The following is a 57,671-nucleotide window of genomic DNA, read 5'->3' on the forward strand; positions in this document are numbered from 1 at the left end:
GGCGTAGTCACGTTCAGCGTCTTCGGCAACACCCCGTGCCGCATCGCCTGAACCATCTTGATAATGCCGCCCACACCCGCCGCAGCCTGAGCATGCCCGATATTGGACTTCAACGACCCCAACCACAACGGACGATCGGCGCTTCGTTCCCGTCCATAAGTCGCAAGCAAGGCCTGCGCCTCGATCGGATCACCCAACGTCGTCCCGGTCCCGTGCCCCTCCACGGCGTCGATTTCGCCGGACGAGAGCCGCGCGTTGGCCAGCGCCTGCCGGATCACTCGCTGCTGTGCAGGACCATTGGGCGCGCTGAGGCCACTGCTGGCGCCGTCTTGATTGACGGCCGAACCCCGCACCACGGCGACAATCGGATGGCCGAGCCGCCGCGCATCCGACAATCGCTCCACCAACAGCAATCCGGCGCCCTCCGACCACGTCGTGCCATCCGCGTCATCGGAAAACGACTTGCACCGACCATCCGCCGCCAACCCACGCTGCCGCGAAAAATCGACGAACGTATCCGGGGTACTCATCACCGTCACCCCGCCGGCCAACGCCAAATCGCATTCGCCGTCACGCAGCGATTGCGCGGCCAAATGCAACGCCACCAACGAGGACGAACACGCCGTATCCACCGTGACGGCAGGCCCTGCCAAACCGAACGTATATGCCAACCGGCCGGAAATCACACTGCCCGAATTGCCGACGCCCAGATAACCTTCGACGTCTTCGGGAACCGCGGTCAACCGCGAAGCATAGTCGTGGTACATCACCCCGGCGAAGACACCGGTTCGACTGCCCCGCAACGACTCCGGAGCAATCCCCGCCCGCTCGAACACCTCCCACGATGTCTCCAGCAAGAGCCGCTGCTGCGGATCCATCGCCAACGCCTCCCGCGGCGAAACCCGGAAGAACTCCGCATCGAAACCGGCCGCCTCATGCAGGAATCCGCCACGTCGCGTGTAACTGTGCCCCGGCTTTCCCGGCACCGGGTCGTATATCGACTCGACGTCCCAGCCACGATCAACCGGAAAATCCGAAATACCTTCCCGACCTTCGACCACCAACTCCCACAAACCCTCCGGCGACGACACCTCACCCGGAAAACGACAACCCATACCCACAATCGCAATAGGCTCGCCCGCGCGCTCCTCCATTTCGCGCAGCCGACGCCGGGTTTCCCGCAAATCCGCGGTCGCCCGCTTGAGGTAATCGAGCGTCTTCGCCTCGTCCGCCACTGAAAGTCACTCTCCTCGCCCGATGAAAATATGGGTCATGCCGTGCCGAGCTCGTCGTCCAGCAGGGCGAACAATTCGTCCGCGCTGGCGTCGGCCAAGTCGTCCGGTCGGGCGGCGGGCTCCTGCTCACCCGCGGCCGTCCAGGTCGCGAGCAGGGCGCGCAGCCGTCCGGTCACGCTTTCCCGGTCACCGGGATCCGGTTCCGCGGTGCGCAGCAGGGATTCCAACCGGTCCAGTTCCGCGTGCACCGAGCCGGCATCGGCCACCCCGTCCCGCGGCAGCTCGGCGCCGATGAATTCGGCCAGCGCGGCCGTATTCGGGTAGTCGAATACCACCGTCGAGGACAATCGCAATCCGCTGCGGCGGCCGAGCCGGTTGCGCAGTTCCACCGCGGTCAGCGAGTCCAGCCCGAGTTCGAGGAAGCCGCGGTCGGCGACGATCGACTCCGCCGACGGGTAGCCGAGCACGACGGCCACCTGCTCCCGCACGAAGTTCAGCAGCGCCTTGTCGCGTTCGGTTCCGTCCAGCCCGGCCAGCAGGGCGGGCAGCATGGTGCCGTCATCCGCCGTCGACCGACCCACCGCGACGGGTACGAGGTCGCGCAGCATGGCGGGCAGTTCCGCAGAACCTATGGCGCGCAACGCCGTTCGGTCGAGGCGCAGCGGCGCGAGCAGCGGCCGACCGGTGCCGAGCGCGGCATCGAACAGGGCCATACCCTCCGGTGCGGACAGCCCGGTACCGAGCCGGCCCCGGTCGCGTCCGCCGAGTTCGCCCGCCATACCGGCGCCGGACCACATGCCCCAGGCCAGCGCGGTCGTCGGCAGGCCGAGCGCCGTGCGATATTCGGCCAGCGCGTCCAGGTAGGCGTTGGCCGCCGCGTAGTTGGCCTGCCCGGGCGTGCCGAAAAGCGCTGCCGCCGAAGAGAACAGCACGAGGCGACACATCGGAAGACGCTCGGTGAGCCGGTGCAGATTGGCCGCGGCATCCACCTTCGGTCGCAGCACCGCGTCCAGCCGGTCCGGCGTGAGAGATTCCAGCACGCCGTCGTCCAGGACGCCCGCGGCGTGTATCACGGTGGTGAGCGGCTCCGGAATGCCGGACAGCAGTTCGGCCAGCGCCACTGGATCGGCGGCATCGCAGGCCGCAACGGTGACGGCCGCGCCCAACTCGGTGAGCTCCGCGGCCAGGTCGTCCGCCCCCGGTGCGTCGGGACCGCGGCGGCTGGTGAGCACCAGGTGGCGCACGCCGTGTTCGGTGACCAGGTGCCGGGCCAGGTGTGCGCCCAGCGCCCCGGTGCCGCCGGTGATGAGCGCGGCGCCGGACGGGTCGAATTCGACCGGTTGCTCGGCGGCCGGTGCGGCGACGAGCCGTGGCACGAACGAATTCCCCTGTCGCAGCGCAACTTCCGGTTCGGTGGTGGCCAGCGCGGCCGGGAGCGGCGACTCGGTGTCGAGATCCACCAGCCGGAACCGGCCCGGATGTTCCGCCTGCGCGGAGCGCACCATGCCGCGCAGCGCGGCCTGGCCGAGATCGGTGAGTTCGGCGGCGTCCCGGACGGCGACCGCCGAGCGGGTCAGCACAACCAATTCGGTTTCGGCGAGCCGGGATTCGGCGAGCCAGTCCTGTAGCAACCCGAGCAGCCGGTGCGCCGCCGCGTGTACATCCGCCGGATCCGCGCCGGTCGCGGGCGCGGGCGCGAGCACCACCTCCGGTGCGGGCGCGCCACCGTCCAGCGCGGCCCGCAGTTGCGCGAGATCGGCGTACCGATCGCAGTCGACAGCGAGATCCGCGGCGCCGAGCACGGCCGACCGACGCGACGCGGCCGCGCCGACGGGAATTTCCCGCCACTCCACTTGGAACAGCGAATTCGCGGTGACCGCACCGAAGTGATCGGCCCGCACCTGCTTGAACTGGATACCGTCCACTTCGGCCACCGGAACGCCCTGCCGGTCGGTGAGCGAGAGCCGGATGGTGTCCTCGCCCGCCGCCGAAATCCACACCCGCAGCGCGGTCGCGCCGGTCGCGAACAGCGAGACGCCCCGCCAGCTGAACGGCAGCCTGGTCACCTCGTCGGTCTCGTCGAGCAGGGACGCCGCGTGCAACGCGGCATCCAGCAGCGCCGGGTGCAAGCCGAAAGACCTTCGCTCGTCGGTGTTTTCGGCCAGCTCGACCTCGGCCAGCACGTCCGGACCGGACCGCCATGCGGCCACCAATCCCGTGAACAGCGGACCGTAGTCGAAGCCGAGATCGTGCAGCCGATCGTAGAATCCGTTGAGCGACAAGGGTTCCGCGGCGGCGGGCAGCCATCCTTCCGCCGGTCGCGCTGCTTCGGCGGGTAACGCGGTGAGCAGGCCGGTGGCGTGCCGTCGCCACGACTGGCCGTCGTCCCCGGTTCCGGTGTGGACGGTGCAGGGGCACTGTCCCGACTCGTCCGGCGCACCGACCGTGACCAGCATCGTGACCGGGGATTCGGAAATCACCAGCGGCGCTTCGATAGTCAGCTCCGCCACCGCGGGGCAGCCGACCCGGGCTCCCGCGTACAGGACGGCGTCGACGAATGCGGTGCCCGGCAGCAGCACCGTGCCGTGCACGGCGTGCTGCGCCAGCCACGGGTGGCTGGTCAGCGAGATCCGCCCGGTGAACACCGTCTCGCCGGATGCGGGCGAGCGCAACGCGGTGCGCAGCAGCGGATGGTCCACCGGCTCCTGTCCGGGCCCCGCGCCATCCGAGGCCGACACACCGGCCAACCAGTACCGCCGGTGTTGGAAGGGATAGGTCGGCAGCGGCAATTCCGGCGCGGAAGGCAGGATCCGCGTCCAATCAATCGGTCCCCCAAAGGAATACAGCCGCGCGGCGGCGGCGAGTGCCGTACGGGATTCACCATGACCGGCGCGCAAGGCGCAGACGACGGTTGTCGTATCCGCCCGCTCCGCGAGGGTGCCCGCCATCGCGCCGACAAGTGCGCCATCACCCGAGAGCTCCAGGAAGCGGGTGACACCCGACTCGGCCGCGGCCGCCACCGCATCGGCGAACCGCACCGGCTCGCGCACCTGGTTCACCCAGTAGTCGGGCGTCGCCCAATCCGCCGCGGTGGCGCCGGCCACGGTGGGCAGCACCGGTATCTCGGGCGTGGCGTAGGTCAATCCCGCGATGGCCGAAGCGAATTCGGTCGCGACCGGATCCATTCTCGGAGAGTGGAAGGCGTGGCTGACCTGGAGCAGCCGGGTTCGCCGACCGCGCTCGGCGAGTTCGGCGGCCACCCGCAGCACCGCATCGACCGAACCGGAAACCACCAGCTGGTCGGGCGCGTTCACCACCGAGACGACCACCGGATCGTCGCCGTCCGTCGCGAGCAGCGCGACCACCTCGTCCTCGGTGGCCTGTAGCGCCGCCATCGCCCCGCCCTCGGGCAGTCGCTGCATCAACCGCGCCCGCGCGGTCACCAGCACCGCGGCGTCGGACAGCGACAGCACCCCCGCCACGTGGGCCGCGGCGATCTCCCCCACCGAATGCCCGATCATGACATCGGGCACCACGCCCCAGGACTCCCACAACCGGAACAGGGCCACCTCCACCGCGAACAACGCGGGCTGGGCAAAACCGGTGCGGTTCAACAGTTCCGCGTCCTCGCCCCACATCACCTCGACCACCGGCCGCTCGGTCCACCGGTCCAGTTCGGCACATACCTCGTCGAAGGCGCGGGCGAAAACCGGGAAGGCTCCGTACATTTCGCGGCCCATGCCGAGACGCTGGCCGCCCTGGCCGCCGAACACCACGGCGGTACCGCCCTGTCGCGCGGTACCGCGGACCAGATCGTCGGAGGCGCCGTTGCCCGCCAACGTGCGGAGTCCGGCGAGCAATTCGTCTCGGGTGTCACCGAATACGACGGCGCGCTGCGGCAGCGACGCGCGACCGGACACCAGGGACCGGGCCACCTGCCACGGGTCCGCGTCGTCGTCGGTCACCTGCTTCGCCAGCCGCCCGGCCGACTCGGCCAGTGCGGCGGAATTGTGCGCGGACAGCACCCAGACCGGCGAGCGATCGATGGGAATGGTCGGCAAGTCTCGCGGTTCCGGATCGGGCGCCTGCTCCAAGATCACATGCGCATTCGTGCCGCTGATCCCGAATGCCGAAACCCCGGCCCGGCGCGGACGATCCAGCGCGGGCCACGACATTCGCTCGGTCAGCAGGCGGACCTGCCCGGCCGACCAATCCACTTGCGAGGTAGGGCGATCCAGATGCAGGGTCTGCGGGAGCTCCGCGTGCCGCAGCGCCAGCACCATCTTGATCACCCCGGCGATACCCGCCGCGGACTGCGTGTGCCCGATATTCGACTTGATCGCGCCGAGCCACAGCGGGCGATCCGCGGGCCGGTCCCGACCGTATGTCGCGAGCAAGGCCTGTGCCTCGATCGGATCGCCGAGCACGGTGCCGGTGCCGTGTGCCTCGACGGCATCCACCTCGGCCGGGCCGAGTCCGGCATTGGCCAGCGCGGCCCGGATGACCCGCTGCTGCGAGGGTCCGTTCGGCGCGGTCAACCCGTTGGAGGCGCCATCCTGGTTGATCGCCGAACCACGCAGCACCGCAAGGATTTCGTGACCGTTGCGGCGCGCGTCCGAGAGCCGCTCGACCAGCACAAGGCCGACGCCTTCGCCCCAGCCGGTGCCGTCGGCCGCGTCGGCGAACGGCTTGCACCGCCCGTCCGCGGCCAGCCCGCGCTGGCGGCTGAACTCCAGGAAGGTTTCCGGTGTGGCGAGCACCGCGACGCCGCCGGCCACGGCGAGATCGCATTCGCCGCCGCGGAGCGTCTGCGCGGCCTGATGCAGCGCCACCAGCGCGGACGAGCACGCAGTGTCCACGGTTATCGCGGGCCCTTCCAGACCGAAGGTGTAGGAGATGCGCCCGGAGATCACCGCGGTGGCGTTGCCGGTGAGGAAGTAGCCCTCCGCGCCCTCGGGGGCCTGCTGCGGATCGCCGCCGTAGTTCTGCGCCGACGCACCGATGAAAACGCCGGTTCTGCTGCCCCGCAACGATTCCGGATTGATCCCGGCGCGCTCGAACAGCTCCCACGCGACCTCGAGCAGCTGCCGCTGCTGCGGGTCCATGGCCAGTGCCTCCCGGGGTGAGATACCGAAGAGTTCGGCGTCGAACTCCGCCGCGCCGCGCAGGAAGCCGCCGGCGCGGGTGTACGTCTTGCCCGGCTTGCCCGGCCGCGGGTCGTACAACGACTCGACGTCCCAGCCACGGTCGTCGGGAAATTCGCCGATCGCGTCGGTCCCGGACGCGATGAGATCCCACAACTGTTCCGGCCCGCCGACCCCGCCCGGGAAGCGGCAGCTCATCGCGACGATCGCGATCGGTTCGTCGGCGCCGACCGCCACCTCGACCGGCGTCTGCCGCCCGTCCGGCTCGATGAGCCGCGTCTCGGCCAGCAGATGGTCGGCCAGCGCCTGCGGGGTCGGGTAGTCGAAGACGACGGTGGCGGGCAGCGCGAGCCCGGTCTCGGCGCCGAGCCGGTTGCGCATATCCACCGCCATCAGCGAATCGAAGCCGACATCCCGGAACGCACGGTCCGGCGCGATCGTCGCCGCGCCCTCGTGGCCGAGTACCGCGGCCGTATGCCTGCGGATCAGCTCGAGTACCACGCGACGACGGCCCGATACCGCCGTCCGCTCGAGCAGCGCGCGCAACGCGGATCCGTCGGCATCACGACTTCCCGCCTCGTTCAACGCTTCTCGCACACCCGGCAGCCTGTCGAGCAGCGGACGACGGCGGCCGGCGTTGAACCCGGCGGCGAAGCGCGGCCAGTCGACATCGGCCACGACGAGCGCGGTTTCGTCCAAACGCACCGCGCGGGCCAGTGCGCCCGCGGCCAGTTGCGCATCCATAGGGCGCAGGCCGATCCGGCGGAGTTCGTCGATGCCGTCCGCCGCCGCGAGGCCGCTGTCGCTCGCCCAGAGACCCCACGCGATCGAGGTGGCCCGCAACCCGCGCGCCCGCCTGCGTTCGGCCAACGCGTCCAGGTGCGCGTTCGCCGCGGCATAGGCGCCCTGCCGCACACCACCCCATACGCCGGCGCCGGAAGAGAAGAGCACGAAGGCGTCCAGGTCGGTCTCGGCCAATAGCGCGTCGAGATTGTCCGCGCCGCGGACTTTGGCCGAGAACACCTCGGATAGTTCGGCCACACCCAATGTCGCCAATTCGCCCGGGGTTCCGATACCGGCGGTGTGCAGCACGGCGCTGAGCGGGCGGTCCGCGGGCACCGCGGCGAGGACGCGGGCCACCGCGTCCCGGTCGGCCACATCGCATGCGGCGAACGTGACGTCCGTACCCGATTCGGCCAGCTCGGCGGCCAGTTCTCGGGCGCCCGGCGCATCGGCGCCGCGTCGGCTGGTCAACAGCAGGTGCTCGGCGCCGGCCGCGGCCAGCCACCGTGCGATATGCCCGGCGACCGCACCGGTGCCGCCGGTGATCAGGACGGTGCCCCGCGGCCGCCACGGCTCGGCACTCGCAGGTTCCGGAGCAGGCACCAGGCGGCGTCGATAGCCGCCGCTCGAGCGGATCGCCAGCTGATCCTCCGCGTCGATTCCGGCCAGCGCCGCGGCCAGCCATCCCGCGGACCGCTCGTTCAGCCGCTCCGGCAGATCGACCAGTCCGCCCCAGCGCTGCGGATGCTCCAGACCGACCACCCGGCCGAGACCCCAGAGTTGAGCCTGCCGCGGGTCCGGTGCGGCATCCGATCGGCCGATCGTCACCGCGTTCCGAGTCGCGATCCACAGCGGACACTGCTGCCCGTGCGCACCGAGCGCACGCACCAGATCCACCGTGCCGACGATTCCGGCGCCGACCGCACCGTGCTCCGGATGCGACCGCTCGTCCATGGCGAGCAGGGAAAGCACACCGGTGAATCGGGTGCTCGCGACCGTGGCCAGCCGCTCGGTGAGATCATCTGCGAGCGCGTCGATTTCGATCAGCACCACGCCGGCGCCGTGCGCGGCGATGGCGTCCACCACGTCGAGCGCACACCCGGCGGGATGGACCACCAGCCAGATACCCGTCAGCTCACCGTCCGGGAGCTGCACCGGTTGCCAGTCGACGCGGTGCCGCCAGGCGTCCAGCGTGGATCGCTCCCTACGCTCCCGACGCCATCGGGCGAGGGAGGGCAGCACGGCGTGCCAGGAATCGCGCTGCTCGTCGGCGGCGGGAACGGTGGCCGACAGTGCATTCCAGTCCGCATGCTCGACGGCGGTCCAGAATTCGGTTTCCTGTTGATCGGATGTACCGGACGACGCGACCGGTGCCGCGTCGACCCAGTAGCGGCGGCGGTCGAAGGCGTAGGTCGGCAGGGTTTTCGGACTTACCGGTTCTGCTTGGGGGACAAGGGTATTCCAGTGCACGGGGAAGCCGTGGGTCCAGGCCTGCGCTGCCGCTCGGAGAAAACCCTTGGCGCTGTGCTGATCTCGACGGAGGGTTTCGATTGCCACACCGGCGATTTGCTCGGCCTCGAAGGTGTCGATGATCGCGGTGGTGAGCACCGGGTGCGGGGTGATCTCCATGAAACGGGTGAAACCCTCGCTCACCAGCGAGTGGACAGCGTCGTGGAATCGGACTGTGGATCGGAGGTTGTCCACCCAGTAGGCGGCATCGAGGTCCTGGCCGGTTACCCAATCACCAGTGACCGTTGACAGCATGGGGATTCGACCCGCATCACCGGTTGTTCCGGCGAGATCGGTGAGTAGCCGGTCCCGGATCGTACCCACCTGCGGAGAATGCGAGGCATAATCCACCGGGAGCCAGCGAGTCCGCAGACCATCAGCCTCAGCCGCAATCACCAACTCGGCCAAGGCATCTCGATCTCCCGAGACCACCGTCGCACCGGGGCCGTTGACCACTGCCACCGCCACCCGATCCGACCACGCTGTCATGAGTTCCTGCACACGCTGTGCCCCGGCCGCGATCGACACCATGCCGCCACGGTTCGACAACTCCTCGGCGATCACCCGGCTCCGCGCTACGACCAACCAGAACGCATCCCGCAGCGTGAGTATCCCTGCCACATGTGCTGCGGCGATCTCGCCCTGCGAATGCCCCACCACTGCATCAGGATTCACACCTATGGCTTGCCAGGTTCGCGCCAAACCGACCATCACCGCGAACAGCACCGGCTGCACCACGTCGACCCGACCCAGCATCGCCTCGTCAGCCAAAGCCTCCGAGACGGTTACGCCGCGCCACTCCCGCAGCAACTCATCGCACTCGGCGATCGTGTCGGCGAATACCGGACAGGTCTCGAGCAGCTCACGACCCATCCCGGTCCACTGGCTACCCTGACCCGCGAACACCCACACCACACGACCCGACACCACCGAACCCGACACCGGCTCGGCCAACACCGAATCCACCTCATCGGCAACCGAATCACCATCGACGGGAACCAAAGCCACCGCACGCGAATCCAACTCGGCACGACGCAACAGAGCCCGCGCCACCGCGGCCGTATCCAATCCGTCTTGTTCGGCACTCCATCCAGACAGCACCGCCAACTGACCCCGCAACGCCGCCGCACCACGAGCCGACACCGGCCACGGCACCACCGACACCTGCACGACCGGCTCGACCGCATCCGACGATTCCGTCTCCGGTTCGGGAGCCTCTTCCACGATCACGTGCGCATTCGTGCCGCTGACCCCGAACGACGAAATACCCGCCCGCCGTGGATGATCCGCCTCCGGCCACGGCCGCGCCTCGGTCAGCAGTGACACCGCACCGGCCGACCAATCCACATGCGAGGACGGCGTAGTCACGTTCAGCGTCTTCGGCAGCACCCCGTGCCGCATCGCCTCGACCATTTTGATAATGCCGCCCACACCGGCCGCCGCCTGAGCATGCCCGATATTGGACTTCAACGACCCCAACCACAACGGCCGATCCGCATCCCGACCCTGCCCATACGTCGCCAACAGCGCCTGAGCCTCGATCGGATCACCCAAAGACGTTCCGGTGCCGTGCCCTTCGACCGCATCCACATCGGACGGACCAAGACCAGCCGACGCCAACGCCGCCCGGATCACCCGCTGCTGCGACGGACCATTCGGCGCGGTCAAACCGCTGCTCGCACCGTCCTGATTCACCGCCGACCCGCGCACCACCGCGACGACCGGGTGGCCGTGCTCGCGCGCATCCGACAACCGCTCCACCAACAGCAACCCGACACCCTCGGCCCACGCGGTACCGTCGGCATCGTCGGAATAGGACTTGCACCGGCCATCGGGCGACAACCCGCGCTGCCGGGAGAATTCGACGAACGTATCGGGAGTGGACATCACGGTGGCCCCACCGGCCAAAGCCAGATCGCACTCACCATTGCGCAACGCCTGCACGGCCAAATGCAACGCCACCAGCGATGACGAACACGCCGTATCGACCGTGACCGCCGGACCCTCCAAACCGAACACATAGGAAATCCGGCCCGAAGCCACACTCCCCGCACTGCCGCTGCCCAGATAACCCTCGAATTCACGCAGCGAATCGGCGCGCGAGTCGAGCCGGGAACCGTAATCGTTGTACATCAGCCCCGCGAATACGCCGGTCCGGCTGCCCCGCAGCGAGGTCGGATCCAATCCGGCCCGCTCGAATACCTCCCACGCCGTCTCCAGCAGCAGTCGCTGCTGCGGATCGACGGTCAGCGCCTCCTTCGGCGCGATACCGAACAGATCGGCGTCGAACTCCGCCGCGTCGTGTAGGAAGCCGCCCTCGCGCACATACGACGTGCCGTACCGCTCCGGATCCGGATCGTACAGTCCGTCGATATCCCAGCCCCGGTCGCCGGGGAATCCGGAGATGGCGTCGCGCCCCTCGGAAACCAACCGCCACAGATCTTCCGGAGAGGCCACCCCACCCGGATACCGGCAGCCCATCGCAACGATGGCGATCGGTTCGGTGCTCCTGGCCTCTATATCGCGGAGGCGCTGCCTGGTCTTGTGCAGGTCGGCCGATACACGCTTGAGGTAGTCACGGAGCTTGTCCTCGGTCTGCATGAAGGCAACCTCTTCGAAATTCGGGCTACGACGGAATATTTCGCTATCTGTTGAACCGGCCGCCTGATATGCCGATGATTGATCGACGCATGAGCCGGCTCACCTGGATCGACGTTATTTGCGTCGTATGTATCGGAACAACCCCTAGCCGCCCCTAAGCTCGACCTGCGATACTCGGCGGCTATATTCGGCCGAATTACGCGATCGGCCGGCGCCTATTATCGAAATTGATCGATCACAGGCACCGGCCGACTGATCTTCCGGAATTATTTGACGATAATCCGGATGCGATATTCGAGACCGATTCGGACCGGGCTCATGAAACGCCGAGCTCATTATCGATGAAATCGAACATTTCATTGTCGCTCGCGGATTGCAGTCGCTCCGCGACGTCCGCGGATTCGGCGTCGCCGTCCACCGCCGTCAATATCTCGCGCAATTTCGCCGCGAGCCGGGCCCGCTGCGCCTGATCCGAATCGGTGGCCACCAGCAGCGCGGCCAGCCGGTCGAGTTCCGCCTCGGCCGATGTGGCCGACGCTGCGCCGCCGCCTAGTCGCTCGTCGAGGTACGCGACCAGGGTCGCCGCGTCCGGGTAGTCGAACATCAGGGTGGCGGGCAGCCGCAAACCCAGCGCCCGGCTCAACCGATTGCGCAGGTCGACCGCGGTGAGGGAGTCGAAACCGAGTTCCAGGAATCCGCGATCCGGAGATATCGAATCCGGCCGGTCGTGTCCGAGCACCGTGGCCACCTGTCGGCGGACGAACTGCTCCAGCGCCTGCGTCCGATCGGGCCCGGTGAGCCCGGCCAGCCTGCTCCGCATATCGGTGGTCTTCGACTCGGTCCCGGAACGTGCGCCGACCCGGATGATCCCTCGGTAGAGCGGCGAGATCTCCGCCGCGTCCTGCGCCCGCAGTCCCGCCAGATCGAACCGGGCGGCGACGACGGTCGCCAGCCCGGCCTCGACCGCGGCGTCGAAAAGGGCCAGACCCTCCTCCGCCGACAGCGGCTCGACCCCCGACCTGCGCAACCGGCGAACGTCCCGATCGTCCAGGTGACCGGTCATGCCGCCACGGTCGCGCCAGAAACCCCACGCGATCGAGATCACGGGCCTGCCCGCCGACCGGCACTGCTGCGCGTATCCGTCGAGGAATCCGTTCGCCGCCGCGTAATTCGCCTGGCCTGGCGCACCGAAAACCGCTGCGAGCGAGGAGAATACGATCATCGGCACGGTGACGGGCAGCGCGGCGTGCAGGTTGGCCATGCCGTCGGCCTTCGGCCGGAAGGCGACCGCGAGCCGTTGCGGGTTCAGCTCGGTGACCAGTCCGTCGGCCAGCGCACCCGCGGCATGGACGACTCCGCTGAACCGGTACCGCCCGGCCAACTCGTCGACCGCCGCCGGGTCGCCGATATCGCAGGCCACCACGTCCACCTCGGCACCCGATGCGGTCAGTTCGGCCGCGAGTTCCGCGGCGCCGCCGGTGGCCGGACCCGATCGGCCGGTCAGCACCAGCCGACGGACGCCGTGCCGCACCACGAGATGCCGGGCGAGCACCGAGCCGATGGCGCCGAGCCCGCCGGTAATCAGCACCCAACCGGTGTCGTCGGCGGGGAACGGCAGCGGCGTCGCGGCCGCCCTCGGCACCCTGGCCAGTCGCCGCACCCACGATTTCCCGTCGCGCAGCAGCACTTCGGCCTCGGCGACGGCGAGCGTCCGCGGCAGCGGCGCGGTATCGGCCTGCCCGAGCACCACCAGCCCGAACCGGTCCGGGTGCTCCGCCTGCGCGGCACGGACCAGGCCGCGCACCGCACTCGCCGTCGCGCCGTCCTCGTCGACAAGGAAGACGAGCCGGGAGTCCTGCCGTGCGCGTTCGCCGAGCCACCACTGCACCGTCCGCAGCACCGAACCGACGGCTTCCGTATCGGTGGGCGCTCGCAGGACCACGTGCTCGAATGCTTCGGTCGCCACATCGAATGCGGCCCGATCCGGATACGGTGTCGCACCGGGCAAGATGTGCGGGTCGCCGATCACGGCCATCGCGCCGGGAGCGGCCGCCGGGAGATCCACCGGCTGCCACTCGACGCGGAACAGGGATTCGTAGTTGCCGTGCGCACCGATCTCATCCGGGCGCACCGCCCGCAGCGTCACCGAATCCACGGTGAACACCGGGTGGTTGTATTCGTCTGTCGCGGTGATGGATACCGCGTCGGTGCCCGCCCGGCTGATCCGGCAACGCAGGTTGGTTGCCCGAGTCGCGTTCAGCCGCACACCATTCCAGGCGAACGGTAGGTACGCCCGGGCCGGGTCGGCGGTGAAATCACCGAAGGCTATGCCGTGCAATACCGCATCCAGCAGAGCTGGATGAGCGACGAACCCAGTCACCTCGACGCCCTCGGGTAGTCCGACCTCGACCCAGACCTGGTCGTCGTGCCGCCAGGCGGCTCGCACGCCCTGGAAGACCGGACCGTATTCCAGACCCGCAACGGCCAAACCGTCATACAAGCCAACGGCATCCACCGCCTCGGCTTCCGACGGCAGCCACTGCTCCCAGGTGGTGTCGACACCATCGGTGATGCCGGTCGCGGTCGCAGTGGTCAAGATGCCGGTGGCGTGGGTGGTCCAATCACTGTCATCACCGGCAGCACGAGTGTGTATCGCCACCACAGCGGAGCCGGCTTCGATCAATTCGGCCTCGGCCGTGGTGGATTCGGCTGGGTCCTGGCCGATGACGACCCGGACGTCCAACGGCGCGTCGGCGGGAACGATCACGGGGAGCTGTAACGTCAACTCCGACAACACATTCCAACCCAGCTGCCCGGCCGCGGTCATTACCCATTCGAGCAAACCGGTACCGGGGACCACCACCGACCCGGCCACCGCATGATCCGACCACCACGACTGCCTGGCCAGGTGCAACTGCCCGGTCAACACCGTAACCGCCATCGCACCAGGCACTTCCACTACCGCACCCAATACCGGATGGGTCAACATCTGCTGTCCGACCTGACGAACATCGCCGCCGATACTCCCCCGCTGCACCCAGTAACGGCGGCGGTCGAAAGCGTACGTCGGCAGGGTTTCCGGACTTGCCGGTTCTGCTTCGGGACAAGGGCTTCCCAGCGCACCGGTAGACCGTGTGTCCATGCTTGCGCCGCCGATCGCACGAAGCTCACGGAGCTGTCCTGGTCACGGCGCAGGGTCTCCAATGCCACCCCTTGAAGTTGTCCATTCTCGAGGGTCTCGATGATCGCGGTGGTGAGCACCGGGTGCGGCGTGATCTCCATGAAACGGGTGAAGCCCTGCTGCGCCAACGTCTCAACGGCTTCCTGGAACCGGACCGTGGATCGGAGGTTGTCCACCCAGTAAGCGGCATCCAGCTTCGCACCGGTCACCCAATCACCGGTGACCGTCGACCACATCGGGATTCGACCCGCATCACCGGTTGTTCCGGCGAGATCCGTGAGTAGCCGGTCCCGGACCGTATCCACCTGCGGAGAATGCGAGGCATAATCGACCGGGAGCCAGCGAGCCCGCAGACCTTCGGCCTCAGCAGCAATCACCAACTCCGCCAAGGCATCCCGATCTCCCGAGACCACCGTGGCACCGGGGCCGTTGACCACCGCCACCGCCACACAATTCGACCACCGTGCTGTCAGATCCTGCACACGCTGCGCCCCCGCCGCGATCGATACCATGCCACCACGGTTCGACAACTCCTCCGCGATTACCCGGCTCCGCGCAACCACCAACCAGAACGCATCCCGCAAACTCAACATCCCCGCGACGTGCGCCGCGGCGATCTCACCCTGCGAATGCCCCACCACCACATCCGGATTCACACCGATGGCCTGCCACGTTCGTGCCAAACCGACCATCACCGCGAAGAGCACCGGCTGTACTACATCGACCCGACCCAGCAACGCGTCGTCGGTCAGCGCCTCCGAGACGGTCACGCCCCGCCACTCCCGCAGCAACTCATCGCACTCGGCGATCGTGTCGGCGAACACGGAGCATGTCTCGAGCAGCTCACGACCCATCCCGGTCCACTGACTCCCCTGACCCGCGAACACCCACACCACACGACCCGACACCACCGAACCCGACACCGGCTCAGCAAAGGCCGACCGGTCCATCTCGCTGGAAGCCAAAACCACCGCGCGCGAATCCAACTCGGCACGACGCAGCAACGCCCGCGCCACCGCGGCTGCATCCAATCCGTCATGTTCAGCACTCCACTGCGACAACGCAGCCAACTGACCCCGCAATGCCGCCTCGCCACGAGCCGACAGCGGCCACGGCACCACTGACGACCGCACCGACACGCCGGGCTCCCGCACCGGCACCGGCTCCACTTCGGGGGCCTGTTCCACGATCACGTGCGCATTCGTGCCACTCATCCCGAACGACGAAATGCCCGCTCGCCGTGGTTGATCCGTCTCCGGCCACGGCCGTGCCTCGGTCAACAACGACACCGCACCGGCCGACCAATCCACATGCGAGGACGGCGAATCCACATGCAACGTCTTCGGCAACACCCCAAACCGCATCGCCTGCACCATCTTGATAATGCCGCCCACACCCGCCGCCGCCTGAGCATGCCCGATATTCGACTTCAACGACCCCAACCACAACGGCCGATCCGCATCCCGACCTTGCCCATACGTCGCCAGCAACGCTTGCGCCTCGATCGGATCACCCAAAGACGTTCCGGTGCCATGCCCTTCGACCGCATCCACCTCCGACGCCGCCAAACCGGCCGACGCCAACGCCGCCCGGATCACCCGCTGCTGCGACGGACCATTCGGCGCGGTCAAACCATTCGACGCACCATCCTGATTCACCGCCGAACCACGCACCACCGCGACAACCGGGTGACCCTGCTCGCGCGCATCGGACAACCGCTCCACCAACAGCAACCCGACACCCTCGGCCCACGCGGTACCATCCGCCGCCTCCGCGAACGCTTTGCATCGTCCATCGGGCGACAACCCGCGCTGCCGCGAAAAGTCCACGAACGTATCGGGAGTCGCCATCACCGTGGCCCCACCGGCCAAAGCCAGATCGCACTCACCATTGCGCAACGCCTGCACAGCCAAATGCAACGCCACCAGCGACGACGAACACGCCGTATCGACCGTGACCGCCGGACCCTCCAAACCGAACACATAGGAAATCCGGCCCGAAGCCACACTTCCCGACGTCCCGGTACTCGAATAACCGTCCAGGTGCTCCGGCATTTCACCGGAGCCGCTGAGATAGTCGCTGCTCATCACCCCGGCGAAGACGCCGGTTCGACTGCCCCGCAACGAAGTCGGATCCAACCCGGCCCGCTCGAACACCTCCCACGCCGTCTCCAGCAGCAACCGCTGCTGCGGATCCATCGCCAGCGCCTCACGCGGTGAAATGCCGAACAGTTCCGGATCGAACGACGCGGCATCGTGCAGGAAGCCGCCCTGCCGCACATAGCTGGTGCCCGCGTGTTCCGGATCGGGATCGTACAGCGCCGCCACATCCCAACCACGATCGGCCGGGAAGGCGGATATACCGTCGCGGCCCTCGAATACCAACTGCCACAAGTCTTCTGGCGAGTCGACCCCGCCAGGATAGCGGCAGCTCATCGCCACGATGGCGATCGGCTCACCCGCGTCGACCGCCACCGAGCGGCCGTTCGGCGTGGTGGGCTCGGCCGCGCCGAACAGTTCCGCCGCCAAGTATTCGGCCAGCGCGGCGATCGTCGGATAGTCGAAGGTCATCGTCGGCGACAGCCGCATGCCGGTGGCGGCCTGCAGCCGGTTTCGCAGTTCCACCGCCGTCAACGAGTCGAAACCCACCTCGCTGAACGGGCGGTGCGGCTCCAGCGCGGCGGTATCGACATGTCCGAGCACGGCCGCGGCCTGCGCGCACACCAGCTCCACCAGCCTGGACCGGCGCTCGTCGACCGACAGCACGGCCAACTGGTCACGCAGCGAACCACCGGCCGGGACGGCCGAGGCAATGCGCCGCGCCGGGCGGTTCAGCAGGCCGCGCAGCACCGGCGGCATGCCGGCGACACCACTGTGCGCCTGCCAGGCCGCCAGATCCAATCGCATTGGCGCCAGCGATGATTCGGCCAGTCCGGCCGCGGCGTCGAACAGCGCCAGACCCTCGGCGATGGACAGCGCCGGGGTGCCGGAGCTCGCCATCCGGGCACGGGTCGCCTCGTCCAGGCGCGCGGCCATGCCGCCGCCGTCCCACGGGCCCCAGGCCAGCGACCGCGCGGGCAGACCGGCGTGCCCGCGCTGGATCGCGAGCGCGTCCAGCACGCTGTTGGCCGCGGCATAGTTGGCCTGGCCCGGATTGCCGAGCACGCCCGCGGCCGAGGAGAACAGGACGAATTCGGCGAGGTCCGCGCCCGCGGTCAACTCGTGCAGATGCAGTGCGCCAAGCACTTTCGGCCGCAGCACCACCGCCAACCGCTCCGGCGTCAACGCCTCGACCACACCGTCGTCCAGCACGCCCGCCGCGTGCACCACCGCGGTCAACGGGTGCGCCGCCGGGATATCGGCCAGCACCTCGGCCAATGCCGCCCGGTCCGCCACATCACACGCCACGATCGATACCTCGGCGCCGGAATCGGCCAGGCGCGTCCGCAATTCCGCCGCCCCGTCGGCCGCCGGACCGCGGGCACCGATCAGCAGTAGATGACGCATACCGCGCTCGGTCACCAGATGCTCGGCCAGTTCCCGGCCCAGCCCGCCGGTGCCGCCGGTGATCAACACCGTGCCGTCCGGATTCGGCTCGGTCGGCACGGTCAGCACATTCTTGCCGATATGCCTTGCCTGACTTACGAATCGGAAGGCATCCTTCGCCTTACGCACATCCCAGCCGGTCACCGGCAAGGGGGTGAGCACGCCGCGCCGGAACAGCTCGACCAGTTCGGTCAGCATCGCGCCGATGCGGTCGGATCCGGCCTCGTTCAAGTCGAATGGCAGGTATTCCGCGGCGATTTCGTCCGGATCGCGCAGATCGGTCTTGCCCATCTCGGCGAAGCGCGCTCCGGGAGCGAGCAGCCGCAGCGAGGCGTCGATGAATTCGTCGGCCAGGGAATTGAGCACCACGTCGAATCCGGCGCCGCCGGTCGCCGCGCGGAAGGCGTCCGCGAAGTCCAGGGTGCGGGATGAGGCCAAATGTGTTTCGTCGTAGCCGAATTCGCGCAATGCCTGCCACTTCGCCGGGCTGGCGGTGCCGAACACCTCGGCCCCCAGATGCGCGGCGATCTGCCCGGCCGCCATACCGACACCACCGGCGGCCGCATGGATCAGCACCCGCTCGCCGGAGCCGAGCCGGGCAATGTCCACCAATCCGTAGTAGGCGGTGAGGAATACCACGGGCACGGAGGCCGCCGTGGCGAACGACCAGCCCTCGGGCATCCGCGCCACGGTCCGCTGGTCGGCGATCGCAACCGGTCCGAAAGCGCCCGACAGCAGACCGAAAACCCTGTCGCCGGGCCGGAATCCGGTGACGCCCGGACCGACCTCCAGCACGACGCCCGCACCTTCGCCGCCGAGATCGATATCGCCCGGGTACATGCCGAGCGCCATCAGCACATCCCGGAAGTTCAGCCCGGCCGCGCGGACCGCCACCCGGAGCTGTCCCTCCGTCAGCGGTGCCGAAACCTCCGGCGCGGCAACGAGTTCCAGCGAATCAATGGTGCCGGGTGTGCGGACGTCCAGCCGCCACGCTCGCGCACCCGCCGGGACGGTGAGATCGGACCTGTCCGGGGTGGACAGCGCGGGAATCCACGGCCGACCGGCGCGCAGCATCACTTGCGGCTCGCCGGTGCCCGATGCGGCGAGCAGGTCCGCTTCCGTGGTCGCCGCGTCGATATCGGCCAGCACGAACCGGTTCGGATGCTCGGCCTGGGCCACCCGCACCAGGCCCCACACGGCGGCGTGGCCGAGATCGGTCACCGTCTCGCCGGGCTGACCGGCGACGCCGCCCCGGGTGACCACGACGAGTTTCGCGTCCTGGCGGTCGGCTGCCAACCAGGCCTGCACCCGGGCGAGTACCCGTTCGGTGCACTCCTGGACCGTCGCTCCCGTCGGCGCCTCGAAAAGCTCTGGCGCGGACGCGGATTCGGTGGACTTCTGCTGCCGCAGCGGCCGCCATGCGGTCCGGTACAGCCAGTCGGTGCGGGTGTCCAGGGCGCCCGCGGGCAGTTCGCGCACGGTCAGCGACTCCACCGCCGCGACCGGCCGGCCCGCCCGGTCCGTCACCAGCACCGATGTTTCGCGTTCGCCGATCCGGCGCAGCCGCACCCGCAGCGCGGTGGCACCGGTGGCGTAGAGGGTGTAGCCGGACCAGGCGAACGGGACGAGGGTGCCGGTGTCCTGATCATCCGTCGTGGTGAGCGCGTGCAGCGCCGCGTCCAGCAAAGCGGGATGCACGCCGAAACCGTTGGCATCGGCCGTATCCGGGAGCTCGACCTCGGCATAGACGTCCGCACCGGCGCGCCACGCCGCCGTCAGTCCACGAAAACTCGGCCCGTACGCCAAGCCTCGCGCGGCCAGCGCCGGGTACAGATCCGTCACATCGAGTGCCTCCGCACCGCGCGGCGGCCACTCGACCAGGCCCTCCGGCTCGCCGCCGTCCACCGGACCCAGCAGGCCGGTGGCATGACGCACCCACTCCCGATCCCGACCGTCATCGGACCGCGAGTACACACCCAGCGAACGCCGCTGCCCCGCATCGGCCGCACCCACCACCAACTGCACCTGTCGCGCGCCCGTGCCCAACAGCAGCGGCAGCTCCAAGGTCAGTTCCTCGACCCGTCCAGCGCCGACGTGATCCCCCGCATGCTGGGCCAATTCGACAAAGGCGGTCCCCGGCAACAAGACGACACCGCTGACCGCATGATCGGCCAACCAGGCATGCTTACCCACCGACAACCTGCCCGTCAACACCAACCCGTCGGCTTCCGCCAAGGCCACCACCGCACCGAGCAACGGATGCTCGGCACGTCCCAGACCGGCGGCAGTCAGATCGGGCTCACGATGATCGGACCGCATCCAATAGTGCTGATGCTGGAAGGCATACGTCGGCAGATCCACGGTCGGTATCCCGTTGTCCCCGATAACCACTGACATATCGATCTCGACACCATCGGCCCACAACGCCGCGGCCGCCGACACCGCCGACAGGACCTCACCCCGGTCTGCCCGCAGCACCGGCACCAACACCGGCTCCGCATTCGAAACGCTATCCGCGGCAAGCGCACTCAACACCGCATCCGGGCCGAGCTCGACAAACCTTGTGACATCGAGGCTCTCGGCCGCCCGCACCGCATCGGCGAACCGCACCGACTCCCGCACCTGCCCCACCCAATAACCGGGATCGGTCACATCGGCCGACGCATCACCGGTCACGGTGGACACGAACGGAATCCGTGGCTCAGCGAACCTCAACGACTCGGCCGCCTCGGCGAACGACTCCAGCATCGGCTCCATCCGCGCCGAGTGGAACGCATGACTCACCGCAAGAGCCTTGATCCGGCGACCTTGTTCGGCGAACACACCGGCGACCCGATGCACCGGCTCCTCATCGCCGGAAATGACCACCGCCGCAGGCCCATTCACCGCGGCCAGCGACACACCCGCCTCCAACAGCGGCAGCACTTCGGCCTCGGCGGCTTGAATCGCCACCATCGCCCCACCCTCAGGAAGCCGCTGCATCAACCGGCCCCGCGCAGCAACCAAAGTCACCGCATCCGACAACGACAACGCACCCGCCACATGTGCCGCGGCCAGCTCACCGATGGAGTGACCGATCACCACATCCACCGGCACACCCCACGAACGCACCAGCTCGAACAGCGCCACCTCGACCGCGAAGATCGCGCATTGCGCAAACTCCGTACGGCCCAATGCTTCTGGGTCGGAATCGATCACCTCCCGTAAGGGACGGTCCAGATGCTTGTCGAACTCGGCGCACACCTCACCGAATGCCTGGGCGAAAACCGGGAATGCCTCGGCGAGTTCCCGACCCATCCCCACACGCTGACTACCCTGGCCGGTGAATAGGAACGCCAGCTTGCCGTCAGAGCCGATCGGGCGGGCGGTGACCTTACCGTCGGCCAGTGCCGCGACGCCCTCGACCAACTGTGCCGTGTTGCCGACTACCGCTGCGCGCCAGCCGAATGCCGTGCGTGTTGTCGCCAATGACCGCGCCACCCGCGCCGGTGACGCATCGGGATGTGCTGCCAGCCAATCCGACAACCGTTGCGCCTGTGCCGCCACCGCGGTTGTGGAGCGACCCGATAACAACCACGGCAGAACCCGATCGCCATCCGCGACCGGCTCGGCAACCGGCTCCGGGTCGGGCGCCTGCTCCAAGATCACGTGCGCGTTCGTGCCACTGATCCCGAACGACGAAATACCCACTCGCCGTGGACGATCCGTCTCCGGCCACGCCAGCGCCTCGGTCAACAACGACACCGCACCCGACGACCAATCCACATGCGAGGACGGCGAATCCACGTGCAACGTCGGCGGCAACATTCCATGTCGCATCGCCTGAACCATCTTGATCACACCGCCGACACCCGCCGCCGCCTGGGTGTGGCCGATATTGGATTTCAGCGATCCCAGCCACAATGGCCGATCCACATCCCGACCCTGCCCATAAGTCGCCAGCAACGCTTGCGCCTCGATCGGATCACCCAAAGACGTTCCGGTGCCATGCCCTTCGACCGCATCCACCTCCGACGCCGCCAGACCAGCGGCAGCCAACGCCGCCCGAATCACCCGCTGCTGCGACGGACCATTCGGCGCGGTCAAACCATTCGACGCACCATCCTGATTCACCGCCGAACCACGCACCACCGCCAACACCCGATGACCGTTGCGCCGCGCCGCCGACAACCGTTCCACCAGCAGCACACCGGCGCCCTCGGCCCATGCCGTACCGTCGGCGGCCTCCGCGAACGCCTTGCACCGGCCGTCCGCCGCCAACCCGCGCTGTCGCGAAAAGTCCACGAACCCAGACGCATTCGCCAGCACGGTCGCACCGCCGACCAAGGCCAGCTCGCATTCGCCGTTGCGCAGCGACTGCGCCGCCAGATGCAATGCCACCAGCGATGACGAACACGCGGTATCCACCGATACCGCGGGCCCGACCAGGCCGAGGGTGTATGCGATGCGGCCCGATGCGACGCTGGGCACGTTGCCGCTGAACAGATACGGCTCGAGATCGGATGGGACATGCGCTCCCGAGACCGAGTATTCGTTCGGGATGACGCCGACGAATACGCCGGTTGCGCTGCCGCGCAAGGTTTCCGGGTCGATGCCCGCCCGTTCCAGTGCCTCCCACGAGGTCTCCAGCAGCAGCCGCTGCTGCGGATCCATCGCCAAGGCCTCCCGGGGCGAGATGCCGAAGAACTCCGCGTCGAATCCGCCGACCGCGTCGACGAATCCGCCGAATCTGGTGTAGCTCTTACCCGGTTTGCCCGGCTCCGGATCGTACAGCGAGTCGATATCCCAGCCGCGGTCGTCCGGGAACTCGCCGATCGCATCGGTTCCGGATGCGACCAACTGCCACAGATCCTCCGGCGAGCGAACATCGCCGGGGAACCGGCAGCTCATCCCGATGATCGCGATCGGTTCGCCGACGGTCTCGGTCAGCCGACGGTTCTCGATGCGCAGGCGCTCGGTCTCCTTCAGTGAAGCACGCAGCGCGGCAACGATTTTGTCGGTGTTCTCGGTCATCAGGCAACCCTCCACTGTCCTGAGGAGTCGGCATCGTGCAAGGCGCGCGCGATGAGCTCGTCGGTGTCCATCTCGTCGATCGACTGTTCCGCCGCGGTGAACCGCTCGGGCTCGCCGTCGCCCTCGCGCTTGATCAGGTCGAGCAGACCGTCGAGCAGTCCGGCCGCGCGCAGCCGGTCCACCGGGATGGTCGCGAGCGCCCGTCGGAGCGCGGCGTCCTCGACCGGTTCCGGCTCGGCCTCGTCGGGTAGCAGTCGGACCCGCAATTCGGCGGCCAGCTCGGCCGGTGTCGGATAGTCGAAGACCGCGGTGCCCGGCAGCCGGACGCTCGTCGCCGCGGCGATCCGGTTGCGCAGCTCCACCGCGCTCAATGAGTCGAAACCCAAGTCGCGGAATGGTTGTCGGGCATCGATCTGCGTCGACGGATCGTAATCGAGCACGGCGATCACGTGCCTGCGCACTATGTCCAGCAGCATTCGGTCGCGGTCCCGGACCGGCGCTGCCGCCAACCGCTCGGCCAGGCTCGGGCCGCCGGTCACCGCGGCGTCGACGGTGCGCCGCGCGGGCGCCCGGACCAGACCGCGCAGTAGTGCGGCGGTTTCGACGGCCCGCATCCCGCCGATGTTCAGGTGCGCGGCCACCACCATCGGCACCGGCTCGGCCTGCGCCAGATCGAACAGTCCGAGCCCGTCGGCATTACTCAACGGGGCCATTCCGGAGCGTGCCATCCTGGCGATATCGGCTTCGCCGAGGTGACCGGTCATGCCGCTGCGCTGCTCCCAGAAGCCCGAGGCCACCGAGAGTCCGGGCAGTCCGCGGGCCCGCCGGTAGGTCGCCAGCGCGTCCAGGAAGGTGTTCGCCGCGGCGTAGTTGCCCTGTCCGGCCTCACCGAAAACCCCTGCGGCCGAAGAGAACATCACGAACCCGGCCAGGTCGAGGTGTTCGGTGAGCTCGTGCAGGTGCACGGCGGCATCCACCTTCGACCGCATACCGGTATAGAGCCGTTCCGCCGTCATCGACCGCACCAGGCCGTCGTCGAGCTGGCCGGCCGCGTGGACCACCGCGGTCAGCGGGTGACTGTCCGGAATGGATTCGAGCACATCGCGCAGCGCATCCCGATCGGCGGCATCACAGGCCACCACGGTGGCACGGGCCCCGAGTTCGGCGAGCTCGGCCACCAACCGTTCGACGCCCTCCGCCCCCGGCCCACGGCGCGAGGTCAGCACCAGATGCCGAATGCCTTGCGCCGCAACGATATGCCGGGCCACCAGCCCGCCGAGCGCGCCGGTGCCGCCGGTGATCAGCACCGTACCGTCCGGATCCCACCGAGCCGGAATGGTCAGCACCTGCTTGCCGACGTGTTTACCCTGGCTCATCGTGCGGAACAGTTCGGGGGCGTGGCGGACGTCCCACACCGTGGGCGGCTCGGGTTGCAGCCGACCGGAGTCGAAGAGCTCTCGCAGTTCGCGCCACATCTGCCGGATCCGTTCCGGCCCCGCGTCCAACAGCAGATCGAATGCCGCATAGGTGATGCCCGGATACCGCTCGGCGATCTTCGCGGCATCGCGCAGGTCGGTCTTGCCCATTTCGACGAACCGGCCGCCCACGCGAAGCAAACCCAGTGAGGCATCGGTGAATTCGCCGGCGAGTGAGTTCAACACCACGTGCACCCGACCGAACTTGCCCGCGAATTCGAGGTCGCGGGACGACGCGATCTCCTCGTCGCGCAGGCCGAGCCGGTGCAGCACGGACCATTTGCCCGGGCTCGCGGTGGCCAGCACCTGGGCCCCGAGCGCACGGGCGAGCTGCACCGCGGCCATCCCCACGCCGCCGGCCGCGGCGTGCACGAGCACCGTCTCACCCGCCGCCAGCGCGCCGAGGTCGACCAGACCGTAGTAGGCGGTGAGGTAGACCAGCGGGATCGCCGCCGCCCGGTGGAACGACCAGCCGGGCGGTATCGGCGCGACGAGCCGACTGTCGGTGACCGCCACCGGGCCGAAAATACGCGGGTCGAATACGCCCATGACGCGGTCGCCGACGCGCAGATCGGTTACGGCCGAACCGATTTCGGTAACGATTCCGGCACCCTCGTTGCCCATCGTCGTGTCGACGACGTCGCGGCTGAGCCGCATGCCGAGGGCTCGCAGCACATCCTGGAAGTTCAGCCCGCAGGCCCGCACGGCGATCCTGATCTCGTGCGGTTCGAGCGGGCGGAGTTGCTCTGGGGCGGAGACGATCGCCAATTCGTCCAGGCTGCCGTTTTCGCTGGACCGCAGCCGCCACGGCAGCGCGTCGTCCACGAGCGTCAGGCTCCTGGCAGTACCCGCCCTGGCAAGCCGCGGTGCGCGCAACGCTCCGGACCGAATGGCCAATCGGGGTTCACCCGCGGTCGGTGCGGCGGCCAGCGCGTCCGCGTCCGGCCGCTCGTCGACGTCGATCAGCAGCAGCCGCCCCGGCTCCTCCGCCTGCAGGCTGCTCAGCAGGCCCCATGCCGAGGCCGCCGCCAGGTCGGTGAGCTCAGCGGCGGAGTCGACCGCGACCGCACCCGTGCTGACGAATACCGCGACCGTGTCCTCGAAACGTGTGTCGGCCAACAGGTTTTGGGCCGTGTCCAGGCAATCCCGCACCGCGCCATGGACATTGCCCGCCAGTTCGCCGTCCGGCGTGGACGAGATCGGAAGGAAAAGATGTTGCGGCACAGGCATTCCGGCATCGATCGCCGCGCCGAGCTCGGCCAGGTCCGCGAACTCCGGTCCGAAGCCGATCGTGCCCACCCTGGCACACCGATCGGCATGCACGACCGCCTCCGGCAGGTGCACCGGAGCCCAGCGCACATGGAACAGCGAATCGCCCAGCCGCGCCGCGGCGCCGTTCATCGCGGCCGGGTCCGCGGCGCGCAGGGTCAGCCGCTCGATATCGGCGACCGGTGCGCCGGTGTGGTCGGCGATGCGGATGGTCACCCCGTCGCCGGATACCGGCCGTATCCGGACCCGCAATCGGCGCGCCCCAACGGCATACAGCCGCACCCCGCTCCAATTGAACGGCAGCTCAACCTGTTTCGAATCCGCCGAGGCGGCCGATCCGATACCGTGCAGCGCCGCGTCGAGCAATGCGGGATGTAGACCGAAACCCGTGGCATCGGCCGTATCCGGAAGTACCACCTCGGCATAGACGTCGGTACCGGCCCGCCATGCCGCGGCCAGTCCACGGAAAGACGACCCGTAGTGATAACCCTGTGCCGCCAGGTCGTCGTACAACCCGGTGACATCGAGCGCGTCGGCATCGCGCGGCGGCCATTCGAGCAAACCCGCCGGTTCCGCGTCATCGGCCGGAACAAGTGAACCCGTCGCATGGCGCACCCACTCCCGGCCGTCATCGGGCCGGGAATACACCCGCAGCGAACGCCGCTGCCGCTCATCGGCCGCCCCGACCACGAACCGCACCTGGCGCGCACCCGCGTCCAGCAGCAGCGGCAGCTCCAACGTGAGCTCCTCGACCTGTCCGGCGCCGACCTGATCACCGGCATGCCGCGCCAGCTCGACGAATGCGGTACCCGGCACCAACACCGCGCCGTCGACCGCATGATCGGCCAGCCACGGATGCGTGCGCACCGACAACCTGCCGGTCAACACCAGCCCTTCGGCCTCCGGCAAAACGACCGCCGCGCCGAGCAACGGATGATCGGCGGGGTCGAGCCCGAGGGTCGTCGCGGCTCCGGCCTGCGGGCCGGTGTCCTCCAGCCAGTACGTCGTCCGGTCGAAGGCATAGGTAGGCAGCGCGTCGTCGTCGGCGGCGATCCCGGCGAAAACGGTTTCCCAGTCGAACGGCACCCCGCGCACGTGCAGGGTGGCCAGCGCCCGGGCCAGGTTATCCGCATCGCCGCTGCCGGATCGCAGCACGGGCACCGCCACCGCGTCGGCCGCGGCGGAGTCGTCGAGGCAGTCGAGGACCAGCTGGCTGAGCACGGAGTCCGGGCCGAGTTCGACGAAGGTGCCCACGCCCAGTTCCCGCAACGACCGCACGGCGTCCAGGAAGCGGACCGGGTTGCGAATGTGCCGGATCCAATATTCGGGCGTGGCGATTTCCGCGGCGACCAGACCGCCGGTGACCGTGGACACGAACGGAATTCGCGGCGGATGATAGGTCGCCAGCTCGGCGATCTGCTCGTACTCCGCGAGCAGGCCCGCCACCAGCGGCGAGTGCGAGGCGTGGTTGATGGCCAGCCGTTTGGTCCGGCGGCCCCGCGCCCGCAGCCCGTCCACGATGGCCAGCACCTCGTCCTCCGCACCCGAGAGCACGATCGATTCGACGCCGTTCACCGCCGCGACGGACACCTGCTCGGTCAGCAGCGGAACCACCTCCGACTCGGTGGCCTGCACCGCGACCATCACGCCGCCGACCGGAAGCTCGTCGGACAGCCTGACCCGCGCGGCCGCGAGCATCGCCGCATCCTCCAGCGACAGCACGCCCGCCACATGCGCGGCCGCCAGCTCGCCGGACGAATGACCCGCGACATAGTCGGCGCGGAAACCGAGGTGCTCGAGCAACCGGAACAGCGCGACCTGAACGGCGAACAGCGCGCACTGGTGATACGAAAACACCTGCAGCAGTTCGGCTTCGGCCGAGCCCGGCGCGGCGAACAGTACCGTCTCCAGTGGACGGTCGAGCTGCAGGTTCAGGTAGTCGCAGGCCTTGTCGAACGCGGCGGCGAAGACGTCGAAGCGCTGGTAGAGCTCGCGGCCCGCGCCGAGTCGCTGGCTGCCGCCGCCGGTGAACAGCACACCCACCTGGCCGGGGCGCGAGTCGGCCGGGCCGATCACCGCCGCCGATTCCGCTCCGTCGACCAGTCGCGTGAGCGCCGCGCGGAGCTCGTCCCGGTCCGCGGCGAACAGCGCCGCGCGCGCGTCGAGTGCGGTCCGCCGCGTCGCCGCGGCCGCGGCCAGTGCGGGCACGGCCGACTCGGTAACGGAATCCAAGTGTTCGCGCAGCTTGTCGGCCTGCCGCCGCAGTGCGGCGGGATCGGCGCCGGAGAGCAGCACGGGCCAGCCGTGGAAGGGGGCGTCATCGGCCGCCTCGACCGCGTCCTCGACCGCCTCCTCCAGGATGACGTGGGCGTTGGTGCCGCTCATGCCGAACGAGGAGACACCGGCGCGCCGCGGCCGACCCCCCGGCGTGTGCCACGGCCGCGCCTCGGTCAACAGCGCCAGCTTCCCCGCGGACCAATCCACTTGCGTCGACGGCGTTTCGGCGTGCAGTGTGCGGGGCAATACCCCGTGCCGCATCGCCTGCACCGTCTTGATCACACCGGCGAGGCCGGCGGCCGATTGCGTGTGTCCGATATTCGATTTGATCGAGCCGATCCACAGCGGATCGATGCGGCCCTGCCCGTACGCGCCGATCAGCGCGTGCGCCTCGATCGGGTCGCCGAGCGTGGTGCCGGTGCCGTGCGCCTCCACCGCGTCCACCTCCGCGGGCGCCAGACCGGCCACCGCCAGCGCCCGCATGATGACCCGACGCTGGGCCGGGCCGTTCGGCGCGGTCAACCCGTTGGAGGTGCCATCGGAATTGACCGCGCTGCCGCGGATCACCGCGAGCACCCGATGACCGTTGCGCCGGGCGTCGAGCAATCGTTCCACCAGCAGCACGCCGACACCCTCACCCCACGCGGTGCCGTCGGCGGCGTCGGCGAACGGCTTGCAGCGGCCGTCCGGCGCAAGCCCGCGCTGCCGACTGAAGGCGACGAAATCATCCGGCCCGGGCAGCACCGTCGCCCCGCCGACGACGGCGAGGCGGCACTCGCCCAGCCGCAGCGATTGCGCGGCGAGGTGCAGCGCCACCAGCGAGGACGAGCAGGCCGTATCGACCGTCATGGTCGGCCCCTCGAAACCGAAGAAGTAGGCGAGCCGTCCGGAGATGACACTCGACGCGGTGCCGGTCATCCGGTAGGCCGCGAGCTTCTCCTCGGTGTCGCGCGTGCGCGGTCCGTACTCACGGGTCTCCGCGCCGACGAAAACCCCGGTGCCCGAACCGGTTACGGTCTCCGGCTGGATACCGGCCCGCTCGAACAGTTCCCAGGTGCACCGCAGCAGCAACCGCTGCTGCGGGTCCATGGCCAGCGCTTCGCGCGGCGAGACGCCGAAGAAGGACGCGTCGAATTCCGCTGCGTCGTAAAGGAATCCGCCGCGCCGGGTATAGCTGGTCCCGGGCGTGGCCGGGTCCGGATCGTAGAGCGCCGCCAGATCCCAGCCGCGGTCGGTGGGGAATTCGGAGGTGGCGTCGACACCGTCGGCGACCAACTGCCACAGCTGCTCGGGTGAACCGACTCCGCCGGGATAGCGGCAGGCCATGCCGACGATCGCGATCGGCTCATCGATATGCGAGCCGCCGTCGGCGTCCGTCCCCGATTCGGCGCCGGATCCGAACAGCTCACCGCACAGTAGGCGCACCAGCCGCTGTGGCGTCGGATAATCGAAGACCAGCGTCACCGGCAGTTCCAGTCCGGTAGCCGCGACCAGTCGGCGGTGCAGTTCGACCGCGGCGAGCGAGTCGAATCCCAATTCCAGAAATGGGCGGGCCGGCTCGAACCGCTCCGGGACCCGTTCGCCCAGTGCGGCCCGGGTCTGGGCGGTGACCAGTTCGGTCAGCGCCCGGACCCGCTCGGGATCCGGCGCGGTGGCCAATTCGGCGATTACCGCCCGCCAATCATTCGGTTCCCGCTGTTCATTCAATTCTGCTCGCATTTTTCCCCGTTGGACTATTCCCGAATCGAGCTATCTTGCCTGCGCCGCCAGAGCGCGTTTGTCCGGCTTTCCCGCGTCGGTGAGGGGCAATTCGGTACAGAATCGGACAACGGCGGGTACATGCGCGGCGGACAGTTCGGCGGCGATATGTTCCTTCAACCGTTCGGCGAGATTTTCACCGTCTCCGTCGGGCACCACCACGGCATGAATATTTTCGACGTAATCGCTGTCGGCGACACCGAATACGGCGGCCTGTGCGATACCCGGATATGCGAGCAGCGATTTCTCCACCTCGGACGGATAGATCTTCACACCGTTCGTCTTGATCATTTCGGAGAGCCGGTCGACCAGATGCAGGTAGCCGTCGTCGTCGAAATAGCCGATATCGCCGGTGTGCAGCCACCCGTCGATCAAGACCCGCTCCGTCAGCTCTGGTGCGCGCCAGTAGCCCTGCATCATCATCGGCGAGCGCAGGCAGACCTCGCCGGTGGCTCCGGCGGCCAGCACGGTCCGGGTCTCCGGATCGCAGATGCGCAATTCGGCGAAGGGAACCGGCTTGCCGACCGTGTGCAGCAATTCCGGTCGCCGATGTTCCTCGGGCGTCAACCCGGCGATGGCCCAGGACTCCGTCGACCCGTACACCTGGGCCAGCACCTCACCGAACGCCTCGACGGCTTGCCGCAGCCGGGCGGGCGCGGCAACGCAACCGCCGTAATAGATTTCGTGCAGGCTGGACAGATCGGCGCCGCCGCGGTCCGGATGGTCGACGAGCAGGTACAGCTGCGGCGTGGCGAGATACAGCCGGTTGACCCGATAACGCTGAATCGTCGCCAGCACATCGCCGGCCTCGAATCGCTCCCGCAGGATCAGCGTCCCGCCGCCGGCGAGCACACCGTCGGCCATACCCGAAACCGATTGGGTCACCGGCGTTGTCACCATCATGACGAGCCGTCCGCCGCCCTGACGAGCGCCGCCGATCATCATGGCGAGCGCGGCGAAGCTGCGCCCGACCCCCTTCGGCAAACCGGTGGTCCCGCTGGTGTACACCACCGTGGCGATGCCGCCGGTGGTCGCCTCGACCGGCGAATCCGACTCGCCCGCAAGAAGATCCGGGATATCCGCGTCTGCGAAGCCCCAGCCGAGCAACCGGCCCTCGGTACCGGCGACGACCTTGCCCGCGTGCACGCGGCGGTCGGCGTCGGTGACCAGAACGGCGCTGCCCGACCGCTCCCACACCTCGCGCTGGGTTTCGACCGAAACCTCGTCCAGCGGGTTTGCGGCGTTCACCCCGCCGATATGCATGACCGTCGCGCCGAGCAGATTGCCCGCGTAGCGCGCGAGCAGCGTCGCCGGACTGTTGGTCACGGTGAGCAGGGCGACCGTGTGCCCAGCGCCGATCCCGTTGTCCCGCAACGCGCAAGCCGTTCGGTACACCAGCTCACGGCAGCGGGCCGCAGTGAAAACCTCGTCGCGCCAATGCAATACGACCCGATCCGGATCGGCGGCGAAAACGTCGAGCAGCTCGTCTACGTAATGCCCCTCGCTGACCATCATTGCTCCATTCGTGAATTCGCCGTCGTACCAGTCAGTTGCGGGCCGAGGCGACAAGTTCTGCCAGGTGTTCCACCGCCGCGTCGACGGGAGGCAAGGCGAGCATTCGCCGGTGCGCCCGCCGGGATTCGGCGGCGATCCTGCCGTCGGCGAGCACCGCCGTCGTCGTCTTGTGGACGCATTCCGCGGTCAGCTCGGCGAGCCGCTCGCCGAGCCCGAAATGCGCGATCCGATCGGCGTTGTGCGGCTGGTCCCCGAATTGCGGCAGGGTCACCATCGGGGTCGCGGTGCGGATCGCCTCGCGCACGCTGTTGTAGCCCGCGTGCGTGAGGAACAGCTGCGCGCACTGCAGCACGGTCGTTTGCGGAACCCAGTCCAGCAGGTGCACATTCGGCCCGGCCGTGATCCCGTCGACGGTGAATCCGGCGGTCGCGACCACCGCATGGCAGTCGACCTCGGACAGTCCCTCGATCAACGCGCGAATGATGGCCTCCGGCGGCGTGGCCTGTTCGGGCAGGTCCACCCCGTACGACTGGAATGCGCCGAGCATCGGCAGTGCGGTACCCACCGCCGCCAGCACGAGCGGGCGATCCCCGGACAGTCCGGCGAATTCCGGCGGCAGCACGCCACCGCCGCCGACCTGCAACGGCTGCCGGTAGGCGAACGGCTCGGGCATGTCGTACTCGGCGAACGAATACTCGTGCGGCACACTCTCGAACCGGCCGAACCGATGCACCACCGGCCCGTCGACCGGCGGCAATCCGAGCTCGGCCCGCCGCTCGGCCAGCGGTTCGGTGAGCCCGGCCGGATCGATGATGTTTCCGGCCCCGGACGGCGCCGAGATATGCGGAATACCCAGTGTCTCGGCGACCAGCATCCCGGCCAGCTCCGCCCCGTCGCGCACCACGGCGTCGGGCCGGAAGTCCGCGGCGATCGCGAACACCATTCGGTAGATCGCCGTGACGTGCGGGCCCGCCGCGGTCCGCAACAGCTGGTCCCGAATGCTGGGCTCCGGCAACCGGATTCCCTCGGCCTGCTCGGCCTCCTTGCGCGCACGCATCAGAGCGCTGATCGACTCGACGATCCCGGGCAGCTCTGCCCGGACCGGCAACCCGGCCGCCCGGAACGTATCCGCGAGTTCGGGCGCGGTCACCACCAGCACATCGTGTTCTGCCCGCGCGAGCGCGGCGGCCAGCGGCAGCACCTCTCTGGCATGCCCCTGCGAACCGGTTACCGTACACAGCACCCGCACGGTCTCACCTGGCCTTTCTTTATGTCCCTCGATCTCGACGGCTCATGACCCACCCCCAGCCAGAACGGTACGGGTGGGCTGAATGGCGACCAACCCCTAACGCCCCCATTACCTTTCAACCCCGCCACTGGTTGGAGGCCGATATTCAACCCGAATCTCAACCCGCGGGTTGGTGCCTCGGATCCCGCGTCGCCCTTAGCCTCGGCTGGACAGTTACCGCAAGTCTCGAGGGAGGACGGTATGCCGACCAGTACCCTGATCAACGGCGCCGTCGTGGTCGCGGTGATCATTTACATGATCTACCGGAAGTTCACGTGGACCGAAATCATCAGCACCGAGGTCTGGGGCACCCCTGCCACCCTGATCATCATCGGTGTGCTCCAGTTCCGGCACCTGGACAAGGTGTTGAAGCCCGCCGATATCGTCATCATCGTGCTCGGTGTCGCCTTCTCACTGATAGGCGGCGCGGTGATGGGTCTGGCGACCCAATTGCGCAAGGATGGCGACAAGTGGTACCAGAAGGTCGGCAAGGTCGGCCTGGTGGCATGGGTCATCCTCACCCTGTCGCACGTCGCGATCGAAGCGCTCGGTCACGTCGCCGGCGCCGAGGTCGCATCCAGTGGCTCGGTGATGATGCTGACCATGGGCGTCAACACCGCCGCCCTGACCTTCATCCTCAACATGCGCACCGGTGGTGTGAAGCCCCCGGCACGTGGCGGCAGCACCAGTTCTTCGGGCTACCCCCGGTAGTCCGTCTGCACAGCGGTTCCCAGTCCGCTGAACGGTGGCGCGTCCGGCTCTCCTCCCCCTCGCTCGAGCCGGACGCGCCACACCCCTGCTCCCGGTCGTCACCGTGTGACGGCCGGGAATTCGCTTGTCACACCTCGGAATTCAGCGCGGCCCCGTCCGGAATCGCGGCGTGCACCTGCCAGTAGGGCACGCCTTGCTCGTCCCGGATCACATCCGTCCGCAGGTATCCGTCGACCAGCTCGATCCGCTCCCGCATTCCGGTCAGCCCGTAGCCGCGCGACTCCGCTCGCTCTCCGGATTCGGCCTCGTCCAATTGGTTTCGCACGGTGAGCGATACGTCGTCGTCGCCGTAGCGCAGGCATATGCGCACCCGCTGACCGCGTGCGTGCTTCCCGGCGTTCGTCAACGCCTCCCTGGCGATCCGCAACAGCGCGATGCTCTCGGCCGGGGCCAACTCCCGATACGCGCCCTCCTGATGGAATTCGACCGGTGTCCGGTGGTCGCGATCGAACGATTCGGCCAACTGCCGCAACGACTCCGGCAACGATCGCACGGTTTCGCGTAACGCGGCGACCGCCTGCCTGGCATCGGACAAACCCTGTTCGGCCAGTCGCTGCGCATTGCCGAGATACTCTGCGGCCCGGTCGATCTGCCGGTGTTCGGTGAGCAGTGCGTGCGCCACCTCCAGCTGAACCCGCAAGGCGCCCAACGAATGTGCGAGCACGTCGTGCATTTCACGGCCGATTCGCGCGCGCTCCTCGGCCGCGGCGGCGTTCAACTGCTCGCGGTGGGTGAGTTCCACCTGGATGAGCCGGGCGATGTACTGGCGCCGGTTCAACCCGGCCAGCGTCGCGATGACCACCGCGCCGAAGTAACTGACCGAGCTGTGCATCGAATGTTCCCACCACATGCCCGACCCGAAGATCAAACCGCTCACCAGCAAGCTGACCAGCACCAACGCCAGCGCCGATGTCTCGATCAGCGATGCGTAGGTGCCCATGACCACGCACAGCATGATGACGGCCGAGGCATCGCTCGGCACGCCGCTCGCGACGGCCAGCAAGGAGGCGGCGACGATCAGTACCACCCGCATCATCTCGGGTGCGCGCTCGGCGAAGGCCAACCAGCACGCCCAGCAGACCGCCACCACGCCGTAAACGACCCAGAGCCACCAGAATTCGGCCGCGGGACGGGCCGAAACGAGCGTCGCGCCGATGACGGCCGTGCTCAGCCAGGGCACGGCCCTGTCGCCGGTGAACAATTTGTGCGGCGCGAACCGACCTGCCGGGGGCGTGCCGAGCTGGTCCATACGGCCATCGTGCCGTACCGGCGCGGACGGTACCAATCAGTGTGTTCGGGCTCCGGCCAGCGCTTCGAGCCGCGGCACCATATCCGCCACCTCCGGCAAGGCCGACATCGCGCGCCGCACCTGCCGCATGCGGTCGCCGAAGCTCGCGTCGGTGAGGACCTTCCGGCAGGCCTCGGCGATGGCGGACGGCGACCGGTCGTTCACCCGCAGGCCGAGGCCGTAGCGCTCGACGAGGTCGGCATTGGTCAGATTGTCCCCGTACTGCGGGAGCACGACCATCGGGGTGCCGGACGCCATGGCCTCCCGGATGCTGTTGTAGCCGCCGTGCGTGACGAACAGCTGCGCGCACTCGAGCAGCAGCGGCTGCGACATCCATTCGACAACCCGAACGTTATCCGCACCGCCGCCCACCTTGTCGGCGGCGATCCCACCGGTGGACACCACCGCGTGACAGTCGAGCTCCGACAGCGCCCGCGCGACCGCGCCGATCGTCAGGGCCGGATTGCGCAGTTCGTCACCGAGGTCGACCCCGGCCTGTTCCGCCGATTCCATCAGCGGGAATTCGCTGCCGACCGCGGCGACCACGAACGGCCGCTCGGGCGGCAGGTCCGCGATGTCGGGGACCAACACCTGATGTTCGTTCAGCGGTGGCTGCCGGTAGGCGATCGGACTCGGACCCGGAAAGGTCGCGAAGCTGTATTCCGGTGGCACACAGTCGAATCGACCGAACGGGAAGATGGCGAACGGATCGGACCGCGCGGGCAGGCCCAGCTCGGCCCTGCGCTCGTTCAGCGGATCGCGCACCCGCTCCGGCTCCAGAATGTTGCCGTCGCCGGACGGGGCGCTGATATGCGGTATGTCCAACGCCTCCGCGAGCAGACAGCCGGACAGCTCACCTCCGTCCCGGATCAGCAGGTCCGGCCGGAACCGCTCGGCGATCGGCAGCAGCCGCCGGAACGCGTCGACGAGGTGCGGCCCGGTCGCCACCCAGGTGATCTGCCCGGCCGGCGTGCCGAATCCCGCCATCACCTCCGGGTCGAGAGTCATTCGCCCGCAAAGCAATTCGATGAGCGGCGCGAGAACCTGAGCCATTCCCGGCAATACCGGATGCACCACACCCGCCGCACCGTCGAGCCGCGGCGCCAGCTCGGCTGTGCAGGCGAACGCCACCTCGTGTCCCGCCGCCGTCACGGCGCGCGCGAGCGGCAGCACCGAGTTCAAATGGCCGACGGAACCGGTGATCGTGCACAGTACGCGCATAGTAATTCCCTTGTCGCCGTGTCGATTACAGGCTGAAGACGTGGTCGGAGCGGATCGATCCGGTGGTGTCGAACAATCTGCGCGCCCCGGCGATCAGGTCCAGATCGTAGCCGCGATGGCGCTGCAGCAGGATGGTGAGATCGGCCTCCCGCAGCGCCTCGGCCAGATCCGGCACCCGGTTGATTTCCCCGTCCGGCCACCGTAGCTTGTCGACATACGGATCGTGGAACATCACGGTCACACCGCGTTCCCGCAGCGCGCGAACGATCGGCACGGCGGGCGTATTCCTGGTGTCCGCGGTGTCCGGCTTGTAGGTCACCCCCAGGAGCAGCACGGTCGCGGCGTTCGTCGGGATGCCGAGGTCCTCTAGGTGTTTGCCGCCCCGGTCGGCCACCCACAGCGGCGCGGACTTGTTCACCCGGTTGGCGGTTTCGGCCATGTGGAACGGCAGGCCGAGGGAGGCCGCATGGTGCACCAGATACAGCGGGTCGACCGGGATGCAGTGGCCGCCGACTCCCGCGCCGGGCCAAAACGGCATATAGCCATAGGGTTTGGTGGCGGCGCAGGCGATCGTGTCCCAGACGTCGATATCCAGGCTGTGACACAGCTGGGCGAATTCGTTCACCAGCGCGATATTGATCTGGCGGAAGGTATTTTCCAGGATCTTCGCCGCCTCCGCCTCACGCATCCCCTTGGCCGGGTGCACCTCGGTGATCCGGCGGTAGAAGTCGGTCGCGCGCCGCGCACATGTCTCGGTGAGACCGCCGACGACGCGCGGGGTGTTCCTGACATTGAACCGGGTATTGCCGGGATCGATCCGTTCCGGGGAGTATGCCAACGCGAAATCGACGCCGGCGCGCAGACCCGACTCCTCCAGAATCGGCAGCAGCAGGCCATGCGTGGTGCCCGGGTAGGTCGTCGATTCGACGATGATGAGCTGCCCCGGCCGCAACCGGTCCCGCACGGTGGTGATCGCGCTGGTGAGCGGCCCGAGATCGGGCTGGTCGTCCTCGATCGGCGTCGGCACGCACACGACGATCGTTTCGCAGTCGGACAGCACCGCGGGGTCGGTGGTGGCCCGGAATCGGCCCCGCATCGCCGCCACCTCGGCATCGGTCACGGTGTCGATCGGCGACAGACCGGCATTCAACCGGTCCACCCGTCCGCGGTCGATATCGATGCCGATCACGCTGTCGCCTGCGTCGACAAATGCCGCGGCCAGCGGCAATCCGACATATCCGATACCGATGATGCCCAGTCGCTGAGCGAACATAATTACTCCAAAGTTCTTGGCCCGCACGGAAAGGTCGGTTGCCGACGGCAGCTCGACGACGGCGTGTCATCGGTCGCGCGTCAGCAGGCGATCCGATACGGCACGAACGATTCGGCGTACTCCCAGGACAGCGACGAGCCGGCCGCGGCGTCCATCAACTGGATCTGCCGAATCGACCGGGGTCCCGCCGTCCGCATCTGAGTTCCGTACGCACGCAACGCCTCTTCCTTCGCGTGCCAGTAATTCGACGTGTCGACATGCAGCCACCACGGCTCGTTGTGCGAAGACCAGCGTTCCTCCGCACCGCGATAACCGAGCACCAGGTGCGAGGTCGGCTTGAGCCCCGGTGGTTGCGCGCGGGCCGCCGCGAACGCCGCGGCGTGCACCGCCTGATGATCCTGATGAAATCCGCTGGCCGAGGGGATGAACAGCGCCTGCGGCCGCACCGCCGCCAGCGATGCGACCTCATGGCGTTCGATGAGATCGACCAGCGCCCGGCGGCGGTTGCTGATGTCGAGTTCCCCGGTCTCGTCCACCCAGGCAATGGCGGACGAGGTGACACCCAATGCGGCGCAGGCCTTTTCGAATTCCTGAGTGCGGGTCGCCGGATCGCTGCGGCCGCCCCACATCGGTGCGCTGCGCACGGTGACGCACAGCACGTGCACTTCGATCCGATCGGCGGCCAGGCGGGCGATCGTGCCACCCGGTCCGATGGTTTCGTCATCGGGATGGGGCGCGATGACCAGCGCGCGGTCACCGGGCACCAGACCCAAAATCGAATGATTCGACTCCAGCACCGCATGCCCCTTAATAATCCAGGCCGCCGCAATATTATTTGCGCAGTCACACGAGATTCGTTGACATCTCGAAGGATGCTCGTTTCGACCGATCCATACAACCCTTAACCACCCCTACGCCCCGGCACCGCACGCCGATCGTCCCCTAATTCCGCACCAGTGCGACAATTCGGGATTGCGCGGCGACACTTCCGCTGCAACCCTTGACCATAGCGATTCGACTGCCTTAATTCGGTATGCCCGGGTCGTGAAATTGCCCCGCCGAGCCGATGGCCGACGACTCCGATATACGACATCGACCTGCGCAGTAATTGGATCAACTGGAGGATCAGATATGCGGATCGGCCTGGTTTCCGCCGCGAATGCCGGACTGAAGAATACCGGAATGCTTTCGGTCGACCTGGCTTTCTGGGCATTGAGCCGACGCATCGGCACCGATGCCGATATCACGTGGTACACGATTCAACCGCCGGATGTCGAGCCGATCAGGCCGTATGTCCACGGCACCGAGCTGCCGTTCCGGTTCCGGTCGCTGCTCGGCGCCTACGCCGAATTGGCCGACCACGACGCCGTGGTGTTCTGGGGAGATTTCCTGCATGCCCGGCACTACCTGGAGCAGGACGCGGTGTACTGGCTGACCAGACAACAGCTGGTCAACAACCGGGACGAGGCACGCAGCCTGCTCGATCCGGCGCTACTGCTGTCCACCGCCCCGGACGAGGTGATCGCCAAGACCATCGCCTACGGCGGCACCGTGCTGCACAACACCCAGCACGACTATGCGGACGACGATTATCGCAGCGCATTCTTCCGGCTGGTTTCCCGGTGCCGGATGATCTGGATGCGGGACGCGATATCGGCCGCGACCGTGACCCATATCCGACAGGATTACGCAAAAAGCCATTTCGGCACCGATGCCGCGCTGCTGTTGCGCCTCGAAGATCTGGATTTCCTGCCCCGATCGGGCTGGGCCGACGAATCGGATTCCGGCGCCACGATCGGCGTATTCGTCGGCTCCAGGACGGATACCCCGAATTGGCTGCCGGAGCTGTGGCAGGCATTGTCGGATCGGCTCGGCGCGCGCCCGGAATGGTTTCCCTGGTTCGACGCCGATTTGCCGCCCGAGGCCGCCGAGCTGCCCCGGCGATCCGGCGATTACCGCCTCGGCGATCTTTTCACTCGACTCTCCCGCTACCGTTTGGTGATTACCGACACCTACCACCTGTGCATCAACGCATGGCGATCGGGAGTGCCCGCGGTATGTATCGGCGCGCCGGAACCCGGCCCCGCGCCATATGGTTTTCTCTCGGTGAGCAATCTCAAGAAACACGTCTTCTACCTCGCCTACAACGCGACGGATTTCTATCTCTCCACCCTCGACGAGGGCGCGCAGACCCGGCGCGACCGCGTCGAACGGATCGCCACCCTGATCGAGAACGGGGGCGCCGCCGCGATCACGGCACGCATGGCGCAGCACGCCGCCGAGGCGGAGAAACAACTCGTGGACACGTTGCACTCGCTGCGATGAACGTCCCTGGCCGCCGGTTGTCCGACAGCGCGGTCGGCACCGGCGGCCATGCGGCAGCGTGGCCGCAGGGATAGGCCGGGGGCGGTGAATCACCGCCCCCGGCCTACTCTTTCGTGAATTACTCAGGAGGGCGCCTGCGGGAACTCCCCCGCGAGTTCCTCCGGCGCGAACAGCGCGTCGCTCATCCGCACCGGCACGCTCAACACCACGGTCGCGCCACGCTCGCACAGCGCCCAGGCGCGAGAGACGCAGTCGCCCAACGACTTTTTGTCGTCGACGACGATATGCGGCACCCCCGGTATCGGCTCGCCCTCCGGGCGCACCGTATCGGGATCGACGAAGCCGTGCCGGTCCGACACGCCTTCGTGCTTACCCAATTGCGCTTGTAGCCAACCGTATCCGCCGTTGCGCAACACCACGTACAGCACCCCGCCGACCTTCTTGGCCGTCGGCAGGTCGGCGTCGAACATCGCGAAGGCACCGTCGCCGACGAACGCGACGACGGGCCGGTCGGGCGCCGCCCGGCGCACGCCCACCGCCGCCGCGGCGCCGCAGCCGAGGCTCGTCTGTTCGGACGGCACGATCGAACCGCCGTCGCCGACGCACCGCCAGGCCGGGAAAACGTAGGACCACATATCCTGTAATCCGTTTTCCTGCACCAGGATTCGATTTCCGGGCAGGGTCTTGTCCAGCTCGTCCAGCACCTCGGCGATGTACAACTCCGGCTGCGCGCGCAGCTTCTCCAGCACCGCCGCGTGCTCGTCGTGCAACGCGGCATTCAGCCCACGGACCGTGGCCGACCAGCCGGGGACGGCGGGCAACCGCTCCAGCCAGTCGGCGAGCACCGAACAGCCGTCGCCGAGCACCATCGGGCCGGCGAAATCCGTATTGAACTCGCCCGCCTCGACATTGATCTGGACCACCTCGCCCTCGGTCCGCAGGCGGTCCGGCCAGCCGAAGGTCGCCGTCTCCTCGAGCCGACTGCCCACGGCGACAACGCAATCGGTGTCCTGCCACAGCGCGTTCACCGCACCGGGACTGTACAGCCCGGCCAAACCCAGAAAGGACGGCAGGGATTCGTCCACCGCACCGCGGCCGCTGGCCGTGCACACCACCGCCGCCCCGATATGTTCGGCGAACCGGGCGAGCAGCTCGCCCGCACCGCGCGTCCGCATACCGCCGCCGACAAGCAGCACGGGCCGTTTCGCGGCACGAACGGCCGCCAGCGCCGCGCCCTGCTCCCCCATCTCGGTGGCCGTCGGCCGCTGCACCGGATACCACCGGCCGCCGAGCGGAACGTCCTCCTCGCGCAGCTGATCGGGCAGCTCGAGGTACACCGGCCCCGGCGCACCGTGCGTGGCGACCATGATCGCCCGACGCAGCATCGGCCCGACGCGGTCCGGATGATCAACCCGCTCAGTCCATTTCGCCACCGACCTGGCCAGCGGCAGCTGATCGAACTCCTGGAACGCGCCGGAGCCTCGGGCCGCAGGCGCCGTACCCGCGCACAGCACCAGCACCGGCGCGGCCGAATAGCGCGCCTCCAGCATGCCGGTCACCGTATTCGTGACCGCGGGCCCCTTGCCGACCACGACGACCCCAAGCGCACCGGACTGCATGGCGTAGCCGGTGGCCATGAATACGGCATTGCGCTGATCCCGGCACACCGTGAAATCCAGTCCCAGCGCATCGGCCACCACCAGGGCGTTCAGATCGTCACCGGGCAGCCCGAAGACCTCCCGGACTCCGGCCTCGCGCAATCCGGTCAGTGCGGCGAGCCAACAGCCCCGCACCCCATCGGCCGAAATCTCTTCGGCGGTCATGAGGCGAGACCTCCCGCCCGGTCGGCCTCGCCCAGGTATTCCGCGATGATCCTGCTGAGCAGCAGCGGCCGCGCGTGCCGCTTCTTCTTGAATGCCACGTAATTCGCTCTGATGCCGCGCCCACCGAACGGCTCGTTACCGTTTTCGATATCGAGGATCGTCTCGTTGATGCTGACGGCGTGTTTCTGCCCGAGCAATTCCACCGTCTCCGGCATGTTGCCGTATACCGTGGCGGCCATCGCCCGCTCCTCGTAATACGGGTGGCGCAGCATGGTGTGCAGCCAGTCCACCGAGCTGAACGGGACGATATTGAAGATCGGCGCGAACAATTCGGCGGGTTTGATCTGCGTATCCGCCGGGCGGATCAGCACGGTGGGCCGCAAATGCCCCTCGGCCAGTTCCACCGAGCCACCGGCGGCCACGTACTGCCGGTGCTTGCGGAGATATTCCAGGGCGCCGTCGAATGCGTCCATGTAGAACATCGGACCGTAATCGGCCATCGGATCGTCGAAACCGCCGTAGCGGAGCGCGTCGACCCGGCGGCACAGCAGATTGCAGAAGTGCGCGCTGATCGAGGTGTGCACGAAGGCCACGTCCGGACCGAAGCAATCCTGCCCGGAGTTCAGCATCCGCGCCCGCAGCAGGCCGTCCACCGCGTCCGAGACCTGCGCGTCCGCGCCGACCACGAATGGATTCACGCCCTGTCCGAAATAAATGAAGAGCTGATCCGGACGCAGGCTCGACAGAATCTGCTGCGCGTTGTCATACGCCCCGGTGAATACGACGGCGGCCGACTTCGCGCCCTCACCCTCCAGGAACGCGTTCTGCTCGCTCTCGTCCAGCACGATCGGCAGACCGTGCACGCCACCGAGCAGATCGTGCAATTTCCGGGTGACATCCGCGATGCGCCGCGACGGCCGGAAGACCACCCGTCGCGTGTACAGGCTGGGAATCAGCAGGTACAGGACATAACTGTAGAGCGGGATATTCGACGGCATCAGAACCGCCAGCTGATCGATCTCCGGCGGCGCCGACCGCGCGACCTCCGATACCGCGCCGTTGAGCGCATTGATCGAGGTGTCGATTTCGTCCCGCGCGGTCTTGCGATTGCACACCTTGGTGAGCAGCTCCATGACCTCGCCACTGCGTTCGCGCAGTAATTTCACGACATCGGTCAGCGCCGCGGCCCGATCGGTGAACGGAATATTGGCCAGATCCCCCGTCGCGGTCATCAGCGAAAGGGGCGAGAGCGACGATTTCGCGTCGTGCAGTGCGGTGGCCGCGCAGGCCGCCTCGGTCAACGCCTTCCGATCGGTTTTCCCGATATTGTTCAGCGGGAATTCGCGCAGCACGATGACCTTGTTCGGCCGCTCGTGCTCGGCCAGCAGCGGGCGAATGAGCTGGCGCCAGTGGGCGACCGGCCGCTCCTGGGCGTCCTCGACGAAGAAGACCAGTTGGGTGCCGCGCTCCGCACTGTCCACCGGAATCACCCGCACCGGGGCGCCGCACGCACTTGCCTTCTCCGCCAACGCATCCGGATACAGCGTGTGCCCGAATCGGTGTACCGCGTTCTTCCGGCCCAGCACCCGCAGGTTGCCCTGCGCGTCCAGGAAGCCGACATCGTCGGTGTGGAAGCGGTGCCGCTTCACCGGCCGCACCCGGCCGCCCGGCTCCAGCACCCCGACCATGGTGTCCGGGCTGTGCACCACGATCTCGCCGACCACACCGGCCGGCACGGGGGCCCCGACATTCCCGATGACCTCCACGCGCACACCGTCCACCGGCTGGCCGCTGTACACCGGATTGTCCAGGTTGGCGAGCGCGATATTCCCGACCTCGCTGCTGCCGTAACCGTCCAGGAGCGGCTTACCGGTCCGGTCCAGGAAGGTCGTCGCCAGCTCGGTGCTCAGCGGCTCGCCGCCGACACACCACATGCGCACCGAATCCAGCTGCGGCACAAGCTCTTTCCGCTTCTCCATAATGCGCAGCATGGTGAGGTAACTGGCCGGCACCGCATCCACCACCGTCACGCGGCGCTCGATGATGCTGTGCAGTGCGGCGTTGATGCTGCTGCTGTTGTATGCCAGCAGGGTGCTGCCGGAACGCCACCACAGCAGCAGCAGCGAAAACCCGTACTGGTGGGTGAACGGCAGCAGCGGCAACAGCACATCCGATTCCCGGTAGCCCATCCTGGCCAGCGTGCGGTCGACATTGCGCAACACCGAAGCGGCGCTGCGCACAATGCCTTTCGGCCGTCCCGTACTGCCCGACGACCAGATGACGAGCCCGTCGCCGCGGCGCGCCCACTCGACCAGCCCGAGCGGCTCGACCGGGACGTCGTCACAGGACCCACCGGCCCGGGCCTGCGCGACCGCGTCCGCGATGGACAGCCACCGGATCCGCAGCCGATCGTATTCCGCGTCGAGATGGTCGTGATCGGACACGAACCATGTCGCGCCCGAATCGGATAGCAGTTCGACCGAGACATCGGGCAGCAGCCTGCGATCCAGCAGGCACACCGACACGCCGAGTTCCAGCAGTGCGAACAGGGACAATACGAACTCGGCGGAGTTCTCGCCGCTCAGTACCACCCGGTCTTCCGAATGCATACCGTGCTCGCGATACACCGCACCGAGGTCGCGACATAACTTGGTGAATTGACTCGTGGAAAGTTGTTCGCCACGTTCGTTCAGGAGCATACTCGCCTCTGCCCAATCTCTCGGTTCGTACGCGAGACTCGTGTTTTCAGCACATCGCCGACGGCTGTCGCGGGTCGGCGCAGCTGGAATCGATATTCGTCAGCCCTGAGTTCACGAACGCGTCCCTCGCACAACGCGTGCCTTTTACCGACCGGTAACGGCGGCACCCAGTAATCCGACCAGCCCAATCGTGGCCCCGACCACCCCCGAAACGACACCCCTAACGACCCCGGTGCCCGCCGTCGGGCCAACAGATTCGCCGACGGTCGACCGGCGCCGGTCGCGCCGAGCCGGGCTATTTCTGATTCAAATTCTTGGCGTTCTGAATGGCCTGAACGCGGTCCCGGCTTCCGGTCTTCGCGAAAATTCTGTTTATGTGGCTCTTGACGGTGGCCGCGCTGATGTACAACTGCTGCGCGATCTCCCGGTTGTTGTATCCGGCCGCCATCAGGTCCAAAACCTCTTTTTCCCGCCCGGTCAGCGGATCGTCCGGGCTCTGCTGCGGCCGCTTCGGTCGCACGGGCTGGTTCCGGTTCGTCGCCGCGGCCAGCAGGGTGTCCTGCACCGCCGGATCGAGGATCGCCTGCTCGGCCGCCGCCGCGTGCACCGCACGGCCGATCTGGTGCCGGTCGGCGGATTTCGTCAGGTAGCCGAGCGCACCCGCCTGCAGCGCCCGGATCACCAGATCGTCGTCGGAGTAGGTGGTCAGCACGACCACCTTCGTCTCCGGATGGGCCTGCCGAATGGCGGTGGTCGCCTCGATCCCGTCGCACCGGGGCATGTACAGATCCATGAGAACCACGTCGGGACGCAGACTTTCGACGAGTTCGATGGCCTCGTGTCCGTCGGCGGCCTCACCGACGACCTCGATACCGGGCACGAGATCGACCAGCAGCGCGAGCCCCTCCCGGACCACGGCCTGATCGTCGACAACTATCAACCGGATCGGTCGCTCGGATGTCACAGAACAATAATTCCCGAAATCACGATCTCGTGCACAGACCCCCCAACCCGGTCACCATATGCGCCGCCGATGGCCCGTGCGTCTATTCGGCGCGCGGGCCACTGCGCTGACGATCGACCATAGCGGGCCGCAGCCGTTCGATCGGTAATGCGCACCCGGTTCATGCCGGGGGCACGATGGTCGCGGGCCGCAGATACATCGGCAGGTCCTGTCTGCCGCGCACGCGCAGCTTCCGGTAGACCCGCGTGAGGTGCTGCTCGACCGTGCTGACGGTGACGTAGAGGCGGCCGGCGATCTCGCGGTTGGGGTAGCCGAGCGCGGCGAGCATCGCCACCCGGCGCTCGGCCTCGCTCAAACCGTCGATACCCGACGGGGTTTCGACGGTTTCGGACATCGACGAATCGCTCTCGGTCAGCTCTCGGGAGAACAGCCTGCTGATGCCGGCGGCATGGCTGGCCTGCGCGATATGCCAAGCGCGCCGGGCCAATTCGCGAGCGCGGCCGGGTTCGCCGAGCGCGTAGTGGGTGCGGCTGAGATCGTGCAGAGCCACCGCCAATTCCAACCGCGCCCCGTTCGCCTGCAACAGGTTGATCGCCTCACCGAGCAGCTGACGACGTCCGGGCAGCTCGGTGATCGCCGCCCGTAACCGCAAGACACGCCCACGCACCACCGCGTGTTCATCCCCGGCCATCGCGAGTTGCTCGTCCAGCAGTTCACCCGCCCGCTCCTGCTGGCCCATCCGCAGATAGGCGTCTGCCGCGCCCACCCGCCACGGCGCAACGGACGGGATATCGCAATCGCTCTTCCTGGCCAGTTCGCCGCAGGCGAGGAAATCGCCGAGCGCGGAGTGCGGCTGATCGTTCTCGAGAAAGAAGCAGCCGCGTGCGTAGAGGTAGTGGATCCCGAACCTGGTCTGCAGCAAGAGTTTCGGCACCGGCTGTCGCATCAGTTCGGCCGCCCGGTCGAGCTTCCCCATGGCGATACTGGCCAAGCACAGCGCCGCCAACGGCACACCGATGACGACACCCCAGCCGTGCGGCGACATCAGTGACAGCGCCGATTGCGCGTAGTGCTCCGCCTCGAGCAGATCGTCACGGCGAATCGCGATCTCCGCGCGTGCCGCCGCCAGCAATGCCTCCCAACTGGGCGCCTGGCGTTTGCGCACCTGGTGCAGCAGCCGCTCGCACCACTGCTCGGCCTTATCCAGTTTTCCCAGATAAATCAGCGCGAACAGGGCGCTCCGCACCGACTCCAGCAATGGATCGTTGTGCTGGTGGCTCTGCAGAATATGCTCGGCGCGGGCGAGCGCGTCGTCGTCCGCACTAGTGGCGACGATCCGGCCGAGCGCGGACGCCACCGGATAATCCGAGGTTTCCAGCGCCCCGACCGGCAATCGGTGGAAATATGCCCGCACCTCATCCGGCAATCGATTCAGCAACAGCGGATACGAGCATTGAATGCTGAACAAGGTAACCGTCAATTCGGTCGACGAACGCGAATCGGCGGCCTCGCTCCGCGCGATGATCGCGGGCAGAATTTCGACGGCGTCCTCACCGCGACCGTGCCAGAGCAAATAGCGCACGAGTACGGCGGCGTCGGCCACCCGCAGATGGCCGTGCTGGAAAAGTTCGAGCAATTCGTCCATATGCCGTCCGGCCGCGGCCGGGTCGACCCGCCACACCAGACCCGTGAGATCGGATTTCAGCAGCGCGACCATTGCCTGGTCATCGCATTCACGGCAGGCGAGTTCCAGGGCCTGCACCCCGAACGACACCCGATCCTCGATAACCGCCTGTTGCGCGGCGGCACGCAGCACCGGAATTCCCCAGTTGGTCTCGACGGCGTCCGCCGCGATCAGATGCGCGGCCACCTCGGTCACCGCCGCACCCTCCAGGTACAACGCGCGGGCGGCCGCGCCGTGCCACTCCCGGCGCTCCGCGGCCGCCATATCGGCGAGCACCGCGGCGGCCGTGGCCGGGTGGCAGGACGCGCGATCACCGATCAGGCCCGTCTCGCGCAGCGACACCAGCGCCTGACGCACGTCCATCGACGCCGCCCCGAGCAGTCGCTCGAGCGTGTCGGTGGCGGCCCGGGGCCCGAGTACCGCCAGCGCACGCATCGCGTTCTGCTCCGGCGCGCCCATCCGGCGCAGGCAGTTGGTCACCGCGCTCGCGAAGTAGTCACCGGGCTCCAGCGCCTGGTCCTCGGCGTTGCCGGACAGTCGATGATCCTCGAGCAGCGCCTTGACCAGCAGCGGATTTCCGCCACTTATGTCGAAGCACCGTTCGCCGATGGCCAGGGCCCACCGCGCCGACGTCTCCTCGGTGACGAGCTCGACGACCTCGGCCCGGCTGAAGGTGCCGACCTTCACCCGCACGGTATTCACCTGCCGCAGCAATTCCACGCAGAAGCTCGCATGCCGGATATTCACCTCGGGCGAACCCGCCGCGATGACCATGACCGGAGCCTCGCTCGCCTCGCGGAGCAGCACGGACAGCCACTCCAGCGACTCGGCGTCGGCATCCTGCAGGTCGTCGATCGCGATGAGCAGCGGCGTCGTCCCGCAGCACGACACGACTATGTGGGCCAACTCCGCCATGGCCTGTACGCCGAGACCCCCTGCCCGAATGCCATCGGCAAGCAATCGGCCTGCCCTGGCCCGAAATTCCCCGGCCAACCCGGGATTACGAATCAATTGACCGAGTACGCCGTAAGCCGAATCACGTTCCGCTTCGGCGCCGAATGCCTTGAGCACCACCGCACCCGATTCGGCCGCGTGCGTCATGACGTGCTGCATAATCGTCGATTTACCATTCGCCACCGGTCCGGTGATCAGAATCGCCGACAGCCGACCGGATACCAAAACTGCTTCGTTGAAAATTTTACAAATATGCTCGGCTTCACTACGCACGACGAGATTTCTTCCATAAGGCTTCCCGATTGCGGAAGTTACTGCCCCCACTAGCCGCTCCCAAACTGCTCTAACGCTTCAGCAAGCGATTCCACGTGGAATGAGTTGGATAGCACGCTACCAATACCCATTGGCAAAGCCAAGCCCGGGTCTTCGGGGTGAATCCGGCCGTATACGCCGACTCGCCGGGACCGGTGACACAAAGTCGCCTTCGGCACTGTTGTGGAAATAATCGGCAGATTTTGTGCGTTATGCGAGATCTGCGACCGCCGATTCGGAAAATTGTAGACAAATTGACTGGAATCTTTGGTCGCGCGGATACCTTGATTACTTCGCCCCAGAAAATATGGTCTCGAATAATACCCGCTCGCCGTGCCCGGCCGCGCGCGGATCGGCGAACTCGCACTCGAGCACGCCCGGCCGACCGACCGAACATCGCGCAGAGATCCGATGAGGGTCGGTGGTGACGGGTGGGCCTAGATCGTGGCGTCGGATTGCGCTCGGCTCTCGAGCAAATCGGCCAGACGCTGCAGATCACGAGAGCGCTGCCGAGCAAGTTCGGCAAGGCTGGGAACGCAGTGGCTCGGAACGTTCCGAACGACGGCGTCGGAATCGACCTGGTCGCCGAAGGGCGATTCCAACCAGCGCAGCAGCTGCCGACCGGTCTCGGTGAACCGCAATGACGGGTCTTTGCGCAACTGCCGCAGTACCCGGTGAACGTCGGGGACCTGGGTCGGGTCGTCGACAGGTTTTGATGTGCCCCCAGGTTTAGGGGGAGAATCGGTGGGGCACATACGGGAGGGCACCGGTTCCTCCCCGCAACGCAGTCGTTTACGTACATCTTTCGCCGTGGTCACCGAGATTCCGGCGGCCGCGGCCACCGATCGCGCCGACGCATTCGGGTCGGCGGCGAAAAGTTCGGCGGCCCGCCGCCGCCCCTCCGGTCCGATGGAGCGATGCAGCACCCCATTACGCGCGATCCGCCCGGTCGACTGTGGAGATTCCACAGTCGACCGCCGCCGGATCGCGGAAACGGTCTTCGGCGAGACGCCGACGGTCGCCGCGACCGCCCGGTCCGACCATTCGGGAAACGAGGAAAGGATACGTAATGCCGCAGCCTTTCGATCCGCCAACGACAGTGGCAGACCGTGCGTCGCATTCAGCTTCACCGCCAGGATGAACGCCTCATTGGCGCTGCCGTCGAAGAATACTGCCGCGATGGTGGAATCCCCGCGCAGCTGAGCCGCACGCAGCCGATGCAGGCCGTCGATGATCTGCATCGTCTGCCGGTGGACGACGATCGGAGGTAATGCGGTCGCCGATTCGGCGAGCACGCGCACATGATCGGCGTCCGCACCCGCCGTTCGGGGCGATGAATCCGATGGAAACAGCTCGGAGATCGCGACGTCCACGATATTCGAACACGACGGCAGTTCATGGATCGGGCCGGCCGCGGAAAAGGTGCTTTCGACATCGAAAACTTCTCTCGGCGTGCGCCGGACCGCCGCACCGATGAACATGATGTCCCCCTTGGGCAATAATTTTGCAGAAACGTCTACGATTCGATGACTTTCGGTTGGAGCTCGAAGCGGTCGGATGGACAGGCGGGGCAGACAACAATTAACGAGAACGGTCGCTGCGCTGTCATCGTATTGCGGACCGGACGCCGACGAACGGTGACCGGCGTGCCATCTGGGGAACCCGCTGCTCACAGGGTCGAGACTCCTGCCCGGACCGGCGCTCGACCTTTGCTACCGGTGCCCGGACCGGGCACGATTCGGGCGAATCGGCCACCCGGACGACAGGTTTCACGCCACCGTTCGGCGTCGACCGGACTATTTCAGGAAAATTCGCTGCCGTGTCAGAATACATTCATGGGATCACCCAATTCCAATAAAACCTTTTCACCGATCCGTCGGCGCACGGCAACATTGGCATTGGCCGCCTCGGCGACGGCGTTCATCGCGAACGCCTCGAATACCGGTTCCGCCGCGAGTATCTGCGAATTGGACGAGGCTACGAATACCGCCCTCGAACGGCTGAACAACTACCGGCCGACCCCGACCGAGCTGCAATTTCATGAACTGCTCATGGCCCGCGTGATCCGAATGGCGGCGAACAACCCGAGGCGTCCGTTCTGCGCGACCATCGTGGACCGCGATGGGCGGCTCATGGCCGAAGGAATCAACAACAGCGCGGCCCACCCGGGCAAGCACGCCGAGATCGTGGCCATCAACGCATATATCGAGCGACACGGAAATAACGACTGGTCGAATACCACCATGTATACGACGGGCGAACCCTGCGCCATGTGCCTCGGCACGATCGCCTGGGCTCGGATTCCGCGAGTGATCTGGGCCAGTTCCGTCGAAACGATCCGGCAGTCGGGCATCGGCCAGATCTCCATCGGGGCAATCGAACTCGCGGCCCGGGCACACGAGATCTACCAGCCTGAATATCTGCTGGGCGGCGTCTGCGCCGACGTGATGGATCTCCTTTTCCGGACCCGCCCCCGCTAGATCGCGCCGTTCACCACGGCACAGTGCGGGACGCGTCGCCGAACGCGTCCCGCACTTGGCGAGCCTCCGCTATTTCGCCGGGAAAGGCGCGTTGATGGTGCTGAAGTACTGAATCGCGGCCCCGATCGCGATCGGTGCGGCGATGACGAACTGGGCGGCCAGCGTGCCGAGCGGCGCGGCGACGCTCGCGCCGGCCACACAGCCGACGACGGCGGCGGGCAGGAACGGGCCGAGCAGGCCGACGATGGTGCCGAACGCCGCGAGCGCGCCGACCGAACCGCCGAGCAGGCAACCGATCGCGCCGCCGCCGACGGCGCCGACCACGGCGGCGATGCTGATACCGAGGCTGACGGTGCTGGCCATCCGGCTCCAGGCATCCTTCTCCCGCTCGTACGGCGTCTTCCAGGTGGCCGAATCGTCGAACGGCAGGGCGACAGGGTGGTAAACCGCGCGCGACATGTCGAACGCCGGAGTGAGGGTGGCCCGGTTGCCGGAAATGGCCGCATCGATGGGGAATTCGAAATCGTCGAGCCGGAATTTCAGCGGCGTGCCCGCGAGCACGGTGCCGTCGGCGGACTTCACCTTGAAGACCCCATCCTCGGAAACCAGCTGGCCGGAATCGGTTTCGATGACGCCGACACCGTTGTCGGTATGCACGGAGACGCCGACCGGAGGGATGGCGTCCGCGGAGCTCGTGCCGGCGAAAATACCCACTGCGGCGGTAAAAATCGTGGTGGCCAGGGCGAGCTTCGTGAGCTTCATATTTCTGAATCCTTCCAGGGGCATGGCGGGACAATGCCATGGCTTATCGGCGCGGGACAGCCGGCGGCACCGGGCCGCCGCCTACGCGGGTGATATCGGTGAACCAGTGGAGTCCAGGAGGCGCGCTCCAACGTGCGTTACGGATTTGTGCACGCGGAGATTCCGCCGTACGCGACCTACAGATGCCGCACAGCCATACCACACCCCGACCATCACGAAAATCCTTACACCCCAACGACTACACGTCGGCCGAAGCCGAAGTCAACGAATACGGCCGACCCCCTATCGACCCGATAACCGACCCCTAGCAAATTGATAAAACAATTGTTCGCAATTCCGAACCTCACGCTCCCGTAGCACCTACGATCAGGCGTATGTGATCTTCGGCAACCTCGAAGCAAAACTTGCGCGCGGTTGGCCGACCGCATATGGCCTCGTCGAACCGAGCCGTCTCCTACTTTCGACGGACCCGAGGCAGCCTCGATGTGTGCTTCCATGACCTGGTGAAGTACTGGTCGACATTGTCGGCAAGGACACAGGACGCGCTGATCTCGATTTTCGGTTTCACAGTCGGCCTGATGCTCTATTTCGCCGACTTGGACTCAGTATTCGATTCGCCCCAACCGCCGATGACGGTGCGGTTGGCGGTACTCGCCGTGATGTGTCTGATGACATTCTTCCGCCGCAGACAACCTGTGACGGCACTCGCGGTCGGCTTGGTACCGCTGACCGTCGATCTGGTGCTCGATCCGTCCGTACCGATCTGGTTGCTGTATTCGGACCTCATCTACGCGTCCGTACTCTACGGGCGCGGCAACCAGCCACGGTACGTGACGATCGGCTGCGCCGCGGTCGCCGCATCCGGAGTATCCGCGACGCTGGCGATCACGGGCGAGTGGTGGACGACGATGTTGATCGCCGCACTACTGGTCGCATTCATCGCCACGCCCATCTGGCGGGCGACAATAGTTTTCGCACACAAATCAATCGCCGATGCCGAACGCAAACGGGTACAGGCGATAAGGCTGGTCGCCGAATTCGATCGCCGCGCAACCATCGCCGAGGAGCGAAAGCTCATCGCACGAGACCTCCATGACGTGATCGCCGGCCATCTCTCGGCGATTGCGATCCAATCCGAGGCGGCGCTCGATGTGCTGGCTCGCCGAAGCCCGAGCTCGGCGATGACCGACCTCGTCGGCGCGATCAGGTCCGAGAGTGTGGACGCATTGCAGGAGATGCGGACGATGCTCGAGCTGCTCGGCAACGATGACGGCCCGGCCGCGCCACAGCGGCTCGCACAACTACCCCTTCTCATCGACGCGGCCACTACCGCAGGGAGCGAAGTGCGTGTGCGCTCCACACTCAACGAGGCCGAACTGCCGAGCGCGATCGACCAGGCGGCATACCGGATCGTCCACGAGGCGCTGACCAACGCGATAAAGCACGCGCCCGGACAGCCGATCGACATCGGAATGCACACGGACACAACCACTCTCACCATCGTGGTGCGCAATCCCACCGAACCGAATAGCAGTCGGTCCACCCCGCCACCCGGGCGCCGATGCGGGCTGATCGACCTGCACGAACGCGCGACCGCGCTCGGCGGTGGCATCTCGGCCGGACCGGTGTCCGGCGCCTGGGAGGTCGTCGCCCGGCTGCCGCTGACCACCTTTCGAGTCGAGGAGCGAGTCGCGGTCACGAAGGAGAACGGCGGTTCGGCCTCGAGCAGCTAGAGACGTCCCAGTTGATCGGTTGTGTCAGCGCCAGATCCGGAATCGGCCGTCGGTGGGGTCGGGGGTGATTCCGACGGCGGTATCGAAGTTCCGGGCGACGGTGGTCGCGCCCATTTTCCGCGCGAAATCCATGGTCGATCCCAGCAAACCCGTCATCGCAGCGCCGGTCATCACCGCCGACGCGGTGAGAAAGCTTCTCCGGCCGAATCTTTCCTCGGCAGGGGGCATGTCGGTCCCTCCCATATTCGGCATTGCTACTGGAATGGACAACTTACAGCTATCTGGTATTTGAAAGTACCATATTGTGGCACTGGACCGCGCCCGATCCAGCACGCCTCAGCGTTGGTTGGTCGCCCAACCGTAGAAAACGTCGCCGCGCACCAGGCCGCGATAGTCGCCGCAGGCGAGGTCCGCGTGCCCGGGGTAATCGTCGGACCACCAGTCGGCCGACAGCCGTGGTCGCTTCGCAACGGAGTTGGCGGGGGCGCAGATTCCCCCGAGCCCGGCCCCTGCGGGGAGCCGGAAGGTCAGGAGCCGATCGGCGGTATCGATGTCGTAGCGCAGGCGAATATCGAACGCCGCCTTGGGGATCCAATCGGGGAGGCAATCGAATCGCGCCTCGTTGCGACACCCTTGTTCGGCGGACGCGTAGCGCACCTCCGCGACCTCCGGCGATAGGTGGATACCGCAGCCGGTCACGATCGCCGTCAGCACGAGCCCGAAGACGGCGTTTCTCACGATGTCCTCCAATCCGTCGATCACCGGCGAGCGCCCGGTGATCGGTCAACGACCCGCTGCCCCGCTGCTCGAATTGCCGGTCACCGACGCAGACGCGCGCCGATGGAGGCGGCGATCAGTCGACTCACCTCAGGTGCCGGGCGGCGCTTCGGATGCCGCGCACGGGATCCGGCGAACGGCCGAGGGGTCCAAGGCCTGTAGGACGAGCGCGGCCACTGTTGGATCGACCGACATCGACAGATGGCCGGACAGGTTGATCGGGCAGATGTCTTGCAGCACAATGTTCGTCGCATTCGCCGCGTCGCGAATACCGCTGCTGTACGGCTGCACCTGAAGGTCGGCCGTGGTGACGATATTGGTGTAGTGCGGCTGTGGTGAGTAGACACCGCTCGCCTGCAGCCGGTTGATGAAATCCGATCCGGTGAGCAGATCCGCACATGCGGCGCACGCCGGCGCCAATGCCGCGTTCACATCGAACGGATATGAATGCGGTGCGCCCGCGATCGCGGTTCCGGCCCAGAGCGGAGCCAGCGAGACAACCTTGTCGACGCTCTCGGCGCCGCCGTCGAATTGCAGATATCCGGCGGTGACCAGCGTGCCTTCGGACCATCCGACGATATCGACCTGATCGGCCTTGGTTGCCCGGCGCACCTGCGCGACGAATGCCGCGAGTTCCGAGCTGGATTCGATGATCGGTCGGCGACCGCCTATTCCCGCCAATGGTCCGCTCTCGCCCGGATATACCCCATATGTCAGGGCGAATACGCAGTAACCCTCGTTGGCGAGCAGCGGAGCGTAGGTCTGCCAACTGTTTTCGGCATTTCCACTCAGTCCGTGTACGAGCACGACCGGTCGCGGATGCTCCGCCGACGGAATGCAGCCCCAGTCGTTGGCGCCGGGCGGGTTGTAGGGCGGCGTCGCGGTCAGGCTGGCGGTGACCAGTGCGGTGAGTGAGTACGGGACGGGCAGCGGGGTCGCCGCGGCGTGCCCCGGTGTCACCCCTAGCAAAATTGTGGCGACCGCGGCCGATACCGTGCGGAGCCGCTGCTTTTCGCGTTTCGGGCGCGTCGACGAAGGTGCCCGACCGCCGGCCTCGACCGGGGTGCCGTCCCTACTGGGTACGCGCGGCGATGAGTTCGAATACATGGGACCTCCTATCCGGTTGACGCGATGCTGTCGACCTGAACGTCACCGACCTCAACGAGTCGTCTATCCGGAATTTTCGAGTACCAGATTAGCTTAGAGCAAATTCTCGGACAACTGAAGATCACCCTTCGAAAGCCGCCGACCCCGCGCAGGCGGATAGCCAGGAAGGGCGGCTCATTTGCCGACAAAACAGCGGATGGTCTACCGACGCCGACCGATCTCGGATATGGTATTCCATCGTACCGGATTGCCCAAGGTTGGCTGCGGTGAGCAATCCTGGCGACTGTTGAGGAGATGAGCATGTCAACGAGGACTCTCATGCACAGCGTCCGGCGACCGAGCTCGGGAATCGCGGTCCGCGTGCTGATCGTGCTGACCTTGCTGTTACCGCTGGCGCTGGTCGGCGCCTCGGCCGGGACCGGGCGATCGGTGGCCACACCCGCGGGATCGCCGGGTTCGGCACAGGTCCCAATCGAGCCATTGCCGGTGGCGGTGCTGCCGCCGGAGTTCGATCCCTTCTATCAGGCGCCGGCCAATTCGATAGTCGACACGCCACCGGGCGGAATCATCAAGGCGCGGCAGATCACACCGTCGTTCTTGGCGCTGCTGCCGTTGAATATCGATGCCTGGCAGCTGCTTTATCGCACGAACGACAGCCACGGTAATCCGATCGCGACCGTGACGACGGTACTCGAACCGCGTGGTCCCGCTCCCGACGGCGGACGAAAGTTGTTTTCGTATCAGGAGGCGGAGGACTCGACGGCGAAGTACTGCGCGATGTCGTATGTCATCCAGCAGGGCTCCATTCCCGTCGATTGGTACAACAACGTCATGCCGATCGTGATGATCGCCTTGGGGTTGTCGCAGGGGTGGGCGATGGCGATTCCCGACTATGAAGGCCCGAACTCGGTATACGGTGGCGCGGTTCTGGGCGGCCAGGCCACACTCGACGGTATCCGCGCCGCGGAGGGCTTCGCGCCGATGGAGCTGGCTCAGGGCGCGGGAACCCCGGTTGTCATGGCGGGATATTCCGGAGGCACCATTCCGACAGGCTGGGCCGCCGAGCATCGGCAAACATACGCCCCCGAACTGAACATCGTCGGCGCCACCATCGGTGGAGTCGTCATGGGCGATCTCGCGGGATTGCTGCGACATAATTCCGGTGGATTGTTCGCCGGGTTGGTCGGTACGGCGTTCTATTCCTTCGCCGCGGAGTATCCGGAGGTGCGGCAGGTACTCGACAGTCAACTCGACTGGTTCGGCAGATTCATGATCACCTTCAAAAGCATGCTCTGTAAGGAAGAAGGAACCGTCACATTCCCTGGATGGAATTACCTCGGTTCCTTCACCGGCCAAGGCGATCTGCTGGAGAATCCTGTACTCGAATCGGCGATGCACGCCCAGGAGTTGGGGCAGCAGACACCGGACGTGCCGATGTACATCTATCACGCGCAAAACGACGAGATCATTCCGATCGCGGGCACCGATCGGGTGGTGGATGGATACTGCCGCGACCAGAACGCGAAGGTCGTCTACACCCGGGAGTTCCTGACCGAGCACATTACCGGCGGATTCGCCTGGGCGCCGAAGGGTTTCCAATTCCTGATCGACCGCATGAACGGCGTGCCGATGCGGCCCGGATGCACGATCGACAACCCGACCAGCACCTTCACCGACGGCGACTTTCTCCGTTTACTGACCGACAAAGTGCCCGCATTGGCCGCTCTGATAGCCGGGTTCCCGCTGGGCGCCGGAATTCACTGACCACCCGAGAAACAAGTGAAATCTGGTCCGGGTGGAGAATTTCGACGGTTCAACCGATCTGGATTATTTGTCGGCGTCCGCTTTCCGCCGCACGTCGAACGCTATCGATCAACCTGTGGCGATCGACGCCGTGTGCGAAATCAGGGGCGAGCCGAGTATTATCGACGATATCGGACAGTATCGCGGCGTATTGATGCGCGACCGCATACGCGTTTTGCTCACGATCTCCGATGAACTGCGGTAGTTTATATTCCACCGGAACGGGCAGCTCGGTGACCGCGGTGTCGCCCAGTCGGCCCCCGTATATCTTGAACTGTCCTAGGCCCAAGTGTCCGGTCTGGCCGGTGACCCGCAGGTCGCCATGGGTTCCATTGATCTCCCACAAGAAATTGGTGCCCCGGGTGTGCCCACCACGAAAATGAATCGACGCGACCGCTCCCCCATTCAGCGTGCCGGTGACCGCGATCTGATCCTCTGCTGTCATAACGGCAGGTTCGCCGCTGTGCTTGTCGAATACCCGCCCCCGCCGGGTCGCGGTCGTGGCAGTGCATTCGGTGAACTCACCGAGTACCGAGGTCAAGCCATCGATCGTGTGGCCGAAAGGGACCGTCAACATTGTGGCGCCCCCGTTGCGATCGAGGATGTAGGCATTCTTTCTATCGAAAGTTCGCCCCCACAGCATTGTCGATGCGATAACGCTCGTGGAAAGCACCTCGCCGACGTAGCCGTCGCGGATCAAATCGCGTAGATAACGCACCGCGGGCGCGGACCGCGCCTGCAGACCGATGAATGTGCGCACACCCGTTGCGGCCGCGTCGGCGGCGATCTCCTCGGCCTCGGCGAGGTCGACACCCAAAGGCCATTCACACAGGACCATTTTCTTCGCCCCGAGCGCGGACAGCACGAGGCTCCTGTGCTCGCGGACCTGGACGGAAACAACGACCAAGTCGACTTCGTCCCGCTGCGCGAGTTCCTCGACATTGTCGAACGTCAGGCCGACACCGAACTTCTCGCCCGCGGATTTCGCCGAGGCGACGCTGCTCGCGGCCAGCGCGCGCAGCTCGAACCCCGGCAGCTTCTGCAAAGCGGGAACGTGAGCCTCGGCGGCCCACCCCCCGAAGGCGCTCAGGCCCACAATTCC

At 67.1% G+C, this 57,671-nt stretch carries 24 protein-coding genes and 2 pseudogenes (2 of these 26 only partly in view); 5 read left to right on the forward strand and 21 right to left on the reverse strand.

Annotation, left to right across the window (positions count from 1 at the left end; translation table 11 throughout):
* From F5544_RS46695 to F5544_RS32290, 7 genes and pseudogenes are all read right to left on the reverse strand, one after another.
* Positions 1-1,235: pseudogene (locus tag F5544_RS46695) on the reverse strand (type I polyketide synthase) (its annotated part extends 1,278 nt beyond the left edge of the window); the annotation flags it as partial.
* Between the two features lie 35 nt (positions 1,236-1,270).
* Entirely contained in the window at positions 1,271-11,272 is a 10,002-nt protein-coding gene (locus F5544_RS32270) for a type I polyketide synthase (protein WP_167476678.1), read from the reverse strand.
* Positions 11,273-11,588: 316 nt separating this feature from the next.
* Complete coding sequence (locus tag F5544_RS47165) at positions 11,589-14,414, reverse strand: type I polyketide synthase (RefSeq protein ID WP_428847084.1); 2,826 nt, start codon at positions 14,412-14,414, stop codon at positions 11,589-11,591.
* A gap of 2 nt (positions 14,415-14,416) precedes the next feature.
* Positions 14,417-22,987: pseudogene (locus F5544_RS32275) on the reverse strand (SDR family NAD(P)-dependent oxidoreductase); the annotation flags it as partial.
* 23 nt (positions 22,988-23,010) lie between these two features.
* Positions 23,011-29,751 carry a type I polyketide synthase gene (locus F5544_RS32280; protein WP_167476679.1) on the reverse strand — a complete coding sequence of 2,247 codons (6,741 nt, stop codon included), beginning with the start codon at positions 29,749-29,751 and terminating at the stop codon, positions 23,011-23,013.
* 30 nt (positions 29,752-29,781) lie between these two features.
* A complete protein-coding gene (locus F5544_RS32285) occupies positions 29,782-31,305 on the reverse strand; it encodes a class I adenylate-forming enzyme family protein (protein WP_167476680.1) in 1,524 nt (507 codons plus the stop codon).
* 31 nt (positions 31,306-31,336) lie between these two features.
* Positions 31,337-32,554 carry a glycosyltransferase gene (locus F5544_RS32290; protein ID WP_167476681.1) on the reverse strand — a complete coding sequence of 406 codons (1,218 nt, stop codon included), beginning with the start codon at positions 32,552-32,554 and terminating at the stop codon, positions 31,337-31,339.
* Positions 32,555-32,794: 240 nt separating this feature from the next.
* Here F5544_RS32290 and F5544_RS32295 point away from each other — a divergent pair, with 240 nt between their 5' ends.
* The gene (locus F5544_RS32295) at positions 32,795-33,304 is read left to right on the forward strand and encodes a hypothetical protein (protein ID WP_167476682.1); all 510 of its coding nucleotides are present in this window, start codon (positions 32,795-32,797) and stop codon (positions 33,302-33,304) included.
* A 127-nt stretch (positions 33,305-33,431) separates the two neighbouring features.
* Here F5544_RS32295 and F5544_RS32300 read toward each other — a convergent pair whose 3' ends face one another.
* The 4 genes from F5544_RS32300 to F5544_RS32315 all read right to left on the reverse strand — a co-directional run bounded on the left by F5544_RS32300 (position 33,432) and on the right by F5544_RS32315 (position 37,943).
* Complete coding sequence (locus F5544_RS32300) at positions 33,432-34,613, reverse strand: sensor histidine kinase (protein WP_167476683.1); 1,182 nt, start codon at positions 34,611-34,613, stop codon at positions 33,432-33,434.
* 36 nt (positions 34,614-34,649) lie between these two features.
* Complete coding sequence (locus F5544_RS32305) at positions 34,650-35,873, reverse strand: glycosyltransferase (protein ID WP_167476684.1); 1,224 nt, start codon at positions 35,871-35,873, stop codon at positions 34,650-34,652.
* Between the two features lie 25 nt (positions 35,874-35,898).
* Positions 35,899-37,146, reverse strand: coding sequence for a nucleotide sugar dehydrogenase (locus F5544_RS32310; protein ID WP_167476685.1), 1,248 nt, complete (start codon positions 37,144-37,146; stop codon positions 35,899-35,901).
* Between the two features lie 80 nt (positions 37,147-37,226).
* Positions 37,227-37,943, reverse strand: a complete 717-nt coding sequence (locus F5544_RS32315) for a PIG-L deacetylase family protein (protein ID WP_203217398.1) — start codon at positions 37,941-37,943, stop codon at positions 37,227-37,229.
* A gap of 334 nt (positions 37,944-38,277) precedes the next feature.
* Here F5544_RS32315 and F5544_RS32320 point away from each other — a divergent pair, with 334 nt between their 5' ends.
* The gene (locus tag F5544_RS32320; protein ID WP_167476686.1) at positions 38,278-39,471 is read left to right on the forward strand and encodes a polysaccharide pyruvyl transferase family protein; all 1,194 of its coding nucleotides are present in this window, start codon (positions 38,278-38,280) and stop codon (positions 39,469-39,471) included.
* Positions 39,472-39,593: 122 nt separating this feature from the next.
* Here F5544_RS32320 and F5544_RS32325 read toward each other — a convergent pair whose 3' ends face one another.
* The 5 genes from F5544_RS32325 to F5544_RS32345 all read right to left on the reverse strand — a co-directional run bounded on the left by F5544_RS32325 (position 39,594) and on the right by F5544_RS32345 (position 49,388).
* Positions 39,594-41,294, reverse strand: a complete 1,701-nt coding sequence (locus F5544_RS32325; RefSeq protein ID WP_167476687.1) for a thiamine pyrophosphate-binding protein — start codon at positions 41,292-41,294, stop codon at positions 39,594-39,596.
* The gene (locus F5544_RS32330) at positions 41,291-43,993 is read right to left on the reverse strand and encodes an aldehyde dehydrogenase family protein (RefSeq protein WP_167476688.1); all 2,703 of its coding nucleotides are present in this window, start codon (positions 43,991-43,993) and stop codon (positions 41,291-41,293) included. Before F5544_RS32330 ends, F5544_RS32325 begins: the two co-directional genes overlap by 4 nt.
* A 295-nt stretch (positions 43,994-44,288) precedes the next feature.
* On the reverse strand, positions 44,289-44,957 hold the full coding sequence (locus F5544_RS32335; RefSeq protein WP_167476689.1) for a response regulator transcription factor: 669 nt from the start codon (positions 44,955-44,957) through the stop codon (positions 44,289-44,291).
* Positions 44,958-45,117: 160 nt separating this feature from the next.
* Positions 45,118-47,919 (reverse strand): helix-turn-helix transcriptional regulator, encoded by a 2,802-nt coding sequence (locus F5544_RS32340; protein ID WP_342760392.1) that lies wholly within the window; start codon positions 47,917-47,919, stop codon positions 45,118-45,120.
* A gap of 425 nt (positions 47,920-48,344) precedes the next feature.
* Positions 48,345-49,388, reverse strand: a complete 1,044-nt coding sequence (locus F5544_RS32345; protein WP_167476691.1) for a ParB/RepB/Spo0J family partition protein — start codon at positions 49,386-49,388, stop codon at positions 48,345-48,347.
* A 354-nt stretch (positions 49,389-49,742) separates the two neighbouring features.
* On the opposite strand from F5544_RS32345, the gene F5544_RS32350 reads away from it, so the two are divergent.
* Positions 49,743-50,387 (forward strand): nucleoside deaminase, encoded by a 645-nt coding sequence (locus F5544_RS32350; RefSeq protein ID WP_167476692.1) that lies wholly within the window; start codon positions 49,743-49,745, stop codon positions 50,385-50,387.
* Between the two features lie 69 nt (positions 50,388-50,456).
* Here F5544_RS32350 and F5544_RS32355 read toward each other — a convergent pair whose 3' ends face one another.
* Positions 50,457-51,149 carry a hypothetical protein gene (locus F5544_RS32355; protein ID WP_167476693.1) on the reverse strand — a complete coding sequence of 231 codons (693 nt, stop codon included), beginning with the start codon at positions 51,147-51,149 and terminating at the stop codon, positions 50,457-50,459.
* A 503-nt stretch (positions 51,150-51,652) separates the two neighbouring features.
* On the opposite strand from F5544_RS32355, the gene F5544_RS32360 reads away from it, so the two are divergent.
* A complete protein-coding gene (locus F5544_RS32360) occupies positions 51,653-52,882 on the forward strand; it encodes a sensor histidine kinase (RefSeq protein ID WP_238846772.1) in 1,230 nt (409 codons plus the stop codon).
* Positions 52,883-52,906: 24 nt separating this feature from the next.
* Here F5544_RS32360 and F5544_RS32365 read toward each other — a convergent pair whose 3' ends face one another.
* From F5544_RS32365 to F5544_RS32375, 3 genes are all read right to left on the reverse strand, one after another.
* A complete protein-coding gene (locus tag F5544_RS32365) occupies positions 52,907-53,110 on the reverse strand; it encodes a twin-arginine translocation signal domain-containing protein (protein WP_167476695.1) in 204 nt (67 codons plus the stop codon).
* 108 nt (positions 53,111-53,218) lie between these two features.
* Complete coding sequence (locus F5544_RS32370; RefSeq protein ID WP_167476696.1) at positions 53,219-53,620, reverse strand: hypothetical protein; 402 nt, start codon at positions 53,618-53,620, stop codon at positions 53,219-53,221.
* A 129-nt stretch (positions 53,621-53,749) separates the two neighbouring features.
* Positions 53,750-54,619 carry an esterase/lipase family protein gene (locus F5544_RS32375; RefSeq protein ID WP_238846773.1) on the reverse strand — a complete coding sequence of 290 codons (870 nt, stop codon included), beginning with the start codon at positions 54,617-54,619 and terminating at the stop codon, positions 53,750-53,752.
* Between the two features lie 447 nt (positions 54,620-55,066).
* On the opposite strand from F5544_RS32375, the gene F5544_RS32380 reads away from it, so the two are divergent.
* Entirely contained in the window at positions 55,067-56,530 is a 1,464-nt protein-coding gene (locus F5544_RS32380) for a lipase family protein (RefSeq protein WP_238846774.1), read from the forward strand.
* A gap of 49 nt (positions 56,531-56,579) precedes the next feature.
* On the opposite strand, the gene F5544_RS32385 is transcribed toward F5544_RS32380, so the two are convergent.
* Positions 56,580-57,671: the 3' portion of a Gfo/Idh/MocA family protein gene (locus tag F5544_RS32385; protein ID WP_167476698.1), read on the reverse strand. It continues 39 nt past the right edge of the window; the window shows 1,092 of its 1,131 coding nt (coding positions 40-1,131); its start codon lies beyond the right edge, outside the window — the gene reads right to left on this strand; its stop codon occupies positions 56,580-56,582.

Origin of the sequence: Nocardia arthritidis (genome assembly GCF_011801145.1) — a bacterium.
Lineage (GTDB): Bacteria > Actinomycetota > Actinomycetes > Mycobacteriales > Mycobacteriaceae > Nocardia > Nocardia arthritidis_A.

Coding starts and splice junctions, on each gene's coding strand:
- F5544_RS32270 (WP_167476678.1), bottom strand. CDS start 11,272: ATGCAGACCGAGGACAAGCTCCGTGACTACCTCAAGCGTGTATCGGCC.
- F5544_RS47165 (WP_428847084.1), bottom strand. CDS start 14,414: ATGGACACACGGTCTACCGGTGCGCTGGGAAGCCCTTGTCCCGAAGCA.
- F5544_RS32280 (WP_167476679.1), bottom strand. CDS start 29,751: ATGCGAGCAGAATTGAATGAACAGCGGGAACCGAATGATTGGCGGGCG.
- F5544_RS32285 (WP_167476680.1), bottom strand. CDS start 31,305: ATGATGGTCAGCGAGGGGCATTACGTAGACGAGCTGCTCGACGTTTTC.
- F5544_RS32295 (WP_167476682.1), top strand. CDS start 32,795: ATGCCGACCAGTACCCTGATCAACGGCGCCGTCGTGGTCGCGGTGATC.
- F5544_RS32300 (WP_167476683.1), bottom strand. CDS start 34,613: ATGGACCAGCTCGGCACGCCCCCGGCAGGTCGGTTCGCGCCGCACAAA.
- F5544_RS32305 (WP_167476684.1), bottom strand. CDS start 35,873: ATGCGCGTACTGTGCACGATCACCGGTTCCGTCGGCCATTTGAACTCG.
- F5544_RS32310 (WP_167476685.1), bottom strand. CDS start 37,146: ATGTTCGCTCAGCGACTGGGCATCATCGGTATCGGATATGTCGGATTG.
- F5544_RS32320 (WP_167476686.1), top strand. CDS start 38,278: ATGCGGATCGGCCTGGTTTCCGCCGCGAATGCCGGACTGAAGAATACC.
- F5544_RS32325 (WP_167476687.1), bottom strand. CDS start 41,294: ATGACCGCCGAAGAGATTTCGGCCGATGGGGTGCGGGGCTGTTGGCTC.
- F5544_RS32330 (WP_167476688.1), bottom strand. CDS start 43,993: ATGCTCCTGAACGAACGTGGCGAACAACTTTCCACGAGTCAATTCACC.
- F5544_RS32345 (WP_167476691.1), bottom strand. CDS start 49,388: ATGTTCATCGGTGCGGCGGTCCGGCGCACGCCGAGAGAAGTTTTCGAT.
- F5544_RS32350 (WP_167476692.1), top strand. CDS start 49,743: ATGGGATCACCCAATTCCAATAAAACCTTTTCACCGATCCGTCGGCGC.
- F5544_RS32355 (WP_167476693.1), bottom strand. CDS start 51,149: ATGAAGCTCACGAAGCTCGCCCTGGCCACCACGATTTTTACCGCCGCA.
- F5544_RS32365 (WP_167476695.1), bottom strand. CDS start 53,110: ATGCCCCCTGCCGAGGAAAGATTCGGCCGGAGAAGCTTTCTCACCGCG.
- F5544_RS32380 (WP_238846774.1), top strand. CDS start 55,067: ATGTCAACGAGGACTCTCATGCACAGCGTCCGGCGACCGAGCTCGGGA.